Consider the following 57,671-nt stretch of genomic DNA (forward strand, 5'->3'; position numbering starts at 1 on the left):
TCTACAGCAGCCTCATTTGCTGTCAAGTGGTTATTTTCAGAAGTTTTCAAGGATTTCCTTAACAACTTCAACCACTTGCGCTTTCGATCTCTCGTCAGCGGGAGGCGAATTCTACAGCGTTACACGCTGCTGTCAACACCTCTTTTTCAACTTCCTTCTGGCTTCGATGACCTGAAGCTACTTGCTGCCGAAAACTGCGTAACTCGTTGTTTACCAAGGAGTTTCCCGTTTCGACTGCGTCGGAAGTGGGGCGAATTATAGGCTTCTAAAACTCGCCGTCAACCCCTTATTTCAGGTTTATTCGGATTTAAGCGTAATACGCGCAAATGCCTTCTTGCCCGCCTGACAAACATGGGTCGCACCCAGTACGTATATAAAGGTGCGGTCGACAACCTCACCATCTATACGCACACCACCGGAACCCAGAAGATCGCGCGCCACCGCCGAATTCTTCACCAGCCCTGCTTTATTAAGAACAGCAGCGATCGGCATATCCTCGGCAGCAGTCAATTCGATTTCCGGCAAATCATCCGGCAGTTCGCCATCCTTCATGCGGTTGCCAGCAGCACGATGAGCGTTGGCCGCAGCCTCTTCACCATGAAAACGCGCAACAATTTCTTCAGCCAGCTTGATCTTGATATCGCGAGGATTAGCACCCACCTCTACGTCAGCACGGAATGCATTGATCTCATCCATGGAGCGGAAGCTGAGCAGCTCAAAGTAACGCCACATCAGCGCATCAGGAATGGAAACCAGCTTGCCGTACATAACACCCGGCGCTTCCTGGATACCGACGTAGTTGCCCAAAGACTTGGACATCTTCTTCACGCCATCCAGACCTTCGAGCAACGGCATGGTTAAAATGCACTGAGCCTCCTGACCATACCCACGTTGGAGTTCGCGCCCCATCAGCAGGTTGAACTTCTGATCGGTGCCACCCAACTCAACATCCGCGCGCAGGGCAACGGAATCGTAGCCTTGAACCAGCGGATAGAGGAACTCGTGAATGGCAATTGGCTGATTGGTCGTGTAGCGCTTGTCGAAGTCATCGCGCTCGAGCATCCGCGCCACGGTGTATTGAGAAGTCAGACGAATGAAGTCGGCCGGCCCCATCTGATCCATCCAGGTGGAGTTGAACGCCACTTCTGTCTTGGCGGGATCAAGAATCTTGAAAACCTGAGTCTTGTAAGTCTCGGCGTTCTCCAGAACCTGCTCACGGGTCAACGGAGGACGAGTTGCACTCTTGCCGCTCGGATCACCGATCATCCCGGTGAAGTCACCGATCAGGAAAATCACCTGATGCCCCAGCTCCTGGAACTGGCGCAGCTTATTAATAAGCACGGTATGCCCCAGGTGCAGATCCGGCGCGGTCGGATCGAAGCCTGCCTTAATACGCAGCGGCTGGCCGCGCTTGAGCTTTTCAACCAGCTCGGACTCGACCAACAGTTCTTCTGCACCACGTTTGATCAGCGCTAGCTGCTCTTCAACCGACTTCATAACCAACCTGCAAGGCTCAGATTCAAAGGGAACCAACCATACAAGAACGCGCGTCAAATACAAGGTTTGCCCGGCGCGCGGACGCCAATCCACAGACAAGGCGTCTGTAGACTTGCTTCAGAGATGATTTGGTTATATTTTATACAGTTATTTCATCTTCATCATGTCATTCATCTTTTCCAATTCATCTTTTCAAAGTCAAAAAACTACTTATGACCAAAGAATCGTCTAAAGCGCCACCGCTTTACCCGAAGACCCACCTGCTCGCAGCGAGTGGCATCGCCGCCCTTCTGAGCCTGGCGCTTCTGGTATTTCCTTCCAGTGATGTTGAAGCCAAAAAGACAACCCTGAGTCTTGAACTGGAAAGTCCTGCTGAACAACTGACACAAGATCAAGACGCTGCTGACGCCGTCCAAGCCACAAATGAGCCAGCAGCTTCTCCTTTCGCGCAGATTGAAAACAGCACCGAAGAGGCACCGCAAACCGCTGAAGCCGAACCAGAACCAGCTCCCGCAGAAGTGGTTGCCGAGGAAAAGAAGGCCCCCAACCACAGGGAAGTGATTGTCGCCAAGGGCGATACGCTCTCCACCCTTTTCGAGAAGGTCGGCCTTCCTGCCACTTCGGTACATGACGTGCTCGCCAGCGACAAGCAGGCCAAGCAGTTCAGCCAGCTCAAGCGCGGGCAGAAACTCGAATTCGAATTGGGTCCGGATGGCCAGCTGAGCAACCTGCACAGCAAGGTCAGCGACCTAGAAACCATCACCTTGAGCAAGAATGACAAGGGCTACACGTTCAACCGCATTACCGCCAAACCGACCGTGCGCTCCGCTTATGTTCACGGCGTCATCAACAGCTCGCTATCGCAATCTGCCGCTCGCGCCGGCCTGTCCCACAGCCTCACGATGGACATGGCCAGTGTGTTTGGCTACGACATCGACTTCGCCCAGGACATACGCCAGGGTGACCAGTTCGACGTGATCTACGAACAGAAAGTGGTCAACGGCAAAGCTGTCGGCAACGGGCCGATCCTGTCTGCCCGGTTCACCAACCGCGGCAAGACCTACACGGCCGTGCGTTACACCAACAAACAAGGCAACACGAGCTATTACACCGCCGATGGCAACAGCATGCGCAAGGCCTTCATCCGTACTCCGGTTGATTTCGCCCGCATCAGTTCGAAGTTCTCCATGGGCCGCAAACACCCGATCCTCAACAAGATCAGAGCTCACAAAGGCGTGGACTATGCGGCTCCGCGCGGTACGCCAATCAAGGCTGCGGGTGACGGCAAGGTATTGCTGGCTGGTCGCCGCGGCGGTTACGGCAACACTGTAATTCTCCAGCACGGTAATACCTACCGCACGCTGTATGGCCACATGCAGGGCTTCGCCAAAGGCGTCAAGACTGGCGGCACAGTCAAGCAGGGCCAGGTTATTGGTTATATCGGCACTACCGGCCTATCCACGGGCCCGCACTTGCATTACGAATTCCAGGTGAATGGCGTGCACGTCGACCCACTGGGCCAGAAAGTCGCGATGGCAGATCCAATCTCCAAAGCCGAACGCGCACGCTTCCTGGCACAGAGCCAACCGCTGATGGCGCGCATGGACCAGGAAAAAGCAACTCAGCTGGCTTCGGCCAAGCGCTAAGTCATGGCGCTTTATATAGGTGTGATGTCCGGGACCAGCCTTGATGGCCTGGATATCGCATTGATCGAGCAGACTCCCGCGATCAGGCTGATCGCCACGCACTACATTCCCATGCCCGATTCCCTGCGCACAGAGCTGCTTGGCTTGTGCGCCAGCGGTCCGGACGAGATTGCCCGCTCAGCCATCGCCCAGCAAAACTGGGTAAAGCTGGCGGCACAGGGTATCAATACCCTCCTCGGTCAACAGAACCTCACCCCTGTCGATATTCGCGCGATTGGCAGCCATGGCCAGACCATTCGCCATGAACCAACGCGCGGATTCACGGTGCAAATCGGCAACCCGGCGCTACTGACCGAGTTGACGGGTATCTCCGTGGTCAGCGACTTCCGCAGCCGGGACGTAGCCGCCGGCGGTCAAGGCGCGCCGCTGGTTCCAGCCTTTCATGAAGCCTTGTTCGAAGAGCGGGCCGGCAACCGTGCAGTCCTGAACATAGGCGGTTTCAGCAACCTTAGCCTGATCGAGCCTGGCAAACCGGTGGCCGGTTTCGACTGCGGCCCGGGCAACGTGCTGATGGATGCCTGGATTCATCAGCAGAGCGGCGACAGCTATGACCGTGACGGCCAGTGGGCCGCCAGCGGCAAGGTTCAACCCGTTCTCTTGAAGGCACTGCTCAGCGACCCGTTCTTCGTTACTCAAGGTCCTAAGAGCACCGGCCGGGAAGTCTTCAATCTGCCATGGCTGATGCGGCACTTGGCGCTGTTGCCGACATACGCTGCCGAAGATGTACAGGCAACACTGCTTGAACTGACTGCCCTGACCATCATCGAATCGCTGCAAGGCGCCCAGAACGACACTCGAGAAGTGCTGGTCTGCGGCGGTGGCGCGCATAACGCCGCACTGATGGATCGCCTCGCCAGCCTGTTGCCGAAGGCGAAAGTCAGCAGCACATCAGTTTATGGGGTCGATCCTGATTGGGTGGAAGCCATGGCGTTTGCCTGGCTCGCTCACTGCTGCCTCGAAGGCATCGCCGCCAATCGCCCAAGCGTGACCGGCGCCCATGGATTACGAATCCTCGGCGCCATCTACCCCGCATAAACCCCAGACAGCAAAACGCCGCAGGGTCTGAAGACCCTGCGGCGCTGAGTGATGCCGGAGCGCTGATCAGATCGAGAACGAAGATCCGCAACCACATGTAGTGGTCGCGTTCGGGTTCTTGATAACAAAACGCGAACCTTCCAGACCTTCCTGATAATCCACCTCGGCGCCTGCCAGGTATTGGAAGCTCATCGGATCGACGACCAGACTCACACCCTCGCGCTCGACGATGGTGTCGTCATCGGCCACTTCTTCATCGAAGGTGAAGCCGTACTGAAAACCTGAACAACCGCCGCCCGTAACGAATACGCGCAACTTCAAGCGATCATTCCCCTCTTCATCGACCAGGCTCTTCACCTTGTGCGCGGCACCGTGGGTGAATTGCAAAGCCGTGGGGGTGAAGGATTCGACGCTCATGCTGACTATCTCCCGGCGTTACGCCGTCATATTGCGTGATGACGCGCATTATCCGCTTCTCCTAGAAAAGCGGTCAACTATTGTTATGGTATATCAACCAATCCAACCGTCAGCCGAAAATGCAAAAAGGCCCGTTAAACGGGCCTTTTTGCTGTGCGTGATCGAGCCCTACGGCAACATGCCAGCGTGGGACAGACCAAGGCGTTCATCCAGACCGAACAGGATGTTCATGTTCTGTACCGCCTGACCCGACGCACCTTTGACCAGGTTATCGATCACCGACAGCACCACCACCAGATCTCCGTCTTGCGGACGATGCACCGCGATACGGCACACGTTGGCACCGCGAACACTGCGAGTTTCCGGATGGCTGCCGGCAGGCATTACATCGACGAACGGTTCGTTGGCATAACGCTTTTCAAACAGCGCCTGCAGATCCACCGAGCGATCTACGACGGTCGCGTACAGCGTCGAATGAATGCCACGGATCATCGGCGTCAGGTGCGGAACGAAGGTCAGGCCGACGTCCTTGCCGGCTGCACGACGCAGCCCCTGGCGAATTTCCGGCAAATGGCGGTGACCTTTGACGGCATAGGCCTTCATGCTTTCCGACGTCTCGGAGTACAGCGAGCCTACAGCTGCGCCACGACCGGCACCGCTGACGCCGGATTTGCAGTCGGCGATCAAGACATTGGTATCCGCAAGACCGGCTTCAAGCAACGGCAGGAAACCCAGCTGTGTAGCCGTTGGATAGCAACCCGGCACGGCAATCAGGCGCGCCTTCTTGATTTGCTCACGGTTGACTTCCGGCAGTCCGTAGACCGCTTCGTCCAACAGCTCTGGCGCGCCGTGCGGTTGGCCATACCACTTGGCCCATTCATCGGCATCCTGCAGACGGAAGTCTGCCGACAGGTCGATGACTTTGGTGCCGGCGGCCAGCAGCTCACCTGCCAAGGCATGGGCGACGCCGTGTGGCGTGGCGAAGAACACCACGTCGCAGGCGCCCAGGGTCTTGATGTCCGGAACGCTGAACGCCAGGCCGTCGTAGTGGCCTCGCAGGTTCGGATACATGTCGGCCACGGCCAGGCCTGCCTCGGATCGGGAAGTGATCACAACCACTTCAGCTTGCGGATGTTGCGCCAACAGACGCAACAGTTCGACACCGGTGTAACCCGTGCCGCCGACGATACCGACCTTGACCATAAACCTGCCCTCAACGAACCCACTGGAAAGCGGTCGATAATAGGGGCCGCGCGCGCCTGCGACAACCGGCAAGGTGACGTGCGGACGCTCAAGCCTCTACTATTCGGGCTACCGTGAATTCAGGAATTAATAAAAATGCTTTTTCTTTGGCTCAAAGCGCTTCACATCGTCAGCATCGTTTGCTGGTTTGCCGGTCTGTTCTATTTGCCGCGCCTGTTCGTTTATCACGCCCAAAGTGAAGATACGATCAGCAAAGAACGCTTCAGCCTCATGGAGCGCAAGCTGTACCGGGGCATCATGGGACCGGCGATGATCGCCACCCTGATCTTCGGTGGCTGGCTGATTAGCCTGAACCCCAGCGCGTATTTCGGCCAAGGTGGCTGGATGCACGCCAAGTTGACGCTGGTGGTATTGCTGATCGGCTATCACCACATGTGCGGCGCGCAGGTGAAGCGTTTTGCGCGTGGCGAAAACACCCGCAGCCATGTCTTTTTTCGCTGGTTCAATGAAGTGCCGGTTCTGATATTGCTGGCAATCGTAATTCTGGTCGTGGTTCGGCCGTTCTAATTCCAACAGATAACTCACCGGGGTACTTCCAATGTCGCTGCCCGCTCTGCTCGAACAACGCCTGCGTCTGCCCGTGGTGGCAGCGCCGATGTTCCTGATATCCAACCCGCAACTGGTGCTCGCCTGCTGCCGCAACGGCGTAGTCGGCAGCTTCCCGGCATTGAACCAGCGCGAGAGCAGCGGCTTCAAAGCCTGGCTGGAGGAGATCGAAGCAGGGCTGGCGACAATGGAGAACCCTGCGCCCTATGCGGTCAATTTGATCGTCCACAACAGCAACCCTCGACTGCAGGCTGACCTTGATATCTGCATCGAGCACAAAGTGCCGATCGTGATCACCAGCCTCGGCGCGGTTAAAGAGCTGGTCGATGCCGTCCACAGCTACGGTGGCCTGGTGTTCCATGACGTGACAACCCGTCGCCATGCCGAGAAGGCTGCCGAGGCCGGCGTTGATGGCCTGATCGCCGTGGCTGCAGGCGCCGGCGGACATGCCGGGACCTGGAGCCCGTTTTCGCTGATCGCCGAGATTCGGCAGTTCTTCGACAAGACCCTGTTGCTGGCCGGCTGCTTGAACCACGGCCACGAAATTCTCGCTGCACAATTGCTAGGTGCGGACCTTGCCTACTTCGGCACACGATTTATCGGCACCACCGAAAGTCATGCGCCTGACGCTTATAAAGAGATGCTGCTGACATCCAGAGCCGCGGACATCGTCCATACTCCAGCGGTGTCAGGTGTACCGGCGAGCTTCATGCGCCAGAGCCTGGAGGCCGCTGGCTTTGACATGGCGGCGCTGCAAAACAAAGGCGAGGTCAATTTCGGCTCTAAACTCAAGCCGTTGAACGATGAAGCCAAAGCCTGGAAAACCGTGTGGTCCGCGGGCCAGGGCGTAGGCGAAATCGATGACTTGCCGAGCGTTGACCAGTTGGTCGCGCGTCTCGACGCCGAGTATCGCAAGGCTCTGGAACATGCCGCGCAGTTACCCAAGTGTTGGCCACGCTGAATGAAACAGGGGCCAGCCAAACAAGGCTGGCCTTACACTCGCTGCACTAAAACCCTCGCGACAAGGATGCCTCGGCAATGAGCGAAAACCGTTTCAAGATCGTATTCGACGGCGCTTTGCTGCCAGGTGTCGATATCGGCACCGCCAAACTCAATCTCGCGGCGCTGTTCAAGAGCGACGTCACCGCCATCGAGCGCTTGTTCAGTGGCCGGCCGGTGGCACTCAAACGCGATCTGTCTCACGCCGATGCACAGACTTACCTCCAGGCATTGAAGAACACCGGTATCGAAGCTCGCATCGAGTCCGAGCCTTCGATCGAGTTGAATCTGTCCGACGTTCATGAGCACATGCCAGCCGCCGTCGCAGAACCGCAATCGCCTTACGCCCCTCCACTGGCAAATGTCAGTGAAAGTGTTGCGGGGTTCGCGACACTCAAACCCTTTGGCGTTGAGGGGCGCATAGGGCGATTGCGCTTTCTCGCGTGGTCGATGGTGCTGAGTCTCGTAACAATGGCCGTGGTTGGTGTCTTCGCCATCATCGGCCTCGCGCTGGTGAGCAGCGACTCGACCGCGGGCCTGATCATCGGAGGCATCCTGGCCTTCTTCCTCTGTCTGGCGTTCCTCATCGCCAGCATCATGATCAGCGTTCAGCGCTTGCACGATATTGGCTGGTCAGGCTGGCTATGGCTGCTGAACCTTGTGCCATTCGTGGGCAGTTTCTTTCCGCTGTTGCTGCTGGCAATGCCGGGAAATCAAACCGCCAACCGGTATGGCGCTCCACCGCCGCCCAACAGCACGGCGGTCAAGGTGCTGTCTGCGTTATGGCTCGTGGTAATTGCGCTGGTTATTGTCGGCGCACTGGCGGGCGGGCTGTCGGCCATACAGGACGAATACGAAAACACCCTCGAAAGCAGCTACCAAAGTGGCTCGGTCACCACCGACGAAATTGAAGTCGAGGTCGAACCTGACGCAAATTCGGCCGCCGATGCAGCCGAAGAAGCCCTGCCACCTGTAGACTCTGCGAAAGAATGAACAGCGCTCCCCACCCGTGACACTCGCGTCGCGGCGCGGAGCTGTTGCGATGGAGAACTGCATGACCCGTTACGCTCTGATCACTGGCGCTTCCAGCGGCATCGGCCTGGCGATGGCTGAAGCGCTGGCCCGGCGCGGCCGCAGCCTGCTTCTGGTGGCCCGACAGCGTGATCAGCTGGAAAGTATTGCGACTGAACTGACTCAACGGTTTGGCGTTGAAGTGCTGTTCCGTGCCTGCGACCTCGGCGAGCCGCTGCGGTTGTCCGGGTTCCTGTTGGAGCTGGAGGAAGGCGACCGCCAGATCGACTTGCTGGTCAACTGCGCCGGCATCGGCACCTGCGGTCCCTTTCTGGCCCAGGACTGGATGACCGAGCAGGACCTGATCGAAGTGAACATCCTGGCCCTTACACGCTTGTGCCACGCCATCGGTAACAGCATGGCGCTACAGGGCGGCGGGCAGATTCTGAACGTCGCCTCGGTCGCGGCCTTTCATCCCGGCCCGTGGATGAGCACTTATTACGCGAGCAAGGCTTATGTGCTGCACTTTTCCGAAGGGTTGCGCGTCGAGCTGAAAAAATGTGCGGTCAAGGTCTCGGTACTCTGCCCTGGTCCGACCCGCACCGGTTTTTTCCGCACTGCTGGGCTGAACGCGGACAAACTGGCCGACAGCAAACTGCTGATGAGTCCGGAAGAAGTTGCGCTCTATACCGTGCGGGCCCTGGAGAAAAACCGCGCAATCATTATTCCGGGTTGGCGTAACCGCTGGTTCGCCACCCTGCCCCGGTTCGGCTCGCGCTGGCTGATCCGGACAATCACTGGCATGGTCAACAAGGCTTACTGCCCGCGCTGACCAGCCTGACAGGTAAAAAGCTGGGCTCGGGCAAATCCCGTGAGTACACTCATGCCAGCCCAAACAACGGAGAAAACAGCTGTGGATACTCTGTTCACCAAGATCATCAACCGGGAAATCCCGGCGAAGATTATTTACGAGGACGACCAGGTCCTGGCCTTCCACGACATCGCCCCACAGGCACCGGTACATTTTCTGGTGATTCCGAAGAAGCCGGTGCGCACCCTGAACGACCTGACAGAAGACGACAAGGCATTGGCCGGGCATATTCTGTTCACAGCCCAGCGCCTTGCCGTGGAGCTGGGTTGTGAAAAAGGTTTCCGCGTTGTCATGAACTGCAATGAAGAAGGTGGGCAGACTGTCTATCACATTCATATGCATGTGCTGGGTCAGCGCCAGATGCACTGGCCGCCGGGCTGATGTTAGCCGGCTCCTGCGGGGTTGATGGTGATCCCACCCATGACCCAGCGCAAACCTTCCCCGGCCGATTGGGTTAAACTGGCCACCGAGATTCTTCCGGAGGTCAGCATGACTACCCAGCGTCACTACTCGCCGATTGACCGCCTTCTGCTGCAGGCCGATGCCGCGATGCGCACTTTGCTGCCGTTCAGTGGCCAGCCGTACCGCCCGTCGCCGGCCATTGTGCAGCCGGATGTGAAAATGAGCGACGAAGACACCCGGCATGTCGCCGGCCTGATGCGCATCAACCATACCGGTGAGGTCTGCGCCCAGGCGCTGTACCAAGGACAGGCCCTGACCGCCAAGCTGCCGCAAGTGCGCGCCGCCATGGAACATGCCGCTGAAGAAGAAGTCGACCACCTGGTCTGGTGCGAACAACGCATCCACCAGTTGGGTAGCCACACCAGCATTCTCAATCCACTGTTCTACGGCATGTCCTTCGGGATCGGCGCGGTTGCAGGCCTGATCAGTGACAAAGTCAGCCTGGGGTTCGTTGCGGCGACAGAAGACCAGGTGTGCAAACACTTGAACGAACACCTTGAGCAATTGCCGGCCGAGGATGAAAAGTCCCGGGCGATTCTTGAGCAGATGCGCCTTGATGAAGAGCAGCATGCCGAAAGCGCGCTGGAGGCTGGCGGTTTTCGCTTTCCGGCGCCGGTGAAGTTCGGGATGAGTTTGTTGGCCAAGGTGATGACCAAGAGCACTTATCGGATCTGACCTGTCCGCCCTCTTCGCGAGCAGGCTGGCTCCCGCGGCGGAGTGGCGACAGACATGAAAAAGGCGACTGCCGTAAGGTAGTCGCCTTTTTCATGAATCATTGAAAGTCGACTCAGCCGAGTTCGATGATTTCGTAGTCGTGGGTAATCTCGACCCCTGCCGCGCCCAGCATGATCGAGGCCGAGCAGTATTTTTCGGCGGACAGTTCGATGGCGCGTTTGACCTGGGCTTCTTTAAGGCCACGGCCTTTGACCACGAAGTGCATGTGGATCTTGGTGAAGACTTTCGGGTCCTCAGTCGCGCGCTCGGCTTCGAGGAACGCTTCGCAGCTCTCGACCGCCTGACGGGACTTCTTGAGAATGCTGACCACATCGAAGTTGCTGCAACCGCCAACACCCAGCAGGAGCATTTCCATCGGTCGGACCCCCAGGTTGCGGCCGCCGGCATCGGGCGGACCATCCATCACCACGACATGACCGCTACCGGATTCGCCGAGGAACATGGCTTCGCCAGCCCATTGGATGCGTGCCTTCATCGCCAAGACTCCACTGTATAAAAAAGGGTCGCCAGCTTAGCACAGCGCCTTGAAATGACAGCGTCCCAAGGTCCTAGGACTTATCCATCTGCCGTGTAGGTAAAATCTCGAATATTGCCGGAAGTGTCTGTTAAGCTGACGCCAATTCGCTGACGCATAACCAGCCTTTGCCGCGGCTTGCGCCATTCATAAAAAAGTCAAACATACCGTGCAGTTTTTTCGGGATACAACCATGGTTGCTATTGCCCCCACACTCAAGATTAAAAACCTCGATAAGCTGCTGATGCATTGTCAGCGCCGTCGCTATCCGGCCAAGAGCAACATCATCTGTGCCGGAGACCGTTCAGAGACGTTGTTCTTTATCATCAAAGGTTCGGTCACCATCCTGATCGAGGATGACGACGGTCGGGAAATGATCATCGCGTATCTCAATACCGGGGACTTCTTCGGCGAGCTGGGCCTGTTCGAACAGGCGGGCCTGGAACAGGAGCGCAGCGCCTGGGTGAGGGCCAAGGTCGAATGCGAAGTCGCGGAAATCAGCTACGCGAAATTCCGCGAACTGTCGCAGCAAGATCCAGACATTCTTTACGTGCTCAGCGGACAAATCGCACAACGCCTGCGCAACACCACGCGCAAGGTGGGTGACCTGGCGTTCTTCGACGTGACCGGCCGCGTGGCACGTTGCCTGCTGGAACTGTGCAAACAGCCAGACGCCATGACCCATCCCGACGGCATGCAGATCAAGGTGACGCGTCAGGAAATCGGACGGATTGTCGGGTGTTCCCGGGAGATGGTCGGTCGCGTGCTCAAGGATCTCGAGGAGCGCAACCTGGTGGACGTCAAAGGCAAGACGATGGTGGTCTTCGGCACTCGATAAGCTCGAAAGCCTAGCCGCTGAACATCTGCTTGAGCATCAGCCGGTAGAGTTCGTCCAGACGGGCCAACGCATCCGGCGCCGCGAACTTCTCATGCAGGGCGATGTGGCTTTCGGCGCGAACCCTCTGCTCCAGACCGCACGCCTGGTTGAAGCGATTGACCGCCGCGACCATCGACGCTCGATCGTTATCAATCAACATCGCCCCGTGCACCAGCCCGACTGGACGCTGACCGCCCTGACTCTGGCGCCAGCGCTGGGCGGTGCCGACCATCTTGCGGCCGTCCAGGTTGACGTTGAAGCGACCGTCGCAGAACGCACCGTCGATTTCACCGAGGGACGACGTGCCGCCCAACTCATCCAGCAACTGGCAGATCGGATCGCACAGACGCCGGTAGCCGGATTCGATGCGGTTCAAATCGCCTTCGCTGCGCGGTGGCGCGTAAACCAGGGCGATGTTGATCGTTGTAGCTGACTGAGGAACCGGTTCGCCACCGGTGTCGCGCAATAACACCGGCCAGCCCGCCGCTGCCGAGACTTCACATGCAGCAGCGAAACCTGGCAAACGATTCAATCGGCGAGGCATCACCAATGCCTGATCGCTCGGCTGCCAGAACAGCAGGCCGAACTCAGAGTCACCGGCACAGACCGATGCCAACAGATCCTGTTCGGCTTGCAGGCCGGCTTCGATGGTCAGAGCATTTGGGGTCATAAAGAAATCCGAAAGACGTTCAGTCTAGGGTGAATCTTATGCCGCCAACGCGATCAGGCTCGCTCCCACAATGGATCTGATGTGTTAGCAAATCCTGTGGGAGCGAGCCTGCTCGCGATTGGGTCGACTCGATCTGCGAGCGATCAGTCCAGTGTAGAACCGCTGACAGGAATGCCACGCTCAGGGAAGAACAAGCGCTGCAACTCGGTGCCCGGGCTTTCGGCGCGCATGAACGCCTCGCCGACCAGGAACGCGTAGACGTCGCTGATTTCCATCAACTCGACATCGGCGCGATTGAGGATGCCGCTCTCGGTGATCACCAGGCGATCGCGTGGAATGCGTGGCAGCAGGTCGAGGGTGGTTTCGAGGCTGACGTCGAACGTGTGCAGGTTGCGGTTATTCACGCCCACCAGCGGCGTGTCGAGGGTTTTCAAGGCCCGCTCCAGCTCGTCACCGTCGTGGACTTCCACCAGCACATCGAGGTCGACGCTTTTGGCCACGGCCGCCAGCTCGGCCATTTTCACGTCATCCAGCGCGGAGACAATCAACAGCACGCAATCGGCACCGAGCGCACGGGCTTCAACGATCTGGTACGGATCGATCATGAAATCCTTGCGAATGACCGGCAGTTTGCACGCCGCACGCGCCTGTTGCATGTACGCATCGGCCCCCTGGAAGTAGTCGATGTCGGTCAGCACCGACAGACAGGTCGCGCCGCCCTTCTCGTAACTTTTTGCGATGTCGGCAGGCACGAAGTGCTCGCGGATCACGCCTTTGCTTGGCGAGGCTTTCTTGATTTCGGCGATGACCGCCGGCTGTTTCAGCTTGGCCTGAGCCAGCAACGCCTCGGCAAAACCGCGGGGTGCATCGGCCGCTTTGGCCAGATTTTCCAGCTCGGCGAGGCTTACGCGAGCACTACGCTCGGCAACTTCCTCGACTTTGCGCGCCAGAATCTTTTCCAGAACCGTCGGTACACTCATCCCTCATTCTCCACTTTGAATACCGCGGTAAATGCACCCAGCTCCTCAAGTTTTTCCCGAGCGAGACCGGTGTGCAGCGCATCGTGCGCCAGGGCTACGCCCTCTTTCAGGCTGCTGGCATGGTCGGCTGCGTACAGCGCAGCGCCGGCATTGAGCATGATCATCTCGGCAGCTTTCTGACCGTTTTCGGTCTTGCGCTTGCCCAGGGCATCGCGAATCAGCTCAAGGGAAGCGGCCGGGCTTTCTACCGCCAGGCCATGCAGGCTCTGGCTCTTCATGCCCAGGTCTTCCGGCTCGACCCAGTACTCGGTGATTTTGTCGTCCTTCAGCTCCGCCACGAAGGTCGGCGCAGCGAGGCTGAACTCGTCCAGGCCATCTTTCGAATGCACCACCAGCACATGCTTGCTGCCCAGACGCTGCAGCACTTCGGCCAGCGGCCGGCACAATGCCTGGGTGAACACGCCCACCACCTGATGTTTCACGCCGGCCGGATTCGTAAGCGGGCCGAGCATGTTGAACAGCGTACGCAAGCCCAGTTCACGACGCGGGCTTGCGGCGTATTTCATCGCAGAGTGATGAGTCTGCGCAAACATGAAACCTATACCAACGTTGTCAATACAACGCGCCACCTGGACCGGCGTCAGATTCAGGTAAATACCGGCGGCTTCGAGCAGGTCGGCACTGCCGCTCTTGCCCGAGACCGCGCGGTTGCCATGCTTGGCCACGGTGCAGCCGGCCGCCGATACGACGAACGCGGAAGCGGTCGAGACGTTGAAAATATTCGCGCCATCACCGCCGGTGCCGACTACGTCGACCACGCCGTCGAGGGTCTTGAGCTCGACCTTGTCCGCCAGTTCGCGCATGACCGACACGGCGCCGACGATTTCGTCGATGCTCTCGCTCTTCATGCGCATGGCCATCATGAACGCGCCAATTTGCGCTTCCGAGCATTGTCCGGTCATGATTTCGCGCATCACATCGCGCATTTCCTCGGTGCTGAGGTCGAGGTGATCGACGATACGGCTCAGGGCTGTCTTGATATTCATGAGGAGTCCTTAGCGCGTGCCGCCGGTTTGTTTGAGGAAGTTGGCAAACAGTTCATGGCCCTGCTCGGTCAGGATCGACTCAGGGTGAAACTGCACGCCTTCGATGTTCAAGGTCTTGTGACGCAGGCCCATGATCTCGTCGATCGAGCCGTCTTCGAGCTGAGTCCACGCCGTCAGTTCGAGGCAGTCAGGCAAGGTTTCGCGTTTGACGATCAAGGAATGATAGCGCGTGACAGTCAGCGGGTGGTTCAGGCCGGCAAAGACGCCTTTGTCTTCGTGGAACACCGGGCTGGTCTTGCCGTGCATGACCTGGCGGGCACGGACCACATCGCCGCCAAACGCCTGGCCGATGGATTGATGGCCCAGGCACACCCCCAGAATCGGCAGTTTGCCGGCGAAGTGTTTGATGACGTCAATCGAGACCCCGGCTTCGGTCGGGGTGCAAGGACCGGGAGAAACAACGATGCGCTCCGGGTTGAGGGCTTCGATTTCGGCAACGGTGAGTTCATCATTGCGCACGACTTTAACCTGGGAGCCCAGCTCACCAAGGTATTGCACAACGTTGTAGGTAAAAGAGTCGTAGTTATCGATCATCAGCAACATGGCGTTAAGAACCTCTTGAATTCACTGACTACTAATACGGCGTTCGATTCAATCGCCCGCAGCGTCCAGCGCTTGATCGCTCAAGGCGGCCGGCATACGGGCAGTCATCGGTCAGCCTTGCGGAGTTTGTTCAGCCAGCGCCACGGCGCGGAACATCGCGCGGCGCTTGTTCAGGGTTTCTTCCCATTCCAGCGCCGGCACCGAGTCGGCGACGATGCCGCCACCGGCCTGCACATGCAGTTCGCCGTTCTTGATCACCGCCGTGCGGATCGCAATGGCGGTGTCCATGTTGCCGTTCCAGGCGAAGTAGCCAACGGCGCCGCCATAGACGCCGCGCTTGACCGGTTCCAGTTCGTCGATGATTTCCATCGCGCGAATCTTCGGCGCGCCGGACAAGGTGCCCGCCGGCAGGATCGCCCGCAGCGCATCCATCGCCGTCAGCCCGGCCTTCAATTGCCCGGTGACGTTGGACACGATGTGCATCACGTTGGAATAACGCTCGATGACCATTTTCTCAGTGAGCTTCACCGAACCGATTTCCGAGACCCGACCGGTGTCGTTACGGCCCAGGTCGATCAGCATCAGGTGCTCGGCGATTTCCTTGTCGTCGGACAGCAGGTCTTTTTCCAGCGCCAGGTCAGCGTCTTCGTTAGCCCCACGCGGGCGAGTGCCGGCGATCGGGCGCACGGTGATCAGGTTGTCTTCGACGCGCACCAGCACTTCCGGCGAACTGCCGACGACGTGGAAGTCGCCGAAGTTGAAGAAGTACATGTAAGGCGTCGGGTTGAAGCAGCGCAGTGCACGGTACAGATCGATTGGCGCAGCCTTGAAGTCGATCGACATGCGCTGTGACGGCACGACCTGCATGCAGTCGCCCGCCAGGATGTATTCCTTGATGGTGTCGACGGCTTTTTCGTAATCGTCCTGGGTAAAACTGGAGCGGAACACCGGATCAGCGGCTTGCTGTTTGCTGAAATCCAGGCCACGGCGCGGGGTGATTGGCTGACGGAGTTTTTCCAGCAGCGCTTCCAGGCGGGCACGGCCCTGTTCGAAGGCGTCTTCCTGCGCCGGGTCGGCCAGAACGATCGCGTGCATCTTGCCGGCGAGGTTATCGAACACGACAACCGCGTCGGACACCATCAGCAGGATGTCCGGCACACCCAGCGGATCCGGGTTCGGGCACTTGCCCAGGCGCTTTTCCACATAACGCACGCAGTCGTAACCGAAGTATCCCACCAGACCGCCATTGAAGCGCGGCAGGCCGGCAATGGTCGGCACGTTGTAGCGGGCCTTGAAGGCTTCGACGAACGCCAGCGGGTCTTCAACGTCGTGGTTTTCGGTCTCGATGCCATCGACGGTCACGCTGACGTGATGGTCGTGAACCCGCAGCACGGTGCGGCACGGCAGGCCGATGATGGAGTAACGGCCCCATTTCTCGCCGCCCTGCACCGATTCGAGCAGATAGGAGTTCGGCTCATCCGCCAGTTTCAGGTAGATCGACAGCGGCGTGTCGAAGTCGGCCAGGGTTTCGCAGGCAAGCGGGATGCGGTTGTAGCCGGCAGCGGCCAAACGCAGGAATTCTTCGCGGATCATGATGTGCCTCGTGGCTTGAGGGTCTAACAGTCAGGTATGCAAACGCGCCGGATAACCGGCCAGGATCCAGTCAGGCGCGCCAACGCCAGCGGGCCAGGGCCTTGATGACTTTCATCCAGAGTTTGCGAGTGACCACCACGATGGGATTTCCAGGAGGGGATTGAACAGCGTCGAGCAACGTTATCTCAGCGGCAGGATCCAGGCAACCGGGAATTAACTTGCGCAGATCGTCGATCACCAGCGCCGGCGACTCTTCGGCGATGGGCCGGCCATGGTTGTAACCGTAGCTCAGCGCCACGCACTTGACGCCGGCGGCCTTAGCCGCCAGCACATCACTGCGTGAATCGCCGACGAACAAAGATTGCGAGGCCGGGATGTTGGCCATTTTCATGACAAAAAACAGCGCGGCCGGGTCCGGTTTTTTCTGCGGCAGGGTGTCGCCACCGATGATCCACTTGAAATACCGACCGATCTTCATCTGATCCAGCAACGGTGCGACAAAGCGCTCCGGCTTGTTGGTGATCAGCGCCATCTCCACGCCTTGCTTGTTCAGCCACTTGAGGGTGTCGCGCACGCCGGGATAGACCACCGTCAGCTCGTGGCTTTCGCCGTAAGCCTGCATGAAAATCTCCAGCGCCTGCTCGGCCTCGGTGTTGTCGACCATCGAATGATCGATACCACCGGCCAGCGCCCGCCGTACCAACACAGGGGCGCCATTGCCCACCCACTCGCGCACCGATTCGATACCGGCAGGTTGGCGTCCGAGTTTGAGCAGCATGTTATCCACAGCCGCTGCGAGGTCGGGGACCGAATCGATCAACGTGCCATCCAGATCGAACATCACCAGACGCGGCAGACGCCCCGGGAACAGCTGCTCAAAACCACTCATGGGTGGGCCAGCGCCAGTTCGGAACGCATCTTGTCGATGACTTCCTGATAGTTCGGCGCATTGAAGATGGCCGAACCGGCGACGAAGGTGTCGGCGCCCGCCGCAGCGATTTCACGGATGTTGTTCACGTTCACGCCACCGTCGATTTCCAGGCGGATATCGCGACCGGAAGCATCGATCAGCGCCCGTGCTTCGCGCAGTTTGTCGAGGGTGCCGGGGATGAACTTCTGCCCGCCGAAGCCCGGGTTGACGCTCATCAGCAGGATCATGTCGACCTTGTCCATCACGTATTTGAGCACGTCCAGCGGGGTCGCCGGGTTGAACACCAGACCGGATTTGCAGCCGCCTTCGCGGATCAGTTGCAGGGAACGGTCGACGTGCTGCGTGGCTTCCGGGTGGAAGGTGATGTAGGTCGCGCCGGCTTCGATGAAGTCGCCGACGATACGGTCTACCGGGCTGACCATCAGGTGCGCGTCGATCGGCGCGGTCACACCATACTTGCGCAGCGCCGCGCAGACCATCGGGCCGATGGTCAGGTTTGGCACGTAATGGTTGTCCATGACATCGAAGTGCACGAAGTCGGCGCCAGCGGCCAGAACATTGTCCACTTCTTCACCCAGGCGGGCGAAGTCGGCGGAGAGAATCGACGGAGCAATTACGAAGGGCTGCATGTCGCACCTTTTCTGAGCAGAATCACGATGGCGCGCATTGTATACCTCATGCTTTGGCGCGCGCACCGTGAGCGCGATGATCAGTAGGCGGCGCGGTAGATCTTCTCGATATCAATCGCGCTCAATTTGCGCGGATTGTTGCGCATCAAGCGCTCAATACCCGCGGCTTCCACTGCCATGGCGGGGATGGCGTCCTCAGGCACCCCGAAGCTGCGCAGGCCGGAGGGGATTTCCACCGCCGCACACAACTCGGTCATGGCCTCCACGGCTTTGTCGGCCGCTTCATTGGCACTCAGCTGCGCGGTCTTGACCCCCATGGCCTCGGCAATATCCTGCATGCGTTCGACGCAGGCCATCTTGTTCCAGGTCATGACATAGGGCAGCAGCAAAGCGTTGCTGACGCCATGGGCAATGTTGAAACGCCCGCCCAACGGATACGCCAGCGCATGCACCGCCCCGACCCCGGCATTGCCGAACGCCATGCCGGCCATCAGGCTGGCGGTGGCCATGTCTTCACGGGCCTGCAGGTTCGAAGGGTTGGCGTAGGCCTTGGGCAGCGCCTTGGCGATGAGCTGGATGGCGCCGATGGCCAGGGAGTCGGTGATCGGCGAAGCATTGACCGACAAATAGGATTCGATGGCATGCACCAACGCATCGACCCCACTGGCGGCGGTGACGCTTCGCGGGCAGGTCAGGGTCATTTGCGGACTGACCAGCGCCACGTCCGGTAATAGATAGTCGCTGACGATGCCTTTTTTCAATTGCGCGACCTTGTCGGAGAGGATCGCCACGTTGGTCACTTCCGAGCCGGTGCCGGCAGTGGTCGGGATAGCGATCAGCGGCGGGCCTTTGCGCGGGACCTGATCGATGCCGAACAGATCCTCCAATGCACCATGGTAACCGGCGTAGGCCGCAACACTCTTGGCGATGTCGATGGCACTGCCGCCGCCCAGTCCGATCAAGCCGTCATGCCCGCCTTCGCGGTAAACCCGCATGCAGTCTTCGACGATGGCGATTTCCGGGTCCGGCAACACCCGGTCGAAAATCTCGTAGGAGCGCCCTCCCAACTGCGCCAGCGCCAGCTCTACCGTGCCGGACTTGACCAGCGCGGCGTCGGTGACGATCAGCGGATTATCGATATCCAGACGTGTCAATTCCGCCGCCAGTTGCTCGATGGCCCCTGCGCCGGTGATCAGTTTGTGAGCGATTTTGAAAGAGGAAAGACTCATGCGCGCAGCCTCTTATTAGATGTGGGAGCTGGGCACAAGAGTAGCTGGGGATTGGGCGTTGTCTGCCATTCAGGCCATGAATGACCGCAGATGCCGAAAACACCCCAAAACAACGGTGGGAGCGAGCCTGCTCGCGAAGACGGTGTGTCATTTAACGTCGATGTCGACTGACACTACGCCTTCGCGAGCAGGCTCGCTCCCACAGGGGAGTTTTTGCTTCAGACTTGGGCAGTACGCAGTTTTTCGCTACGACCACGCAGCCATTCCAGGGTCAGCAGCAGGATCACCGAGAAGGCGATCAGCAGCGTCGCGGCGGCGGCGATGGTCGGGCTGAGGTTTTCGCGAATGCCGCTGAACATCTGCCGAGGCAGAGTCGCTTGCTCGGGGCCGGCGAGGAACAGCGTCACCACCACTTCATCGAACGAAGTCGCAAAGGCAAACAGCGCACCGGAGATTACGCCCGGCGCGATCAGCGGCAAGGTCACCCGACGGAACGCGACCAGCGGCGAGGCACCGAGGCTGGCAGCGGCGCGCACCAGATTGTGGTTGAAGCCCTGCAAGGTTGCCGACACCGTGATGATCACAAACGGCACACCCAGCACGGCGTGCACCACGATCAACGAGAAGAAGCTGTTGCCCAACCCCAATGGCGCAAAGAACAGATAGCTGGCCACACCGATGATCACCACCGGCACCACCATCGGAGAAATCACCAGCGCCATCACCAGCGCCTTGCCGGGGAAGTCGCCGCGGGTCAGGCCGATGGCCGCCAGCGTACCGAAGACCATCGCCAGCACCGTGGCCGCCGGGGCGACGATGATGCTGTTCTTCAGGGCGCGCATCCACTCCGCCGAGGCGAAGAAGTCGTGATACCACTGCAGCGAAAAGCCTTGCAGCGGGTACACCAGGAAGCTGCCAGAGTTGAACGACAGCGGGATGATCACCAGCACCGGCAGGATCAGGAACAACAGGATCAAGCCGCAGAGAATCCGCAAGCTGTAGAACCACACCCGCTCAATGGGCGACATATAAGGACTCAGCATCTCAAACTCCCCTTAGCTCAGGCGCAGGCGGCTCGCGCCCACCAGCCAGCTGTAAATCAGATAAAGCACGACCGTCGCCAGCAACAGCAGGCCGCCCAGCGCGGTCGCCATGCCCCAGTTGATACTGGTGTTGGTGTAGAAGGCGACGAAGTAGCTGACCATTTGATCGTTCGGGCTGCCCAGCAACGCCGGGGTGATGTAGTAGCCGATGGCGAGGATGAACACCAACAGGCAACCGGCGCCGACACCGGCATAGGTCTGCGGGAAATACACCCGCCAGAAACTGGCGAATGGATGGCAACCAAGGGAAATCGCGGCGCGCATGTAGGTCGGCGAGATGCCTTTCATTACGCTGTAGATCGGCAGGATCATGAACGGCAGCAGGATGTGCACCATCGAGATGTAGACCCCGAGCCGGTTGAACACCAGCTCGATCGGCTTATCGATGATGCCCATCGCCATCAGCCCGCTGTTGATCAGGCCTCCCGATTGCAGCAACACGATCCACGCCGCGACCCGTACCAGGATCGACGTCCAGAACGGCAACAGCACCAGGATCATCAGCAGGTTGCTCTGCCGCGAAGGCAGGTTTGCCAACAGGTAAGCCAACGGATACGCCAGCACCAGGCAGATCACGGTGATGACCAGGCCCATCCAGAAGGTGCGGGCGAAGATGTCGAGGTAGATCGCCTGGTCCGGGGTGGCCGGGGCGATTTCGCCGAGGTCGTCGATGCGGTGATCGACGGCCGCCAGCAAGTAGTACGGAGTGATGCTGCTGGTGTTGCGGCGCACCGCTTGCCAGTACGCCGGATCGCCCCAGCGCTCATCGAGTCCTTCCAGCGCTTCTTTATAAGAGGCCGGTTCAGTGGCGAGCGGCAAGGCGCGGGCGGTTTTGGTCAGCAGGCTGCGATAGCCGGCCAGTTCCATGTTCAGACGCTTGGACAAATCGCCCAACGTTTGATTCTTGCGGGCTTCGGCGAGGTCTTCGGCCGCCGCTTTGTAAACCGGTTCAGCGGGCAGACCGCGGCCGTCCCAACTGGCGATGGCGGACACCGTGCGCGGCATGCCGCCGACCACTTCCGGGTTGCCCACGCTTTTGTAGAGCAGCGCCACGATCGGCACCAGGAACACCAGCAACAGAAAAAGCACCAGCGGCGCGATCAGGGCCTGTGCCTTCCAGCGGTTGACCCGCTCGGCATGCTTGAGCCGCTGCTTCAAGGTGGGGTCAGTGCCCGCGTTGACGGGAACGGCGATAGCCATGGCGTACTCCGGAAATCTTTGATCGTTGCAGAGGTGACATATCACCTCGAACTTTTAATGTGGGAGCGAGCCTGCTCGCGAAGGGGTCGGCACATCCGAAATCATTGCCGACAGTTCTAGCGCTTTCGCGAGCAGGCTCGCTCCCACAGGGTCGTGCTTTTATTTCGCCGCCCAGGAATTGAAGCGCTGTTCCAGTTGCTCGCCGTTGTCAGCCCAGAAGCTGACGTCGATCTGCACCTGGTTGGCGATGTTTTCCGGGGTGGTCGGCATGTCTTTCAGGACATCCTTGGCCAGCAACGGTACGGCTTGGGTGTTGGCCGGGCCGTAGGCGATGTTTTCCGAGTAAGTCTTCTGCTGCTGTGGCTGCACCGAGAAGGCGATGAATTTCTTCGCCGCTTCGGCACGCTTGGCGTCCAGACCTTTTGGAATGGCCCACGCGTCGAAGTCGTAGATGCCGCCGTTCCACACCACTTTCAGGTTGCTTTCTTTCTGCACGGCAGCGATACGGCCGTTGTAGGCCGAGCTCATGACCACGTCACCGGAAGCGAGGTACTGCGGCGGTTGTGCGCCGGCTTCCCACCACTGGATGTTCGGCTTGAGCTCATCGAGTTTCTTGAACGCGCGGTCCTGACCGTCCTTGCCGGCCAGCACTTTGTAGACGTCTTTGGGCGCAACGCCGTCGGCCATCAGTGCGAATTCCAGGGTGTACTTGGCGCCTTTACGCAGGCCACGCTTGCCCGGGAACTGCTTGGTGTCCCAGAAATCCGCCCAACTGGTCGGTGCGGTTTTCAGCTTGTCGGCGTTGTAGGCCAACACGGTCGACCACACGAAGAAGCCCACGCCGCATGGCTGGATGGCGCCCTTGACGTAATCTTCCGCCTTGCCGAACAGCGCCGGGTCCAGTTGCTCGAACATGTCTTCGTCGCAGCCACGGGACAGTTCTGGCGATTCAACCTCTACCAGATCCCAGGACACGCTTTTGGTGTCGACCATGGCCTTGACCTTGGCCATTTCACCGTTGTACTCGCCCGCCACGATTTTGCCGTTGCCCGCCGCTTCCCAGGGTGCGTAGAAGGCTTTGACCTGCGCCGCCTTGTTCGCCCCGCCAAAGGACACCACGGTCAGGTCCGGGCCTGCAGCCATCGCGTGCGAGGCGCCGATCATGCCCATGACCAGAGCTGTGAATTTCAGGGATTTCAACATTGATATTGTTCTCCACGTGCAGGGTTGGTGAAGCAGAAGGGCGATCAGTTCGCCTCTAGAAGTGGGTCGAGCGCACGAACGTGTTCGACCTGCCAGCCAAGCGGTACCACATCGCCGACCGCCAGCCCTGGATCGAGCTCGGCAATCGGCTGTTTCACGAAGAAGTCGGTCTTGCCGCAGACTTCCAGGCGAACCCGGACGTGGTCGCCCAGATAGATGAATTCCGCCACCCTTCCCGAGAAGCGGTTGACGCACGACTCGCTGGAACCATTGAGGCTCACGCGCTCCGGGCGAATAGACAAGGTGACGGGTTCGCCGGTCCGGCCGACGTTGACCGCCAAGGCTTCCACCTTTTCACCGCGACTCAGTTCCACGAGGCAACGGTCGCCGGTCTGGCTGTGCAGACGGCCATTGAGGCGGTTGTTCTCACCGATGAAGTTGGCGACGAAAGTGTTTTTCGGCTCTTCGTAGAGGGTGCGCGGCGGCGCGATCTGCTGGATTTCGCCTTGATGGAACACCGCCACCCGGTCGGACATGGTCAGGGCTTCACCCTGGTCATGGGTCACGTAGACCACGGTCACGCCGAGACGCTGGTGCAGGTGTTTGATTTCCATCTGCATGTGTTCACGCAGTTGTTTGTCGAGGGCGCCGAGGGGTTCGTCCATCAAGACCAGTTGCGGTTCGAACACCAGGGCGCGCGCCAGTGCCACACGCTGCTGCTGACCACCGGACAGCTGCGCCGGGTAGCGCTGGGCGAACGCATCGAGCTGCACCATGCTCAGGACTTTTTTGACCTTGTCGCTGACGTCGCTTTTATTCAGCCCGCGAACGGTCAGCGGGAAGGCCAGGTTCTCGGCGACGGTCATGTGCGGGAACAACGCGTAATTCTGGAACACCATGCCGATATCACGCTTGTGCGGCGGCACGTTGTTGATGGAGCGCCCGGCCAGCAGGATTTCACCCGCGGTCGGTGTTTCGAAGCCGGCGAGCATCATCAGGCTGGTGGTCTTACCGGAGCCGGACGGCCCGAGCAAAGTGAGGAATTCGCCTTTGCGAATGTCCAGGTTGAGGTCTTTGACGATCAGGTTTTCGCCGTCGTAGCTCTTCTGCACTCCACGAAAGCTGACCAGAACATCATTGGCCCCTGCACTTGAATCGACCTGGCTCATACCCACACCTTTGTTGTTGATGACTGCTGTGGACTAAGCCTAGTGGACGCCAGGACCTGCGCAAATCGGGGCGCAGGAGAGATTCGCCTCAGCCGGATGGAAGTTTGGGGGTAGGGATTGCCCTACAAGGATGGCGCGTTCTGACAAACGCAGCGGCAATCTGTTGGCTGCAAGCGGCAGGAACCGGTAGAGGCAGCATGGGAAAGCATGTCGCAATTGGACATGCACTAAACACCCGGTGCGGGAGCGAGCCTGCTCCCACAATGGACAATGGGGGCTTTCAGAGAAGTTTGTGTTCCATCGCGTATTTCACCAACTCGGCCAGCGAGGTGATATTGAGTTTCTGCATCAGCCGCGCCTTGTGGGTACTGATGGTCTTGCTGCTCAGGGCCAGTTGCTGGGCGATGTCGTTGACGTTGGCGCCTTGGGCCAGACGTTCGAACACGGAAAACTCACGCTCTGACAGCAGCGAGTGCAACGGGCGCGAATCGGTCAGGCCGACCTCAAAGACCATGCGATCGGCCAGGTCAGGATCGATATAACGCCCACCCGCCGCCACCCGGCGAATGGCCGTTAGCAACAGCGCCGGATCGCTGTCCTTGGTGGCATATCCGGCAGCCCCGACTTTCAACGCCCGAGCGGCCATTTGCGCTTCGTCATGCATCGACAGCACCAGGATCACCGGTGGATTGTTCAGTGCACGAATCCGCGGAATCGCTTCCAGGCCATTCACACCCGGCATGGAGATATCCAGCAACACCACCTCGCAGGGCACATGCCGCAACGTTTCGAGCAATTGCTCACCATTGCTCGCCTCCCCCACCACCAGCAAATCCTTGGCCAGGCCAATCAATTGCTTGATGCCTTCGCGGACGATGGTGTGGTCTTCGGCTACCAGTACACGGATCACGTTCTTCTCCAGATTCAAGATCTATCGTGAGCAGGCTCACTGCCACAGGGGATTTGTGAACGACTCACATTCAGTGTGGGAGCGAGCCTGCTCGCGAAGGCGTCTGCACAGACACCAAAAAGCCATCAGGCCTGATCCAACGGCACTCGCACACTCAGGGTGGTGCCCTCCCCCGGCTCACTCTCGAGCGACAACTCACCGCCCATGATCAACACCCGCTCGCGCATGCCGACCACGCCGAAGGATGTCGGCCTGCCAGCTTTGGTGACAAATCCTACGCCATCATCGCTGACCGTCAGGCACAACTCGTCGCCTTCAAGGGTAAGCGTCAGTTCAACAGTATGCGCCTGGGCGTGGCGCATGACATTGGTCAAGGCTTCCTGAAGGATTCGAAACAGACCGATTGCCTTGGCGTCGCTGAGCATCGGCAAATTGTCCGGTACCTGCACCAGGCATGGGATCTGCGTGCGCGCCTCGAAGCGCCGGGCCTGCCATTCAATGGCCGAGGCGATCCCCGCATCGAGAATCGGCGGACGCAATGCCGTCGCCACATCGCGGACCAGCTGGAACAGCTGGGCGATCAAACGCTTCATGCTGTTCAGGCGCTCGTTCAAACCAGGGTCAAGGTGCGCGTAGGCCAGCTCGCACATCGACGTTTCCAGCTTCAACACGGTCAGCATCTGCCCCAATTCGTCGTGAACTTCCCGGGCAATGCGCGCCTTTTCCTCTTCGCGCACGCTCTCCAGGTGCGCCGACAATTCCCGCAACTGCGCCCGGGAGCTGGCCAGTTCCAATTCGATGCGCTTGCTCTCACTGATGTCCCAGACGATGCCGTCCCAGACGTAGGCGCCGTCCTCCAGTTGGCGGGTGATCGCCTTGATTTCCGCCCAGCGCTGTTCGCCCTGACGCGTAAGAATCCGCCCTTGCCAGGACCAGTCGCTGTCGGTGTCCAGGGCATGATCCTGGGTCTGGTGATAACTCGCCTTGTCGTCCGGATGCACCAGACTGCGCAAGCCTTTGTCGCGATGGGCCAGGGTCGCCGGCGAGTAACCCACCAGACTCTCGCTGCCTTCGCTGATGTAGGCAAAGTCGATTTGGCCTGTCACCGGCGCCCGCTCCAGACGAAAGACCAAGCCTGGCACATTCGCCGCAATCCCTTGCAGCCGCGCCTCACTTTCCTGCAACGCTGCCAGGGCGCGGCGCCGCTCGGTGACATCGGTGAGGTAGACCACCAGGTATTCGCCATCGCGAAAGCGCAGGAAGCTCAGCGACACATCGGCGGGCAGGATGCTGCCGTCGGCCCGCAGGCAATTGGTTTCGAAACTTTGCGGCGACTCGTCGCTGGCCCTGGCGCGCTTCCACAGGTTCAGCCAGCGATCCATGTGCAGGCCGGGTTCGAAGTCGATCAACGGGCGATCGATGATCCCGCCCGATGGATAGCCGAGCATGGTTTCGGCGGCGCGGTTGGCGTAGCGCACGTGGCTGTCCCAATTGACCCAAAGGATGCCGACGGTGCTTTGATCGATGGAAAACTGGGTCAGTCGTAGCGCTTCTTCACTGGCGGCGCGCAAGGCAATGTCGGCTTGAGCGGCCGACAGTCGCTGCTCGAGGCTGTGCTGCTGACGGCGCTGCCAGAGCACGATCGCCATGCTGCTCAGCGCCACAACCAACAACAGCAGGCAGAGGTTCTGCCAGAACCCGGGGGACTCAGTCAGCCGCGGGTACTTGGGTTGCAGCCACTGGTTGTGCAAGGTTTCCAGATCCTTGGCCGGAATCGCCCGCAACGCACTTTCGACGATGCCGGCCAGTTCCGGTTTGTCGCGCCGCGTCGCCACCCGCAGCAATTGCGGTAGACCGATGTCACCCACCACCACCAATCCGGCGAATTCCGGCTCGACCGACAGGCGCCCCAATTGCGCCTCATCGACCACGGCGTAGCCAGCTTGCTGGCTCAACAACAATTGCAGTGCCTGACGCTCCATCGGCACGCCCTGAAGGTTCAGATGCGGATAGTTGCCACGCAGGTAGTCGGCAGTCGCGCTGGGCATTCGCACGGCCACGCGAGTCTGGCTGTCGAGTTTTTCCAGCTCTACTGCACCGGTGCTTTTCTGGTCGCTGACGACCAGTTGCGGCACTCGCATGTACGGATCGGAAAACTGCCAGAGGCGCAGACCTCCAGGCGTCTGGCTAAGCCCCGGGGCGATGTCGATTTCACCCGCACGCGCGGCGGCTTCCAGCTGTTCAAGATCAGGAAAGTTGCGCCAGCTCAGCTCGACGTTGAGCGACTTGGCCAGCCATTTCATCAACTCGACATTGGCCCCGGACAGACGCTGCAAGCGGCGATCGTATTGAGCGTAGGGCGCCTGCAACACCAGCCCGACACGCAATTCGCCCTGCTGTGCAAGCCATTGTTGCTGGGCGGCGGACAGTGCCGCGACGTGGGCCGGAGGCGCGGCCGCCGCCCAGCCCATCAAGGGAAACCACAACCAGCCGATAACCCACAGGCAGCGAAAACGCATCATCGAACTCTCACACACTGACAAATACTGACCAACCCATTAGGCTGCCGGAATCACTTCTGGCCTGGAATAACCGATGCCCCCTGTCTACCGCCTGGCACTGCCAGCATTGTGCCTGTCGCTGATCCTGCCATGCGCTTTTTCCGTCGAGGCTGCCGACCCGGCACCTGCCGCCGCCGAGCAACCCGCGCAGGAAAAGCCGCTTGAACGCCAGCCATTGCCTGAGCGTAGTCAGGAAGAAGCGACTGCACTCGAACGAAAAATCCCTGCCCAGGAGCAGCAACAACTGCAAGCGGGTAGTGACACGTTCCTCGCCTTGTGGAAACCGGCCAATACCGCCGAACCGAAAGGCGCGGTGATTATCGTCCCGGGCGCTGGCGAAACCGTTGACTGGCCGCAAGCAATCGGTCCGTTACGCCGCCAGTTGCCCGACGCGCAATGGAGCAGCCTGAGTATCACCTTGCCGGACGTGCAAAGCGATGCCATGGCGCCACGCGTCGCCGAAATACCACTGACGCCGATAACGCCGGACGTCGGCAACAAAGACGCGACCACCGCCGCCCCCATTGAGCAGGCCGCGGGGGGTGAAGCGGAAGTGGCTGACAAACCCGTCGCGGAAACCGCTGAGGAGCGCTCCAAGGCTGACGCCGAGCGAATCTTCTCCCGCATCGATGCGGCAATTGCGTTTGCCGAACAGCAGAGCGCTCGCAGCATTGTCGTATTGGGGCATGGCACCGGCGCCTATTGGGCCGCGCGGTATTTGAGCGAAAAGCAGCCATCGCAGGTCGAACGCTTCGTCATGGTCGCCGCGCAAACACCTGGGCAAGCGAAACCCGAACTGGACGAACTCGCACCAATGCTCAAGCTCCCCACAGCCGACATTTTCTACATGGACAAGCCGCTGGACCGCAACGCGGCTTTGGCGCGCTTGCAGACCAGCAAACGCTTGAAGACTTCGGCGTTCAGCCAGGTGTCGCTCAAGGCGCTGCCGGGCGACAGCAAGGCGCAGCAGGAACAACTGGTTCGCCGGGTGCGGGGCTGGTTGAATCCGCAGAATGCGGCGAATTGATAGAGCGCGTCGCCCCCATCGCTGGCAAGCCAGCGATGGCGCCATTGAAAACAACACCTGACTGTCCTGCTAGCGAAAATCCCGCCGCTGCCGAATCAACGTATAGGCACTGTGCAATTCCCGGGTTTTCTCGGTGGCTTCACGCACCTGCGACACCGTTGCCCCACTGCCGGCAATCTTGTCCGGGTGATGGCGGCTGAGCAGGCGTCGGTAGGCACGTTTGATCTGTTCCGGCTCCGTGGTAGCCGACACGCCCAGCAACCGCAAGGCATCCTGATAGCTTGTAACGCTGTTACCCAGCGGACGTTTCTGCGGCTCGTAGTCATGGGCCAACGCCTGGACCTGATGAGTCGTCCAGCCCAGCCATTTGCCCCATTGAGCAAGCAGTGCGCGCTCCTGATGACCGGCGCGACCATCGGCCCAGACCATCCGCCAACAGGCGCGCAAGACACCTTCGGCCGCGTGGGGTTGATTGCTCAACCGGCGTAGATAACCGCGCAAGCGGTCGTTACCCGACTTGCCACGATTGAACGCGGCAATCGCCCGCCGCCGGGACGGTTCGTTCATTTCCAGCGCAAGCATTTCCTGGCGCGCCTGCTGGATATGACCGTCGACCACCCGCCCGTCGCACTTGGCCAACCTGCCGAGCAACACGAACAGCAGTTCATCATTGCGCAGTGCCGGACGACCGCCGAGCTTTTCCCGCAAATGCGCCCAGCTCTGCAAGTGCAGGCGCCGATCCAGCGCCTGCCCCAACAAAGCTCCGAGCATGGCCCCCGGAATGCTGGCAATGGCAAAACCCGCTCCGGCTCCGATCAGAGTCCCTGGCCACAGCACGTCAGCGGCCCGCTTCGATGAGGGCTTCCACTTCGGCCAGGCGCTCATGGGTGCCGACATCCACCCACAGCCCGCTCAGGCGCTCGCCGGACACCTGCCCGTTCGCCATGGCGGCTCGCAGCAACGGTGCCAGTTTGAAAGCCCCGGCGGAGCAACCTTCGAACAGTTGCGGGTGCAATACCGCGATGCCGCTGTAGGTCAGGGTGTCTGCCGCCGGGTGCCCGTCGCGAACCTTTCCGTCGATCAGCTGGAAATCGCCGCTTGGGTGATGAGCCGGATTGGTCGCGAGCACCAGATGCGCAAGGCCGACAATCGGCTGATGCAGCACACTGAAGTCGTAATCGGTCCAGATATCGCCATTGACCACGACAAAGGCTTCATCCCCCAGCAACGGCAACGCACGGTAAATCCCGCCGCCGGTTTCCAGCGGTTCGCCTTCCGGGGAATACTGAATGCTGACGCCATAGCGCGAACCGTCGCCCAGGTAATCTTCGATCTGCTGCCCCAACCAGGCATGGTTGATCACGATCTCGGTGAACCCGGCGGCCGCCAGCGCTCGCAGATGATACTCGATCAGCGTCACTCCGCCAGCGCGAACCAGCGGCTTGGGCGTGGTCAGGGTTAGCGGGCGCATGCGCTCGCCTTTGCCCGCTGCGAGAATCATCGCCTTCATGCTTTCACTCCAGCACGCAGACTGGCCAGCAATACATCCAGTTCCGCCAGTTCCGGGCGGCGGGCGATCACTGCATCTATATAGGCAAAGAAACGCGGCACATCGCTTAGATAGCGCGGCTTGCCGTCGCGGTGGCAGATGCGGGCGAAGATGCCGATCACCTTCAGGTGACGTTGCACGCCCATCAGATCACTGGCGCGCAGGAAATCTTCAAAGTCCGGCTGCACCGGAATATCCAGCGCCGAGGCCTGCTGCCAGTAACTTTCCAGCCAACCGAGCACGCGCTCTTCGGGCCAGCTGAGGAATGCATCCTTGAACAGGCAGGTCACGTCGTAGGTCACCGGGCCGTAGACCGCGTCCTGGAAATCCAGCACGCCGGGGTTCGGCTCGCTGAGCATCAGGTTGCGCGGCATGTAGTCGCGATGAACCAGGACCTTTGGCTGAGCCAGCGCGCTGTCGATCAACAAATCGCTGACTTGCTGCCAGAGCACTTGCTGCGCAGCGTCGAGCTCAATCCCCAATTCGCGCTTCACGTACCACTCGGGAAACAGTTCGAGTTCGCGGCGCAACAATGCCACGTCGTAACTGGGCAGCGGTGCGACCATCGGCAATTGCTGAAAAGCCAACAGCGCTTGCAGGGCATCGCTGAACAATTCGTCGGCATTTTCGCTGTCGATCACGTCCAGATAGGTCTTGTTGCCCAAGTCATTAAGCAAAAGAAATCCGCGTTCGAGGTCTTCGGCATAAATTTTCGGCACATTTATTCCGGATTTCGCCAGTAAAAAAGCGATATCCACGAAGGGTTTGCAGTTTTCCTGGGGCGGTGGCGCGTCCATCACGACGAAACTTCTACCGGCACCTTCCCAACGGAAATATCGCCGGAAACTCGCGTCGCTACTGGCCGCGGTCAACGTGGCCGGGGGTACGGCGCCCCAGCCCTGATCCGCAAAAAGGGTTGCCAACTGCTCATCGAGCCAAACTTTCAGGTGTTGCAAACGTACATCTTGGTCAGGCATTGCAAGGGTCTCCGACGGCGCTAGCCGTCAAGCGGGTCATGCTTTATTATCCAGCATCTTTTTCAGACCATCGAGAGGCGTGCGGCCCACACCGCGGGCAGATGGCACGCAGGAAGCCCGGACTAATAAGATGGCATTGAAATCCCCCGCGTTTCGTAAAAAATTTCCGTTGTTGGTAACCGGCAGTCTGCTGGCCTTGCAACCCCTCGCCACTTCCTTCGTGGTCGCCGCGGAACAGTATGACTGCTCAGTCTCTGCTTCGGGCGCCTGGGACTGCGCGCCAAAGACGCCGGCGGCTGCATTGCCTCCGCGTCCCGTGCATGACGGCAGCGCCGTTTCCGCGACCGGTGAAACCCCGGCCGAGGACGGCACCAGCGAAGACACGGGTGCCAAGCCTGTGCTGGTTACCGAGTCCAAGGGCCGTGGCCTGAAGTCGCGTAGCGAAGACTACAGTCACCTCGACTGGGTTCCCCGCGAGCAGCTCACTGCAGCGCAACTGGCCGAAACCGGTCCCTACTGCTCTGGTTCCTATATCGAACCGATTCGTCCTGGCATGAATGACAAGACGAATAAAAGCGACGCGCCTACCTTTATCGGCGCGAAAGCTTCGCGCTATAAGCAGGATGAGCAAGTCGCCAGCCTGGCCGGTGACGTGGTCATGCGCCAGGGCAGCATGCAGGTCGAAGCCGACGAAGCCAATCTCTACCAGGCTGAGAACCGGGGTGAGCTGAGCGGCAACGTGCGCATTCGCGACAACGGCGCCCTGATCGTCGGTGACCACGCCGACGTGCAGCTGGACACCGGTGAAGCCAAGGTCGACAACGCCGAATACGTGATGCACAAATCGCGCATCCGCGGTAACGCGCTGTACGCCAAACGTGCCGAGAACGCCATCATCCGCCTCAAGGATGGTACGTACACCACGTGCGAACCGAACAGCAACGCCTGGCAGCTCAAGGGCAACAACATCACCCTGAACCCTGCCACCGGCTTCGGTACCGCGACCAACGTGACATTGCGGGTCAAGGACATTCCGATCCTGTACACGCCTTACATCTATTTCCCGATCGACGACCGTCGCCAGTCCGGCTTCCTGCCGCCGACTATCGGCACCGGCACCGACACCGGTTTCCTGCTGGTCACGCCGTACTACTTCAACCTGGCGCCGAACTACGATGCCACGTTGTACCCGCGCTACATGAGCAAGCGCGGCCTGTTGATGGAAGGCGAATTCCGCTACCTGACCAAGTCCAGCGAAGGTCAGTTCGGTGCCGCGTACCTCAACGACGAAGAGGACGAGCGCAAGCTGCAGACCGACTACGAAAAAACCCGCTACATGTACAACTGGCAGCACAAGGGTGGTCTCGACTCGCGCGTGTTCACGCAGGTCGACTACACCAAGATCAGCGATCCTTATTACTTCCAGGATCTGCAGACTGACCAGATTGGCGTGAAGAGTGCCGACTATGTGAACCAGCAGGGTTCGGTCAGCTATCGCGGTGACAGCTACACGGCTCGCGTGAACGCACAGGCGTATCAGTTGGCGACCATCTCCAACATCACGCCATATGACCGTTTACCGCAAATCACCTTTGATGGTGCGCTGCCGGTACACCCAGGCGGTCTAAATTTCAGCTACAACACTGAACTCGTCCGCTTTGACCGGGACTTGAAAAGCGGTGACTTCATCAACGAAGACGGTACTGTAGATTCGCGCCTTGATAACAATGTGCAAGGTCTGGCACGCGCAACGGGCGATCGCCTTAACCTTGCACCGGCTGTAAGCCTGCCGATGCAGGCGTCATATGGCTACATAACGCCAAAGCTCAAGTACCAGTACACGCAATACCAGCTGGACCTGGACGGCATCGGCAAAAACCAGATTGCAGCGCAATCCGCGGAACAAGACCGCCTCCTGGGTACCTTTGACAGCAACCAGAACCGCGGCGTACCGATCGCCAGCATCGACAGCGGCCTGTACTTCGATCGCAACACCCAATGGTTCGGCAAGAATTATCGCCAGACCCTCGAACCGCGCCTGTTCTACCTGTACGTCCCGGAAAAGGATCAGGAAGACATCCCGGTATTCGACACCAGCGAATACACGTTCAACTATGCGTCGCTGTTCCGTGACAACCGCTTCTCCGGCTCCGACCGCGTCGGCGACGAGAACAAGCTGTCCCTGGGCGTGACCAGTCGCTGGATCGAAGACAACGGTTTCGAACGTCAACGCATCAGCGTCGGCCAGGCTTTGTACTTCAAGAATCGCGAAGTCCAACTGCCGGGTATCGATGCTAAAACCCGCGAAGACGCGCAATCCGATGTGTCGCCATACGCACTGGAATACGAATATCGCTGGAACCGCGACTGGCGCACCACTGCCGATTACAACTGGGACCCGGACAGCCGCAGCCCACGCTCGGGCAGCGCGATGTTCCACTACCAGCCTGAAGACAACCCGAACAAGGTCATCAACGCCGGTTATCGCTATCGCAATGACCAGGTCCGTTACGACCAGAATACTGGTCAATGGCAAGTGGGCGGCGGTGACTACGGCACCCCGGGCCAGCCTGGCTATGTGAAGGATTACTACAAGATCCAACAGCACGACTTCTCGGTGATCTGGCCGATCGTGCCGCAGTGGAATGCCATCAGCCGCTGGCAGTATGACTACAACCGCAACCGTACCCTGGAAGCCTTCGGTGGCTTCGAGTACGACAACTGCTGCTGGAAACTGCGTTTGATCAATCGTTACTGGGTCGACTATGAAGAATTCAGTCAGGCCGCTCCGGAAAACGAAAAAGGCGACCATGGCATCTTCCTCCAAATTGTTCTGAAGGGACTCGGGGGCCTTACCGGCTCCAAGGTAGAGAGCTTCCTCGACAAAGGCATTCAAGGTTATCGTGAACGTGAAGACCAAGCTTTCTGATTGTCTGCGCCCGCTGTTGCTGGGCGCGCTGTTCCTGGGTACCGCGGCCAACGCCGCGGTGCAGTCCATCGATAAAGTGGTGGCCATTGTCGATAACGACGTGGTCATGCAGAGCCAACTGGATCAGCGCATCCATGAAGTTCAGCAAACCATCGCCAAGCGCGGCACCGCCGTGCCACCGGCCAGCGTACTGGAGCAGCAGGTGCTTGAGCGCCTGATCGTCGAGAACCTGCAATTGCAGATCGGCGAACGCTCGGGCATCCGCATTACCGATGAAGAACTGAACCAGGCTGTCGGCACAATCGCCCAGCGCAACAACATGACGGTCGACCAGTTCCGCGCCGCCCTGACCCGCGACGGCCTGTCTTACGACGACGCCCGTGACCAGATCCGCCGCGAAATGGTCATCAGCCGCGTGCGTCAGCGCCGTGTGGCCGAACGCATCCAGGTCTCCGAACAGGAAGTGAAGAACTTCCTGGCTTCCGACCTTGGCAAAATGCAGCTGTCCGAAGAGTTCCGCCTGGCCAACATCCTGATTCCAACGCCAGAAAGCGCCAACTCCGACGCGATTCAGAATGCTGCCAAACAGGCTGACGCGGTTTACCAGCAGCTCAAACAAGGCGCTGACTTCGGTCAACTGGCCATCGCCAAGTCCGCCAGTGAAACGGCTCTGGAAGGCGGCGACATGGGCTGGCGTAAAGCTGCCCAACTGCCACCTCCCTTCGATCGTCTGCTGAGCAGCATGACCGTCGGCGACGTAACCCAGCCAATGCGCACGCCGGGCGGCTTCATCATCTTGAAGATCCTCGACAAGCGTGGCGGCGAGACTCAGATGCGCGATGAAGTGCACGTGCGTCACATTCTGGTCAAACCGAGCCCGATTCGCGACGAAGAAAAAACCAAGGCGCTGGCTCAGTCGCTCTACACCCGTATCGAAGCGGGCGAAGACTTCGGCGAACTGGCGAAAAGCTATTCGGAAGACCCGGGTTCTGCCCTCAACGGCGGCGACCTGAACTGGATCGACCCGAATGCTCTGGTTCCGGAGTTCCGCGAAGTGATGGCCAAGACCCCACAAGGTCAACTGTCCAAGCCTTTCCAGACTCAATACGGCTGGCACGTACTGGAAGTCCTCGGCCGTCGCGCCACCGACAGCACCACCCAGGCACGCGAACAACAAGCCATGACCGTACTGCGTAACCGCAAATACGACGAAGAGCTGCAAAGCTGGCTGCGTCAGATCCGTGACGAAGCGTACGTAGAAATCAAACTCCCTGGCGCCGACCAGGCAGCGCAGTGAAACCCAAACGTTTCGCGCTGACACCCGGCGAACCGGCCGGCATAGGTCCCGACCTGTGCCTGCTGCTCGCCTCGCAAGCCCAGCCACACCCCCTGATTGCCATCACCAGCCGCGACCTGCTCCTCGAGCGGGCCGCGCAGCTAGGTGTGGCTGTCGACTTGCTGCCGGTCACTCCAGACAATTGGCCAGATTCGCCCGCCCCCGCCAACAGCCTGTATGTCTGGGATACACCACTGAATGCCAAGGTCGTCGCCGGGCAACTGGACAAGGCCAACGCAGCTTTCGTTCTGGAAACCCTGACCCGCGCCGGTCAAGGCTGTCTGGACGGACACTTTGCCGGCATGATCACCGCCCCGGTGCATAAAGGTGTGATCAACGAGTCCGGAATTGCCTTCTCCGGGCACACCGAATTCCTCGCTGACCTGACGCATACCGCGCAAGTGGTCATGATGCTGGCCACCCGCGGCCTGCGCGTGGCACTGGTCACCACCCACCTGCCCCTTCGCGAGATTGCCGATGCGATCACCCCGGAGCGCCTGGAGCGGGTGACGCGAATCCTGCATACCGATCTTCAAGAAAAATTCGGCATCGCCCGACCGCGAATCCTGGTGTGCGGGCTCAACCCCCACGCCGGCGAAGGCGGACACCTGGGCCATGAAGAAATCGACATCATCGAACCCACATTAGAGCGCTTGCGCGGCGAAGGCATGGACCTGCGTGGTCCGCTGCCCGCCGACACTCTGTTTACCCCCAAATATCTGGAGCACTGCGACGCAGTGCTGGCGATGTACCATGACCAGGGCCTGCCTGTGCTGAAATACAAAGGCTTCGGCGCAGCAGTCAATGTGACGCTCGGACTGCCGATCATCCGCACGTCGGTCGACCACGGCACCGCCCTGGACCTGGCCGGCAGCGGCAAGATCGACACCGGCAGCCTGCAAGTCGCGCTGGAAACCGCCTACCAGATGGCCGAGACCCGTTTATGACCGAGCAATACCAACACAAGGCGCGCAAGCGTTTTGGCCAGAACTTCCTGCACGATGCCGGCGTTATCGACCGTATCCTGCGCTCCATCCATGCCAAAGCTGAAGACCGTCTGCTGGAAATCGGCCCGGGCCAGGGTGCGCTTACCCAGGGCCTGCTCAGCAGCGGCGCGCAACTCGACGTGGTGGAGCTGGACAAGGACCTGATCCCGATCCTCAACCAGCAGTTCGCCGGCAAAAGCAATTTCAACCTGCACCAGGGCGACGCTCTGAAGTTCGACTTCAACAGCCTGAATGCAGCGCCTCGCAGCCTGCGCGTGGTCGGCAACCTGCCGTACAACATCTCCACGCCGCTGATTTTCCATTTGCTGCACAACGCCCACCTGATCCGCGACATGCACTTCATGCTGCAGAAAGAAGTGGTCGAGCGTCTGGCGGCAGGCCCTGGCGGCGGCGATTGGGGCCGTTTGTCGATCATGGTTCAGTATCACTGCCGGGTTGAGCACCTGTTCAACGTAGGACCAGGTGCGTTCAACCCGCCACCGAAAGTCGACTCGGCCATCGTACGCCTGGTGCCCCATGCCGTGCTGCCACACCCGGCCAAGGATCACCGGTTGCTGGAACGTGTTGTGCGCGAAGCCTTCAACCAGCGCCGCAAGACCTTGCGCAACACCCTCAAGCTGCTGCTGAGCAACGACGAAATCGAAGCCGCCGGCGTCGATGGCAGCCTGCGTCCCGAGCAACTTGATCTGGCCGCTTTCGTGCGCCTGGCCGACAAGCTCAGCGAACAATCCCTACAGAAGCCAGCGGACGCCTGACAGAGCCGAAGCGTTATCGGGTAGGACACCAGCGCCCATGTCTGGTTTACTACCCGGTACTTGGCCTAGACTGAACTCCATCAGTTAAGCCCCGCGTCCCGCTTCGTTTTTAAGGCCTCTTGCATGTCCGATCCTCGTTATCAGGTCGACGTCAGCGTCGTCACCCGTTATCTGGCAGAACAATCGCAACCCGAACATGACCGCTTTGCCTTCGCGTACACCATTACCGTACAAAACAACGGCGAGTTACCCGCCAAGCTGTTGTCACGGCACTGGGTGATCACCGATGGTGACGGGCACGTGGAAGAGATTCGTGGCGCCGGCGTGGTCGGCCAACAGCCATTGATCGACGCAGGCCAAAGCCACACCTACAGCAGTGGCACGGTCATGACCACCAAGGTCGGCACCATGCAGGGCACGTATCAGATGATTGCCGACGACGGTAAACACTTCGATGCGATCATTGCGCCGTTCCGCCTTGCCGTACCGGGGTCGTTGCACTGATGGCAACGTATGCCGTCGGCGACCTGCAAGGCTGCCTTGAAGCGCTGCAGTGCCTGCTCAAGCAGGTGGCGTTCGACCCGGCCAAGGATCGCTTGTGGCTGGTCGGCGACCTGGTCAACCGTGGCCCGCAATCGCTCGAAACGTTGCGCTTCCTCTATAGCATCCGTGAATCGCTGGTGTGCGTACTCGGCAACCACGACCTGCACCTGCTGGCCGCCGGGCAAAACATCGAGCGCCTGAAAAAAGGCGACACCCTGCGCGAAATCATCGAGGCACCGGATTGCGCCGAGTTGCTGGACTGGTTGCGCCAGCAAAAGCTCATGCATTACGACGAACAACGGAACGTGGCGCTGGTGCACGCGGGGATCCCGCCGCAGTGGTCGCTGCGCAAGGCCCTGAAGTACGCCGCCGAAGTCGAAACCGCGCTGCGGGACGATAACCTGTTACTGCCGTACCTTGATGGCATGTATGGCAACGATCCGGCGAAATGGGACAGCGACCTCAAGGGCGTGACGCGCCTGAGGGTGATCACTAACTATTTCACGCGGATGCGCTTCTGTACGCCCGAAGGCAAACTCGACCTCAAGAGCAAGGAAGGCCTCGATTCGGCACCGGCAGGTTACAAACCCTGGTTCCAGCACAAGGAACGCAAGACCCGGGACCTGAAGATCATCTTCGGCCACTGGGCGGCGCTGGAAGGCAACGTCGACGCCGCGGGCATCTTCGCCCTCGACACAGGCTGTGTCTGGGGCGGCGCCTTGACACTGATGAATGTCGACAGCCTTGAACGCCTGTCCTGCAAATGCGACGACCATGGCCATCTCGCTGCGCCACCAGTCGCCCCATCCCTTTCCGAACCATCGTCAGTCAGCGCCCCGCGTTAGACTGCGCTTACAGCCGAGACACAGGAACCCGCCATGAGCGAATTCAAACGTATTCCCCCGGAACAGGCCCAAGCCCTGCGTGAACAAGGCGCGGTGGTGGTCGATGTCCGTGACCCTGCGACCTTTGCGGCGCTGCACATCAGCGGCTCGAAGCATCTGGACAACCACTCACTGCACGCCTTCATTCAGGGCGCCGACCTTGATGCGCCGACTGTGGTGGTCTGCTACCACGGTAATTCCAGTCAGGGCGCTGCTGCCTACCTGATCAGTCAGGGCTTCTCCGACGTCTACAGCATGGATGGCGGTTTTGAGCTGTGGCGTACGACTTATCCTTCGGAAACGGCGCAAGGCACTTCCGAATAATTTTTTTGTAACACGCAAGCCCGCGGCTTCCGTGGGCTCGCGCGGTGGCAGACGAACGGTCTGCCACAACTAATTACGTATCTCTCCTTTACCTCCTGAATTCCCAACTATCCTTAAGCGCAGGCCATCCAAAACAGGGGAGAGCCGGTACACCGGCGCGCGGATCATCGGGAGTAGCTTTCGGAGCCGTCAGCTTCGAAAGGTTTCTGGGGGGTAAACAGCGACTGCCTGTTCGGTTGCTGCCAGCATCGACTGAGTGATCCGGCGTCGGCTCCACGTATCGAGCGAGGTGACGTCATGAGTATCTTTAGCCACTTCCAACAACGTTTCGAGTCCACACGCCAGGAAGAACTCTCGCTGCAAGAGTATCTCGAACTGTGCAAAAAGGACCGTAGCGCCTACGTTTCCGCCGCCGAGCGTCTGCTCCTGGCTATCGGTGAACCGGAGCTGCTCGACACCTCGACCAACTCGAGGCTGTCGCGAATCTTCTCCAACAAGGTGATCCGCCGCTATCCGGCCTTTGAAGACTTCCACGGGATGGAAGAATGCATCGACCAGATTGTGTCGTATTTCCGCCATGCCGCCCAAGGCCTGGAAGAGAAGAAACAAATCCTTTATCTGCTCGGCCCTGTTGGCGGCGGTAAATCGTCCCTGGCCGAGAAGCTCAAGCAACTGATTGAAAAAGTGCCCTTCTACGCCATCAAGGGCTCGCCGGTTTTCGAATCGCCGCTGGGGCTGTTCAACTCCACTGAAGATGGCGCCATTCTCGAAGAGGACTTCGGGATTCCACGGCGCTACCTCAACACCATCATGTCGCCATGGGCGACTAAACGCCTGGCCGAATTCGGCGGCGACATCAGCCAGTTCCGCGTGGTGAAACTGTACCCGTCGATCCTCAACCAGATCGCCGTGGCCAAAACCGAGCCGGGAGATGAAAACAACCAGGACATCTCGGCACTGGTGGGCAAGGTCGATATCCGCAAACTGGAAGAATTCCCGCAGAACGACGCCGACGCCTACAGCTACTCGGGCGCACTGTGCCGGGCCAACCAGGGCCTGATGGAATTCGTCGAAATGTTCAAGGCACCGATCAAGGTGCTGCACCCACTGTTGACCGCCACTCAGGAAGGCAACTACAACAGTACCGAAGGTCTTGGCGCGATTCCGTTCACCGGGATCCTGCTCGCGCACTCCAACGAATCGGAATGGCACACCTTCCGCAACAACAAGAACAACGAAGCCTTCATCGACCGGATCTACATCGTCAAAGTGCCGTACTGCCTGCGGGTCAGCGACGAAGTGAAGATCTACGACAAGCTGCTGTTCAACAGCTCGCTGGCCAAGGCCCATTGCGCGCCCGACACCTTGAAGATGCTGGCCCAGTTCACTGTTCTTTCGCGCCTGAAGGAGCCGGAAAACTCCAACATCTACTCGAAGATGCGGGTGTATGACGGCGAAAACCTCAAGGACACCGATCCGAAAGCCAAATCGATCCAGGAATACCGCGACAACGCGGGCGTCGACGAGGGCATGAATGGTCTGTCGACCCGTTTCGCGTTCAAGATCCTGTCCAAGGTCTTCAACTTCGATCCCCACGAAATCGCCGCCAACCCGGTGCATCTGCTCTACGTGCTGGAACAGCAGATCGAGCAGGAACAATTCCAGGCCGAGACCCGCGAACGCTATCTGCGCTTCCTCAAGGAATACCTGGCACCGCGCTATATCGAATTCATCGGCAAGGAGATCCAGACCGCGTACCTCGAGTCTTACAGCGAGTACGGCCAGAACATCTTCGACCGCTACGTGCTGTACGCCGACTTCTGGATTCAGGACCAGGAATACCGCGATCCGGAAACCGGCGAAATCCTCAACCGCGTGGCATTGAACGAAGAGCTGGAAAAAATCGAAAAACCGGCCGGCATCAGCAATCCGAAGGATTTCCGCAACGAAATCGTCAACTTCGTACTGCGTGCCCGGGCCAACAACAACGGCAAGAATCCAACCTGGCTCAGCTACGAAAAACTGCGGGTGGTCATCGAGAAGAAAATGTTCTCCAACACCGAGGACCTGCTGCCGGTCATCAGCTTCAATGCCAAGGCCAGCAAAGAAGACCAGCAGAAGCACAACGACTTCGTTACACGGATGGTCGAGCGGGGTTACACCGACAAACAGGTACGACTGCTGTCCGAGTGGTATCTGCGGGTCAGAAAATCACAATAACCCGCTGCCGGCCAGACCGGTTGTCGTCAGCCAGAGACCTGTGTGCGCTTTTTCTGCTACACAGGCCTCTGGAAGGTGTTCGAAAGTCGGTAGCGAGATTCAGGCAGTATCCTCGGCGCTTGGGGGAGCGTGTATGTCCCTCGGCACCCGGTTCGCTGCTGCTTGAGCGCTCGCCCCTTTCAGGACAGCTTCTAAGGAGCAGTCATGAGCTATGTGATCGACCGACGTCTCAATGGCAAGAACAAGAGCACGGTGAACCGTCAGCGGTTTCTGCGGCGTTACCGTGATCACATCAAAAAGGCTGTCGAAGAGGCGGTCAGTCGGCGCTCCATTACCGATATGGAGCACGGCGAGCAAATCAGCATTCCTGGTCGCGATATCGACGAGCCGGTGCTTCACCATGGTCGCGGTGGCAAACAAACCGTCGTGCACCCTGGCAACAAGGAATTCACCAGCGGCGAGCACATTGCGCGTCCACCGGGAGGCGGCGGTAGAGGCCCCGGCAAGGCCGGCAACTCGGGTGAAGGGATGGACGAATTCGTCTTCCAGATCACCCAGGAGGAGTTCCTCGAATTCATGTTCGAGGATCTGGAGCTGCCCAACCTGGTCAAACGCAACCTGACCGGCACCGACACCTTCAAGACCGTACGTGCCGGGATCAGCAACGAGGGCAACCCGTCGCGGATCAACATCATCCGCACCCTGCGCTCAGCCCATGCCCGGCGTATCGCCCTATCCGGCAGCAGCCGCGCAAAACTGCGCGAAGCCAAGGAAGAACTCCTGCGATTAAAGCAGGAAGAACCGGATAACTTCGGCGATATTCAGGAACTCGAAGCGGAAATCGAAAAACTCAGCGCGCGCATTCATCGCGTGCCGTTCCTCGACACCTTTGACCTCAAATACAACCTGCTCATCAAGCAACCCAACCCCAGCTCCAAGGCTGTGATGTTCTGCCTGATGGACGTATCCGGCTCAATGACCCAGGCGACCAAGGACATCGCCAAGCGCTTCTTTATCCTGCTGTACCTGTTTCTCAAGCGTAACTACGACAAGATCGACGTCGTGTTCATTCGCCACCACACCAGTGCCCGCGAAGTGGATGAGGAAGAGTTTTTCTACTCCCGCGAAACCGGCGGCACCATCGTCTCCAGCGCCCTGAAGCTGATGCAGGAGATCATGGCCGAGCGCTATCCGAGCAACGAATGGAACATCTACGCGGCCCAGGCTTCCGATGGCGACAACTGGAACGACGACTCGCCGATCTGCCGCGACATCCTGATCAACCAGATCATGCCGTTCGTGCAGTACTACACTTACGTTGAGATCACCCCCCGCGAACATCAGGCCCTGTGGTTCGAGTACGAACGCATCGCCGAAGCCTTTTCTGACACTTTTGCCCAGCAACAACTGGTCTCGGCCGGGGATATCTATCCGGTCTTCCGTGAACTCTTCCAGCGCAGGTTAGTGACATGACCGCCAAAGAGCAGAAGCGCCAACCCATTTCCACCGGCTCGGAATGGACGTTCGAGCTGATCCAGGCCTACGACCGCGAAATCAGCCGTATTGCGGCAAGGTACGCCCTCGACACTTACCCTAACCAGATCGAAGTGATCACCGCCGAACAGATGATGGACGCCTACGCCTCCGTCGGTATGCCGCTGGGTTATCACCACTGGTCCTACGGCAAACACTTCCTCAGCACCGAAAAATCCTACTCTCGAGGCCAGATGGGGTTGGCCTACGAAATCGTGATTAACTCCGACCCCTGCATCGCTTACCTGATGGAAGAAAACACCATCTGCATGCAGGCCTTGGTCGTGGCACACGCCTGCTACGGACATAACAGCTTTTTCAAAGGCAACTACCTGTTCCGCACCTGGACTGACGCCAGTTCGATCATCGATTACCTGGTGTTCGCCAAGCAATACATCATGCAATGCGAAGAACGCCATGGCATCGACGCGGTGGAGGACCTGCTCGACTCCTGCCACGCCCTGATGAACTACGGCGTCGATCGCTACAAACGCCCTTATCCGATTTCCGCCGAAGAAGAACGCCGTCGGCAAAAGGACCGTGAGGAACACTTGCAGAAACAGATCAACGATCTGTGGCGCACCATTCCCAAAGGCGCGGACAAGTACAGCGACAAGGACAACGCACGCTTCCCCGCCGAACCGCAGGAAAACATCCTGTACTTCATTGAGAAACACGCGCCGCTGCTGGAGCCTTGGCAGCGGGAAATCGTGCGCATCGTGCGCAAGATCGCCCAGTATTTTTACCCACAGCGCCAGACCCAGGTGATGAACGAAGGCTGGGCCACGTTCTGGCACTACACCCTGATGAACGACCTGTACGACGAAGGCCTGGTCACCGACGGCTTCATGATGGAATTCCTGACGTCCCACACCAGCGTGGTGTTTCAGCCAGGCTTCGACAGCCCTTACTACAGCGGCATCAACCCCTACGCCTTGGGCTTTGCCATGTACCGCGACATCCGTCGCATGTGCGAAGAACCTACCGAAGAGGATTACCGCTGGTTCCCGGACATTGCCGGCACCGACTGGCTGGCTGCCATCAAGTTCGCCATGAGCAGCTTCAAGGATGAGAGCTTCATCCTGCAGTACCTGTCACCCAAGGTGATTCGTGATCTGAAGCTGTTCAGCATTCTCGATGACGACCAGAAAGACGATCTGCTGGTCCCGGCAATTCATGACGAGGGCGGCTATCGCACCATTCGTGAAACCCTCGCCGCCCAGTACAACCTGGGCAACCGCGAACCCAACGTGCAGATCTACAGCATCGACCGCCGCGGCGACCGCTCGCTGACCCTGCGCCACCAGCAACACGACCGCAAGCCGCTGGGAGAGTCCACCGAGGAAGTGCTCAAACACCTGCACCGCCTCTGGGGCTTCGACATTCACCTGGAAACGCTGCAAGGGGACCAAGTGATGAAAACCCACCATGTTCCACCCAGAAGCGAGCACAGCGAAGCTGATTACGGCCGACTGGACCTGGCCGTCATTCATCTTTGATTCTGTTTCGGCCTCCGAAAGCCCGACGCAACGGTTATCCTGTCGAGCTAACGGAGGTTTTTTATGCGGATCTATAAAGTTGGCGGTGCAGTACGCGATCGCCTGCTGGGCATTCCCGTCACAGACATCGACCGCGTGGTGGTCGGCGCCACGACCGAAGAGATGCTCGCCAAGGGCTTTCGTCCAGTCGGCGCGGATTTCCCGGTGTTCCTGCATCCAAAATCCGGTGAGGAATACGCCCTCGCCCGGACCGAACGCAAAAGTGGCCGCGGTTACGGCGGATTCACGTTCCACGCCAGCCCAGAAGTGACCCTCGAAGAAGACTTGATCCGTCGCGACCTGACGATCAATGCCATCGCCGAGGACGACCAGCAAAACCTGACCGACCCCTACCACGGTCAGCGCGACCTCGAGGCGCGCATTCTTCGCCACGTGTCCCCCGCATTTGCCGAAGATCCGCTCAGGGTACTGCGCGTGGCCCGGTTCGCCGCGCGTTATGCCGGGCTCGGCTTTACCGTTGCCCCCGAAACGCTGGAGCTTATGCGCCAGCTCAGCGAATCAGGTGAACTGCAAGCACTGACGGCGGAGCGCAGCTGGAAAGAGATTTCCCGCGCATTGATGGAAGACCAGCCCCAGGTATTCATTGAAGTGCTGCGAGCATGCGGCGCGCTCAAGGAGCTGATGCCGGAAATCGATGCTCTGTTCGGCGTACCGCAACCGCAGGCCCATCACCCGGAAATCGATACGGGTGTGCATACCCTGAGCGTGCTGGAGCAAGCAGCGAAGCACAAACAACCGCTGACTGTCCGCTGGGCCTGCCTGCTGCACGACCTGGGCAAAGGGCTGACGCCGGAAGATGAATGGCCACGGCACATTGCCCACGAGTTCAAGGGGCTGAAGCTGATCAAAGCGGTGAACGAACGCTTCAAGGCGCCGAGGGATTGTCAGGAACTGGCGCTGCTGGTGGGCGAGTATCACACCCATGGGCATCGTGCCCTGGAGCTGAAACCCTCGACCTTGCTGGAGCTGTTGCAGAGCTTTGACGTTTACCGTCGACCGCAGCGCTTCGAGGAGTTCATCGCGGCGTGCGAGATGGATGCCCGTGGCCGCAAAGGACTGCAAGAGAGAAGTTACCCACAGGCGGATTACCTGCGCGGCGCGGCAAAAGCGGCTCGCGGCGTGGCGGTTCAGCCTTTGTTGGAAAAGGGATTCAAGGGCCCGGAGTTGGGTGAGGCGATCAAGCGTGAGCGGCTCAAGGCGTTGAAAACCTACAAAGAGACTGCGTCCAGCTGACCGACGCGCCCGCGCCCGCACCCACATGGATTACATCGTACCTGGGGGAGCGGGCTTGCCCGGGATGGCGGCATAAATGTCACAACAAATCTGAAGGTGTCAGTTGAATGCCGCGCCACTCAAAAGCCACTGGCGCCAACACCTGATCAATTTGCGCCTCATCCCACAGCGTCGCAAAACTTTTGCCTACACCCGGATGCACCCGATCCGGCGCAATCAAAGATAACGGCCACAATACAAAAGCATTTTTCAGAATTTCTGCCCGCGGCAAGATCAAGCCATCGAAATTGCCCACCAGATCACCGAACAACAAAACATCGATATCCAGCGGCAATCCTCGGCGATCAGGTGCATAACGACCGTTATCCGCCTCAATAAACTTCAAGCGGCGATCCAGCTCCGTCAAGGGCAGATCGGTATACGCCGAGACCACAAAATTGAAGAATGGCCCGCTCTTGATCCCGACCGGCTGACTTTCGAAAACCGCCGAGCAACGAATATCCACCAGAAAACCCGCCAAGGCGTCCAGGCCGGCCTGCAAATGGGCTTCGCGCTCGATATTGCTACCGAGCCCGAGATACACCTGGGTTAGCGACATCCGCGCTCGATCTCCACACCCACGCCACCGGTAGCGGCAGGAACGGCACCCGGCTTGGTCAGCTTGAGGCGCATCCAGGTGATCTTGAATTCGCTCATCAGCACTTCAACCAAACGCTCGGCGAACGTTTCAACCAACTGGAACTGCGCCTGCTCGGCAAACGCCTGAATGCGCGATGAAACACTCGCGTAATCGAGCGCCAGGGTCAGGTCATCACCGGCGGCGGCAGGGCGATTGTCCCAGGCGAAGCTCAGATCCAGACGCAAGCACTGCCGGATGCCCCGCTCCCAGTCGTAGGCACCAATCACGGTATCGACTTCCAGGCCCTCGATAAACACTCTGTCCAAGCACTTTTCTCCGCTACACGACAAGGGCGCAATGCGCCGTTAGAATCAGGGCGTCCTCGCCCGGAATAGTTAGCATGTTTTGGTTATTGGCGATCCTCGCCTACCTGCTCGGCTCTCTGTCCTTCGCCATTTTGCTCAGCCGCCTGACCGGTAACCCCGATCCGCGAATGAGTGGCTCCGGCAATGCCGGCGCGACCAACATGTTGCGCCTGGCCGGCAAAAAACTCGCCATCCTGACCTTGCTCGGCGATCTCTTCAAAGGCCTGCTGCCCGTGCTGATTGCCGGGGTTGCGGGTCTTTCGCTGCAGGATCAGGCCTGGATCGGCGTCTGCGCCGTCATCGGCCACCTGTTCCCGCTGTACTTCCGCTTTCGCGGTGGCAAGGGCGTCGCCACCGCTGCCGGAATGTTGCTGGGCCTGTATCCACCCGCCGCACTGCTGGCGGTCTGCGCCTGGCTGCTGACGTTCTACCTGACCCGTACCAGCTCGCTGGCTGCACTGATCGCTACGCCGTTGACCCTGCCGCTACTGGCGTGGCAGGAGCCGGCGGCATTGCTGCCGATGAGCGCACTCACGGGCCTGATCGTCTGGCGCCATCGCGGCAATCTACGCGACCTGTTTGCGGGGCGCGAACGGCATTTTTAGTGGCCGTAGATGAACGCCACTCATCACAACGCCGTCAACTGCTCCATGGGCCAACGAGCCTGCACGCTGATGGCCAGGCTTTCCTGCTGACCCGCCTGCAAGCGCTGGCACCCGGCAAACGCGATCATTGCGCCATTATCGGTGCAGAACTCAGGACGGGCGTAAAACACATCACCCTTCATGTCCCCGAGCATTTTTTCCAAAGAAGCGCGTAGAGCCTTGTTGGCACTGACGCCCCCTGCGATCACCAGACGCTTCATGCCCGCTGCTTTCAAAGCCCGCTTGCACTTGATGGTCAAAGTCTCCACCACGGCCTGCTGGAACGCCAGCGCGATGTCGCAACGGGCTTGCTCACCGTCGTCCCCGGCGCTGACGCATTGCTGCCAGGTGTTCAACGCGAAGGTTTTCAAGCCACTGAAGCTGAAATCCAGGCCCGGGCGGTCGCACATAGGACGCGGGAAGAGGAAACGTCCTGCAACGCCCTGCTCTGCCAGGCGAGCAATCTCCGGCCCGCCCGGATAATTCAGGCCCATCATCTTCGCGGTTTTGTCGAAGGCTTCACCGGCGGCGTCGTCCAGTGTCTCGCCCAACAGCGTGTACCGACCGATTCCGTCGACCTGAACCAGCTGCGTATGCCCACCCGACACCAATAAAGCGACGAACGGAAATTCCGGCGGCTGCGACTCCAGCATCGGCGCCAGCAAATGGCCTTCCATGTGGTGCACGCCCAGCGCCGGAATGCCCCAGGCAAAGGCCAGCGCCTGAGCGCAAGAAGCACCCACCAGCAATGCTCCGACCAGGCCAGGACCCGCGGTATAAGCGATGGCGTCGATCTCGGTCGGCACGCAGTCGGCTTGCGCCAACACCTGACGAATCAAGGGCAGCATGCGTTTGACGTGGTCACGCGAAGCCAGCTCCGGCACCACGCCGCCATAGGCGCGGTGCAGGTCGATCTGACTGAACAGTGCGTCGGCCAGCAGACCGCGTTCACTGTCATACAATGCGACACCGGTTTCGTCGCAGGAGGTTTCTAATCCCAGTACTAGCATGGGTTTGCGCCTTGTTTAGGCTGAATTCGAAGGCGCGCATAATAGTCGCCGCGTGATGCCCCGACCAGCGGTTTTCGATCAGAGGCTTTGCATTCCGAGCGATGAGGGGTTAACATCCGCAACCCTTAAAAACCGACGTCTTCAAGTGCTCTTTTGCCGCGAGGATGTTGACCCCGGTAATGAATGAAGGTAGCTCTGGATGCCAGCCGTCAAAGTAAAAGAGAACGAACCCTTCGACGTAGCTCTGCGTCGTTTCAAGCGCTCCTGCGAAAAAGCCGGTGTACTGGCTGAAGTTCGTAGCCGCGAATTTTACGAGAAGCCAACTTCTGAGCGTAAGCGCAAAGCAGCAGCCGCTGTTAAGCGTCACGCCAAGAAAGTTCAGCGCGAACAGCGCCGCGCCGTTCGTCTGTACTAATACACAGACGATCGTAGCAAGCTTCTGCCAAGCCCGGCCCTCAGCCGGGCTAATGGCATTTGCGTAAAACGCTTGATGCTTCACCGTCGAAGCCGCAGATGCGACCGAGACAAATCTGCTTCAACACGTCAGACCTGGCTTTTTTGCCAGCGGTGCACGTCTTTTCTGACGAGCCTTTCAAGGCTACTGACGAGCACACTCACTGATTCCTCTCACGACGATCAGCCCAAGGCATCACACGCATGCCAAACGATGAGCTATCCGAGACCTGTAACGGGTCGAAGCCGGATTCAGCGCAACACTTTCAACTAGTCGATGACTGATGAGCATTAACGTCAGTGGATTTTCGGCAGATACACTTCCCGATAGCGATTACGCAGACGACACTGGTCGAGCCGCATACCCTGCGCGCCTCAAACAATGACCCGCGTTTGGCCGCCCTTCGTTTCGGGCACCTTCAAGCGCAGATGACGAGAACGCCATGGCCGGGCTAATTCCCCAGAGCTTCATTGACGACCTTCTGAACCGCACCGACATCGTCGATGTGGTCAGCTCGCGCCTGCAACTGAAAAAAGCCGGCAAGAACCACACCGCCTGCTGCCCGTTCCACAAAGAAAAAACACCGTCCTTCAGCGTCAGCCCCGACAAGCAGTTCTATTACTGCTTCGGCTGCGGCGCTGGTGGCAATGCCCTCGGCTTCATCATGGACCACGACAACCTGGATTTCGTCCAGGCCGTCGAAGAACTGGCCAAAGCCGCCGGCATGGAAATCCCCCGCGAAGAAAGCGGCCGCCCGCACAAGCCGCGGCAACCGACCGATTCGCCGCTGTATGCGCTGCTCACCGCCGCCGCCGACTTTTATCGCCAGGCCCTGAAAAGCCATCCATCGCGCAAAGCTGCCGTGGATTATTTGAAAGGCCGCGGCCTGACCGGCGAAATCGCCCGCGACTTCGGCCTGGGCTTTGCTCCACCGGGCTGGGACAACCTGCTCAAACACCTGAGCAGCGATACCCTGCAACAAAAAGTCATGATCGATGCCGGCCTGCTGATCGAGAACGCCGAAACCGGCAAACGCTATGATCGCTTCCGCGACCGCGTGATGTTTCCGATACGCGACAGCCGCGGGCGCATCATTGCTTTTGGTGGCCGGGTCCTGGGCGATGACAAGCCGAAATACCTGAACTCCCCGGAAACCCCGGTGTTCCATAAAGGCCAGGAACTCTACGGCCTGTATGAGGCGCGCAAGAACAACCGCAACCTCGACGAAATCATCGTCGTCGAAGGCTACATGGACGTCATTGCCCTGGCCCAGCAAGGCCTGCGCAATGCCGTCGCGACGCTGGGTACCGCCACCAGCGAAGAGCACATGAAGCGTCTGTTTCGCGTCGTGCCCAACGTGCTGTTTTGCTTCGACGGTGACCAGGCCGGCCGCAATGCCGCCTGGCGTGCACTGGAAGCCACCTTGTCGAGCCTGCAGGACGGCCGCCGCGCGCGCTTTCTGTTCCTGCCCGAAGGCGAAGACCCGGACACCCTGATCCGCTCCGAAGGCACCGATGCCTTCCGCGCACGCATCAACCAGCACGCACAACCACTGGCCGACTATTTCTTCCAGCAACTGACTGAAGAATCGGACCCACGCTCGCTCGAAGGCAAGGCCCACATGGCCACCCTCGCGGCGCCGCTGATCGACAAAGTGCCTGGCGCCAACCTGCGCATCCTGATGCGTCAGCGTCTGAGTGAGATCACCGGCCTGAGCGGCGAAGCGGTAAGCCAGCTGGCTCAAAGCCCCCCCCAGGAAGCGCCACCGGCATACGACCCCGGCTTCGATTACGACGCGATGCCCGATTTCAGCGACTATCATCAGCCGCAATCGCAAGAAATGTATGTGCCGCAACAGGAATGGACGCCAAAGAAACCCGGCGCCGGCGGCAAGAAATGGGACAAAAAACCGTGGGACAAGAACGGCAAACGGGGCGGCGATCGCGATCAACCTCCGCGCAAACCGATTGCTGTCGAAGCGCCTACGCTGATTGCTCTACGCACGCTCATTCATCATCCGCAGCTGGCTGGCAAGGTGGAAACCGCCAACCATTTCGCCAATGAGAGCAATACCTACGCACAGTTGCTGGTAGCCCTCATCGAAGCGGTGCAGAAAAATCCTAAGCTAAACTCAATTCAGCTCATGGCCCGTTGGCACGGCACCGAACAGGGACGCTTGCTCAAGGCCCTGGCGGAAAAGGAATGGCTGATTCAGGGCGACAACCTTGAACAACAGTTTTTAGACACCATTACTAGGTTATCAGCGGGTCAGCACACCGATAGCCTGGAAGAACTCATCAGGAAAGCGAAGCAGCCAGGATTGACTGCCGAGGAAGCAAATCAGATCGCAAATCAGATGCGCGACCTATTAAAACGCAATATGGCTGTACCAAACCCGACCTCAACTGGCGCGTGAGGTCATAGCTCAGGTATAATCCTCGGCTTGTTTTTTGCCCGCCAAGACCTTCAGTGGATAGGGTGTTATGTCCGGAAAAGCGCAACAGCAGTCTCGTATCAAAGAGTTGATCACACTGGGTCGTGAGCAGGGCTACCTGACTTACGCGGAGGTCAACGACCACCTGCCGGAGGATATTTCAGATCCGGAACAGGTGGAAGACATCATCCGCATGATCAACGACATGGGGATCAACGTATTCGAGGTTGCGCCAGATAAGGATTCCCTTATGCTGGCCGACGCCGATACCGACGAAGCCGCGGCCGAAGAGGCAGCTGCTGCGTTGGCAGCGGTGGAGACCGACATTGGTCGCACTACCGACCCGGTGCGCATGTACATGCGTGAAATGGGTACGGTAGAGCTCCTCACTCGTGAAGGCGAAATTGAAATCGCCAAGCGTATTGAAGAGGGCATCCGTGAAGTGATGAGCGCAATCGCGCACTTCCCCGGCACGGTTGACCATATCCTCTCCGAGTACACCCGCGTCACCTCCGAAGGGGGTCGCCTGTCTGACGTCCTGAGCGGTTACATCGACCCGGACGACGGCATTGCGCCGCCTGCCGCCGAAGTGCCGCCGCCGATCGATCCGAAAGCCGTGAAAGCGGACGACGATACCGACGACGATGACGCCGAAGCTTCGGATGACGAAGAAGAAGCCGAAAGCGGTCCGGATCCGGTCATCGCCGCACAGCGTTTTGGCGCGGTTGCCGATCAGATGGAAATCACCCGCAAGGCCCTGAAAAAGCACGGTCGCAACAACAAGGCGGCAATCGCCGAACTGTTGGCGCTGGCTGAGCTGTTCATGCCGATCAAACTGGTGCCGAAGCAATTCGAAGGCCTGGTCGAGCGTGTTCGCAGTGCCCTGGACCGTCTGCGTCAGCAAGAGCGTGCAATCATGCAGCTCTGCGTACGTGATGCTCGCATGCCACGTGCCGATTTCCTGCGCCAGTTCCCGGGCAACGAAGTCGACGAAAGCTGGACCGACGCACTGGCCAAAGGCAAAAGCAAATACGCTGAAGCCATTGGTCGCCTGCAGCCGGACATCATTCGTTGCCAGCAGAAGCTGACCGCGCTGGAGACCGAAACCGGTCTGACCATCGCCGAGATCAAGGACATCAACCGTCGCATGTCGATCGGCGAGGCCAAGGCCCGTCGCGCGAAGAAAGAGATGGTTGAAGCGAACTTGCGTCTGGTGATCTCCATCGCCAAGAAGTACACCAACCGTGGCTTGCAATTCCTCGACCTGATCCAGGAAGGCAACATTGGTTTGATGAAAGCGGTGGACAAGTTCGAATACCGCCGCGGCTATAAATTCTCGACTTATGCCACCTGGTGGATCCGTCAGGCGATCACTCGCTCGATCGCCGACCAGGCCCGCACCATTCGTATTCCGGTGCACATGATCGAGACGATCAACAAGCTCAACCGTATTTCCCGGCAGATGTTGCAGGAAATGGGTCGCGAACCGACCCCGGAAGAGCTGGGCGAACGCATGGAAATGCCTGAGGACAAGATCCGCAAGGTATTGAAGATCGCTAAAGAGCCGATCTCCATGGAAACCCCGATCGGTGATGACGAAGACTCCCATCTGGGTGACTTCATCGAAGACTCGACCATGCAGTCGCCAATCGATGTTGCTACCGTTGAGAGCCTTAAAGAAGCGACTCGCGAAGTGCTGTCCGGCCTCACTGCCCGTGAAGCCAAGGTACTGCGCATGCGCTTCGGTATCGACATGAATACCGACCACACCCTCGAGGAGGTTGGTAAGCAGTTCGACGTGACCCGTGAACGGATTCGTCAGATCGAAGCCAAGGCACTACGCAAGTTGCGCCACCCGACGAGAAGCGAGCATTTGCGCTCCTTCCTCGACGAGTGATCACAAACCCCCCGGCCCAGGCCGGGGGTTTTGTTTTATGGCAGATTAATATCGCCGCACCTCCCCCCTCCCCCCCGTAGCCCGTCTACACTCGAAACATTCCCCGAGCCATAACGAGACCGTTATGCCCAGACTGTCGACCGTGCTTTTTTTACTGTCGCTGATGACCTGGACCGCAACGGCTGGCGCGCTGACTCTTACCGACGAAGAACGCAGCTGGCTTGCGGACCACCCGGACTTGCGCCTGGGTGTCGATGCGTCTTGGCCGCCCTTTGAGTTTCGCGACGATGAGGGACGCTATCAGGGCCTCGCGGCAGACTATATCAACGTGATCCGCCAGCGACTGGCGGTCAAACTGACGCCTATCGAACCGGTCAGTTGGACCGCTGTACTGGAGCAGGCCAGGCAAGGCCAACTCGATCTGTTGCCGGGCATCATGTCGACCCCGGAACGCCAGGCTTTCCTGTCGTTTACCCGGCCCTACCTGGACTTTCCGATTGTCATCCTGGCTCACGTCGGCGGCGCTCAACCACGCAGGCTCAACGATCTGTATGGCCTGAAAATCGCCGTGGTAGAAAACTATGCGCCCCACGAGCTGTTGCGCACTCACCATCCCGACCTGAACCTGGTGGCCATGCCCAATGTCAGCTCGGCCCTGCAGGCGCTGGCCACCGATGAAGTGGACGCCGTCGTGGGCGATCTTGCCTCCAGCGTCTGGAGCCTGCGCCAACTGAAGCTCGACGGGCTCTACGTCAGTGGCGAGACGCCCTATCGCTACCAACTGGCCATGGGCGTACCGCGAGACAACAAAATGCTGGTCGGCATTCTCGACAAAGTCCTGGCCGACATGACCCCCGCCGAAATCAACAGCATCCAGGAGCAATGGGTTGGCAACGTTCTCGACCACCGCACGTTTTGGTCCGACCTGCTGCTCTATGGCCTGCCGGGCTTGTTGTTACTGATCACCGTGCTGGCTGTGGTGATCCGGATCAACCGCAGACTGAGTTCGGAAATTGCCCGACGGGTGGACCTGGAACAGGAACTGCGCAGCAGCGAATATCACTATCGCGGCTTGGTGGAGAGCTTGTCGGCCATCGCCTGGGAAGCGCGGATGAGCGACTTCACCTACAGCTATGTGTCGCCCCACGCCGAAGATCTGCTGGGCTATCCCCTGTCCCATTGGCTGATCCCGGGTTTCTGGCGCAACATCATTCACCCCGCCGACCTCACCCGCGCACAAAGTTTTTGCGACCATGAAGTGTTGGCCGGACGCGATCACAGCCTCGATTACCGAGTGATCACGGCCGATGGGCGCTGCCTGTGGGTACGTGACATTGTCAGTTTGATTGAACACGGTCATGAGCCGGTGATGCGCGGGCTGATGATCGACATCAGTGAGGCCAAGCGCACCGAAGAAGCGCTGCGGCTGTCGGAGCAAAAGTTTGCTTCGGTGTTCCAGCAATGCCCGGACATTCTGGTGATCGCGCGGCTGTCCGATGGCTGCCTGCTGGAGGTCAACGAAGCCTTCGAAGAGCAGATCGGCTTGCGTGCCGAAGACGTCATTGGCCAGACCGCCACCAATCTCAACATCTGGGGCATTCCCGGCGTGGGCCCGGGTTTGCTCCAGCGCTTGCAGGCCGGCAGCATCCGCAACCTGGAAATGCCCTTTCGCCGCAGCAATGGCCAGGTGTTTACCGGCCTGATCTCCGCCGAGCCGTTCGACCTTGATACAACCCCGGCGCTGGTGGTGGTCGTACGCGACATCACCCAACTCAAGGAAACCCAACAGCAACTGCAAACGTCCGAAGAGAAATTCGCCAAGGCGTTCCACGCCTCTCCGGACGGTTTGTTGCTGTCGCGCCAGAGCGACGGCCTGCTGATTGAGGTCAACGAAGGTTTCAGCCGCATCACCGGGTTCAACAGCGCGATGTCGGTGGATCGCTCGGCCCTGGATCTCGGGATCTGGGTCAACCTCAACGAACGCAAACAGATGCTCGACCTGCTGCACCGCGACGGTTTCGTCCGCGACTTCAGTTGCCATATCCGCCGCAGCGACGGGCAGATCCGCCTCTGTGAAGTGTCCAGCCGCCCGCTGCCGATCGGTGACGAGGACTGCATGCTGACCATCGCCCGCGACATCACCGAGCGCCACCTGATGCAGGAGAAACTGCAACAGGCCGCGACCGTATTCGAGAGCACGGCCGAAGGCGTGTTGATCACCGACACCCAACAGCACATCAGCGCGGTCAACCGGGCGTTTACCGAGATCACCGGTTACAGCGAAAGCGAAGCATTGGGTCACACCCCGCGCCTGCTTGCCTCGGGCCTGCATGACAGCGCGTTTTACGCCGCGATGTGGCACCAATTGACCGCCGAAGGTCACTGGCAAGGAGAGATTTCCAACCGGCGCAAAAACGGTGAGCTCTACCCGAGCTGGCTGACCATCAGCGCCGTGCGCAACCGCGACAAATTCATCACGCACTTCGTGGCGGTGTTCGCCGATATTTCCAGCCTCAAACACGCCCAGGCCAAGCTCGACTACCAGGCCCACCACGACCCGCTGACCGGCCTGCCCAACCGAACGCTGTTCGAAAGCCGCCTGCTGACCGCGCTCAATACCCAGAAGGAAAATGGCGGCCAAGGCGCCGTGCTGTTCCTCGACCTCGACCGTTTCAAACACATCAACGACAGCCTTGGCCACCCGGTCGGCGACCTGCTGCTCAAGGGCATTGCGGTTCGCCTGAAGGAACAGTTGCGCGATATCGACACCGTGGCGCGCCTGGGCGGCGACGAATTCATCATCCTGCTGCCGGGCCTGCAGCAACCCAGCGATGCCGACAACATTGCCACCAAGTTGCTCAATTGCTTCGCCGCGCCGTTCCAGGCCGGTGAGCACGAGTTCTTCATCAGCGCCAGCATCGGCACCAGCCTTTATCCACAAGACGGCTGCGACGTGGCCACGCTGATCAAGAACGCTGACGCGGCGATGTATCGCTCCAAGGCCAAGGGCCGCAACCGGGTCGAGAGCTACACCCGCGACCTCACCGCCCAGGCCAGCGAACGCGTCGCCCTTGAACACGAACTGCGCCGCGCCATCGAACGCAACGAACTGCACCTCTACTACCAGCCAAAGATCAGCCTCGACGACTATCGACTGGTCGGCGCCGAAGCCCTGATCCGCTGGCGCCACCCGACCTTTGGCGACGTGCCACCGGAGCACTTCATCTCCCTGGCCGAAGAAAACGGCATGATCCTGCAGATCGGCGACTGGGTGCTGGAGACCGCCTGCCGGCAAATGCACGAGTGGAACAAATCCTACGAAGGCCTTGGCCCCCTGTCGGTCAACCTCGCCGGCGCACAACTGCGCCAGCCGAACCTGCTCGGGCGCATCGAACAACTGCTCAAGGACTACCGCCTCGAACCCGACCTGCTGCAACTGGAGATCACCGAAAACTTCATCATGAGCCAGGCGGAAGAAGCGTTGGCTGTGCTGCACCAACTCAAGCACCTGGGCGTGCAACTGGCCATCGACGACTTCGGCACGGGCTACTCGTCACTGAGCTACCTCAAACGCTTGCCGCTGGACATCCTCAAAATCGACCAATCCTTCGTCCGTGGCTTGCCCGACGATCCCCACGATGCAGCGATCGTGCGCGCCATCATCGCCCTCGGACGCAGCATGCAATTTACCGTGATCGCCGAAGGGGTCGAGACCCAGGCACAACAGCAATTCCTCGCCACCGAGGGCTGTGAACAAATCCAGGGCTACATCGTCAGCCTGCCCCTACCCCCCGACGAATTTGCCGCGACGTTTCTTCGTACGACCGTATTGGATTTTTCGGATAGCACAGCCGCGAAACCGTCGCTATAATCCGCGACCTACTGAGGGCCTATAGCTCAGTTGGTTAGAGCAGAGGACTCATAATCCTTTGGTCCACGGTTCAAGTCCGTGTGGGCCCACCAAACATGAAAGCCGCGCAATGCGCGGCTTTTTCGTGTCTGGGGTTTGGTTTTGTTTACTTAAGGTCTCGCTTTATCGGATGACGCCGTAGGACCTTGTAGGCAAACTCTGAATCTTCCATTTGGGCACTTTGCCGCCTTGTTGCGCTTTTGTTTGACGGGATAGTCTCTGGACGTCGCTGACCATTCAGCGATCGGGTGTGGTAACCCGGAGAAACCAGCGCAACTGTGCCTTCAGCATGAATGCAGCCGTTTTACGTCTGTGATCTTGAGTTATGGCGGCTGTGCGTGGGACGCCTTAAGGCGTGCCGGTTTCCTCGGTTCCCGGTTTACCACCCTGCGTACAGCTGCCACCCTTTCGTGTGGTAACGAAATGGCAGCTCCTCGAACCTAGGAGCAAGATCATGTCCGAAACCAATCCGCCCTTACCTTCAGAACAAAAAACCATCGGCTTCACCCCCTTCATCTACTGCAAGAACCAGGCGCTGTTCCACGTCAGTCGGGGCGTTCCACTGGCTGATGCATTAGCTCAGGCTTCCGATCTGTTGTACCTCGCCAAGGGGTTGACCATGGATGCCGCCTACGCCAAAGACACCGACCGCCACGCCTGGGCGGCGCATTACCTGACGGCCATGAGCAAGGCCGTGATTGA

The 57,671-nt window shown here is 59.4% G+C and carries 52 protein-coding genes and 1 tRNA gene (1 of these 53 running past the window's edge); 29 read left to right on the plus strand and 24 right to left on the minus strand.

The window, feature by feature from the left end; translation table 11 throughout:
* The coding region (locus tag BVK86_RS29975; protein WP_208609344.1) for a hypothetical protein at positions 1-261 on the plus strand (261 nt) is incomplete at its 5' end.
* 36 nt (positions 262-297) lie between these two features.
* On the opposite strand, the gene tyrS is transcribed toward BVK86_RS29975, so the two are convergent.
* Positions 298-1,497, minus strand: a complete 1,200-nt coding sequence (tyrS, locus tag BVK86_RS09090; protein ID WP_075946125.1) for a tyrosine--tRNA ligase — start codon at positions 1,495-1,497, stop codon at positions 298-300.
* A 212-nt stretch (positions 1,498-1,709) separates the two neighbouring features.
* Between tyrS and BVK86_RS09095 the strand changes: the two genes are divergently transcribed.
* Both BVK86_RS09095 and BVK86_RS09100 read left to right on the plus strand, forming a co-directional pair.
* A complete protein-coding gene (locus tag BVK86_RS09095) occupies positions 1,710-3,143 on the plus strand; it encodes a peptidoglycan DD-metalloendopeptidase family protein (protein WP_075946126.1) in 1,434 nt (477 codons plus the stop codon).
* Positions 3,144-3,146: 3 nt separating this feature from the next.
* Positions 3,147-4,238 carry an anhydro-N-acetylmuramic acid kinase gene (locus BVK86_RS09100; RefSeq protein WP_075946127.1) on the plus strand — a complete coding sequence of 364 codons (1,092 nt, stop codon included), beginning with the start codon at positions 3,147-3,149 and terminating at the stop codon, positions 4,236-4,238.
* 66 nt (positions 4,239-4,304) lie between these two features.
* On the opposite strand, the gene erpA is transcribed toward BVK86_RS09100, so the two are convergent.
* The gene (gene erpA, locus BVK86_RS09105; protein WP_007906865.1) at positions 4,305-4,655 is read right to left on the minus strand and encodes an iron-sulfur cluster insertion protein ErpA; all 351 of its coding nucleotides are present in this window, start codon (positions 4,653-4,655) and stop codon (positions 4,305-4,307) included.
* A 168-nt stretch (positions 4,656-4,823) separates the two neighbouring features.
* Positions 4,824-5,858, minus strand: coding sequence for an N-acetyl-gamma-glutamyl-phosphate reductase (gene argC, locus BVK86_RS09110; protein ID WP_075946128.1), 1,035 nt, complete (start codon positions 5,856-5,858; stop codon positions 4,824-4,826).
* 135 nt (positions 5,859-5,993) lie between these two features.
* Between argC and hemJ the strand changes: the two genes are divergently transcribed.
* The 6 genes from hemJ (at position 5,994) to coq7 (ending at position 10,482) form a co-directional block, all read left to right on the plus strand.
* The gene (gene hemJ, locus BVK86_RS09115; protein WP_075946129.1) at positions 5,994-6,425 is read left to right on the plus strand and encodes a protoporphyrinogen oxidase HemJ; all 432 of its coding nucleotides are present in this window, start codon (positions 5,994-5,996) and stop codon (positions 6,423-6,425) included.
* Between the two features lie 31 nt (positions 6,426-6,456).
* Positions 6,457-7,425 carry an NAD(P)H-dependent flavin oxidoreductase gene (locus BVK86_RS09120; RefSeq protein ID WP_075946130.1) on the plus strand — a complete coding sequence of 323 codons (969 nt, stop codon included), beginning with the start codon at positions 6,457-6,459 and terminating at the stop codon, positions 7,423-7,425.
* Positions 7,426-7,502: 77 nt separating this feature from the next.
* Positions 7,503-8,456, plus strand: coding sequence for a DUF805 domain-containing protein (locus tag BVK86_RS09125; RefSeq protein WP_075946131.1), 954 nt, complete (start codon positions 7,503-7,505; stop codon positions 8,454-8,456).
* Positions 8,457-8,517: 61 nt separating this feature from the next.
* The gene (locus BVK86_RS09130) at positions 8,518-9,306 is read left to right on the plus strand and encodes an SDR family NAD(P)-dependent oxidoreductase (RefSeq protein ID WP_075946132.1); all 789 of its coding nucleotides are present in this window, start codon (positions 8,518-8,520) and stop codon (positions 9,304-9,306) included.
* An 81-nt stretch (positions 9,307-9,387) separates the two neighbouring features.
* Entirely contained in the window at positions 9,388-9,726 is a 339-nt protein-coding gene (locus BVK86_RS09135) for a histidine triad nucleotide-binding protein (RefSeq protein WP_075946133.1), read from the plus strand.
* A gap of 108 nt (positions 9,727-9,834) precedes the next feature.
* The gene (gene coq7 / locus BVK86_RS09140) at positions 9,835-10,482 is read left to right on the plus strand and encodes a 2-polyprenyl-3-methyl-6-methoxy-1,4-benzoquinone monooxygenase (RefSeq protein ID WP_075946508.1); all 648 of its coding nucleotides are present in this window, start codon (positions 9,835-9,837) and stop codon (positions 10,480-10,482) included.
* Between the two features lie 112 nt (positions 10,483-10,594).
* Here the strand turns inward: coq7 and BVK86_RS09145 are convergent, their stop codons facing one another.
* A complete protein-coding gene (locus tag BVK86_RS09145; protein WP_008061600.1) occupies positions 10,595-11,017 on the minus strand; it encodes an OsmC family protein in 423 nt (140 codons plus the stop codon).
* Positions 11,018-11,249: 232 nt separating this feature from the next.
* On the opposite strand from BVK86_RS09145, the gene crp reads away from it, so the two are divergent.
* Positions 11,250-11,894, plus strand: coding sequence for a cAMP-activated global transcriptional regulator CRP (gene crp / locus BVK86_RS09150; protein ID WP_075946134.1), 645 nt, complete (start codon positions 11,250-11,252; stop codon positions 11,892-11,894).
* A gap of 10 nt (positions 11,895-11,904) precedes the next feature.
* Here the strand turns inward: crp and BVK86_RS09155 are convergent, their stop codons facing one another.
* The 14 genes from BVK86_RS09155 to BVK86_RS09220 all read right to left on the minus strand — a co-directional run bounded on the left by BVK86_RS09155 (position 11,905) and on the right by BVK86_RS09220 (position 27,721).
* A complete protein-coding gene (locus BVK86_RS09155) occupies positions 11,905-12,603 on the minus strand; it encodes a lipoate--protein ligase family protein (protein WP_075946135.1) in 699 nt (232 codons plus the stop codon).
* A gap of 143 nt (positions 12,604-12,746) precedes the next feature.
* Positions 12,747-13,583, minus strand: a complete 837-nt coding sequence (gene trpC, locus BVK86_RS09160; protein WP_075946136.1) for an indole-3-glycerol phosphate synthase TrpC — start codon at positions 13,581-13,583, stop codon at positions 12,747-12,749.
* The gene (gene trpD, locus BVK86_RS09165) at positions 13,580-14,629 is read right to left on the minus strand and encodes an anthranilate phosphoribosyltransferase (protein WP_075946137.1); all 1,050 of its coding nucleotides are present in this window, start codon (positions 14,627-14,629) and stop codon (positions 13,580-13,582) included. Before trpD ends, trpC begins: the two co-directional genes overlap by 4 nt.
* 9 nt (positions 14,630-14,638) lie before the next feature.
* Positions 14,639-15,232, minus strand: a complete 594-nt coding sequence (locus BVK86_RS09170) for an aminodeoxychorismate/anthranilate synthase component II (RefSeq protein ID WP_075946138.1) — start codon at positions 15,230-15,232, stop codon at positions 14,639-14,641.
* A gap of 111 nt (positions 15,233-15,343) precedes the next feature.
* The gene (gene trpE / locus BVK86_RS09175) at positions 15,344-16,825 is read right to left on the minus strand and encodes an anthranilate synthase component I (RefSeq protein WP_075946139.1); all 1,482 of its coding nucleotides are present in this window, start codon (positions 16,823-16,825) and stop codon (positions 15,344-15,346) included.
* A gap of 70 nt (positions 16,826-16,895) precedes the next feature.
* A complete protein-coding gene (locus BVK86_RS09180) occupies positions 16,896-17,714 on the minus strand; it encodes a phosphoglycolate phosphatase (RefSeq protein WP_075946140.1) in 819 nt (272 codons plus the stop codon).
* Positions 17,711-18,385 (minus strand): ribulose-phosphate 3-epimerase, encoded by a 675-nt coding sequence (gene rpe / locus BVK86_RS09185; RefSeq protein WP_075946141.1) that lies wholly within the window; start codon positions 18,383-18,385, stop codon positions 17,711-17,713. The genes BVK86_RS09180 and rpe overlap by 4 nt, the downstream gene beginning before the upstream one ends.
* An 80-nt stretch (positions 18,386-18,465) precedes the next feature.
* On the minus strand, positions 18,466-19,614 hold the full coding sequence (locus tag BVK86_RS09190; protein ID WP_075946142.1) for an iron-containing alcohol dehydrogenase: 1,149 nt from the start codon (positions 19,612-19,614) through the stop codon (positions 18,466-18,468).
* A 218-nt stretch (positions 19,615-19,832) separates the two neighbouring features.
* Positions 19,833-20,657, minus strand: a complete 825-nt coding sequence (locus BVK86_RS09195; protein ID WP_075946143.1) for an ABC transporter permease — start codon at positions 20,655-20,657, stop codon at positions 19,833-19,835.
* A 12-nt stretch (positions 20,658-20,669) separates the two neighbouring features.
* On the minus strand, positions 20,670-21,917 hold the full coding sequence (locus BVK86_RS09200; protein WP_075946144.1) for an ABC transporter permease: 1,248 nt from the start codon (positions 21,915-21,917) through the stop codon (positions 20,670-20,672).
* Positions 21,918-22,076: 159 nt separating this feature from the next.
* A complete protein-coding gene (locus BVK86_RS09205; RefSeq protein ID WP_075946145.1) occupies positions 22,077-23,120 on the minus strand; it encodes an ABC transporter substrate-binding protein in 1,044 nt (347 codons plus the stop codon).
* A gap of 44 nt (positions 23,121-23,164) precedes the next feature.
* Positions 23,165-24,289 carry an ABC transporter ATP-binding protein gene (locus BVK86_RS09210; protein ID WP_075946146.1) on the minus strand — a complete coding sequence of 375 codons (1,125 nt, stop codon included), beginning with the start codon at positions 24,287-24,289 and terminating at the stop codon, positions 23,165-23,167.
* Positions 24,290-24,569: 280 nt separating this feature from the next.
* Positions 24,570-25,199: a response regulator gene (locus tag BVK86_RS09215; protein ID WP_020798801.1), complete on the minus strand. Its 630-nt coding sequence runs from the start codon at positions 25,197-25,199 to the stop codon at positions 24,570-24,572.
* A gap of 125 nt (positions 25,200-25,324) precedes the next feature.
* Positions 25,325-27,721: a PAS domain-containing sensor histidine kinase gene (locus BVK86_RS09220; RefSeq protein ID WP_075946147.1), complete on the minus strand. Its 2,397-nt coding sequence runs from the start codon at positions 27,719-27,721 to the stop codon at positions 25,325-25,327.
* Between the two features lie 73 nt (positions 27,722-27,794).
* On the opposite strand from BVK86_RS09220, the gene BVK86_RS09225 reads away from it, so the two are divergent.
* Positions 27,795-28,787: an alpha/beta hydrolase family protein gene (locus BVK86_RS09225; RefSeq protein ID WP_075946148.1), complete on the plus strand. Its 993-nt coding sequence runs from the start codon at positions 27,795-27,797 to the stop codon at positions 28,785-28,787.
* A gap of 69 nt (positions 28,788-28,856) precedes the next feature.
* Here the strand turns inward: BVK86_RS09225 and BVK86_RS09230 are convergent, their stop codons facing one another.
* The 3 genes from BVK86_RS09230 to BVK86_RS09240 are packed head-to-tail and all read right to left on the minus strand — an operon-like array spanning position 28,857 to position 31,313.
* Positions 28,857-29,624, minus strand: a complete 768-nt coding sequence (locus tag BVK86_RS09230) for a TerB family tellurite resistance protein (protein WP_075946149.1) — start codon at positions 29,622-29,624, stop codon at positions 28,857-28,859.
* Between the two features lies 1 nt (position 29,625).
* Positions 29,626-30,297: an N-acetylmuramate alpha-1-phosphate uridylyltransferase MurU gene (gene murU, locus BVK86_RS09235; RefSeq protein WP_075946150.1), complete on the minus strand. Its 672-nt coding sequence runs from the start codon at positions 30,295-30,297 to the stop codon at positions 29,626-29,628.
* Positions 30,294-31,313, minus strand: coding sequence for an aminoglycoside phosphotransferase family protein (locus tag BVK86_RS09240; protein ID WP_075946151.1), 1,020 nt, complete (start codon positions 31,311-31,313; stop codon positions 30,294-30,296). The genes murU and BVK86_RS09240 overlap by 4 nt, the downstream gene beginning before the upstream one ends.
* Before the next feature lie 130 nt (positions 31,314-31,443).
* Here BVK86_RS09240 and BVK86_RS09245 point away from each other — a divergent pair, with 130 nt between their 5' ends.
* From BVK86_RS09245 to BVK86_RS09295, 11 genes are all read left to right on the plus strand, one after another.
* Positions 31,444-34,242: an LPS-assembly protein LptD gene (locus BVK86_RS09245; protein ID WP_075946152.1), complete on the plus strand. Its 2,799-nt coding sequence runs from the start codon at positions 31,444-31,446 to the stop codon at positions 34,240-34,242.
* Positions 34,223-35,539 (plus strand): peptidylprolyl isomerase SurA, encoded by a 1,317-nt coding sequence (surA, locus tag BVK86_RS09250; protein WP_075946153.1) that lies wholly within the window; start codon positions 34,223-34,225, stop codon positions 35,537-35,539. Before BVK86_RS09245 ends, surA begins: the two co-directional genes overlap by 20 nt.
* A complete protein-coding gene (pdxA, locus tag BVK86_RS09255) occupies positions 35,536-36,525 on the plus strand; it encodes a 4-hydroxythreonine-4-phosphate dehydrogenase PdxA (protein ID WP_075946154.1) in 990 nt (329 codons plus the stop codon). The genes surA and pdxA overlap by 4 nt, the downstream gene beginning before the upstream one ends.
* The gene (rsmA, locus tag BVK86_RS09260) at positions 36,522-37,340 is read left to right on the plus strand and encodes a 16S rRNA (adenine(1518)-N(6)/adenine(1519)-N(6))-dimethyltransferase RsmA (protein ID WP_075946155.1); all 819 of its coding nucleotides are present in this window, start codon (positions 36,522-36,524) and stop codon (positions 37,338-37,340) included. The genes pdxA and rsmA overlap by 4 nt, the downstream gene beginning before the upstream one ends.
* Positions 37,341-37,463: 123 nt before the next feature.
* Positions 37,464-37,844 carry a Co2+/Mg2+ efflux protein ApaG gene (apaG, locus tag BVK86_RS09265; protein ID WP_075946156.1) on the plus strand — a complete coding sequence of 127 codons (381 nt, stop codon included), beginning with the start codon at positions 37,464-37,466 and terminating at the stop codon, positions 37,842-37,844.
* Positions 37,844-38,728, plus strand: coding sequence for a symmetrical bis(5'-nucleosyl)-tetraphosphatase (locus BVK86_RS09270; protein WP_075946157.1), 885 nt, complete (start codon positions 37,844-37,846; stop codon positions 38,726-38,728). Before apaG ends, BVK86_RS09270 begins: the two co-directional genes overlap by 1 nt.
* 33 nt (positions 38,729-38,761) lie before the next feature.
* Positions 38,762-39,091 carry a thiosulfate sulfurtransferase GlpE gene (glpE, locus tag BVK86_RS09275; RefSeq protein WP_008027054.1) on the plus strand — a complete coding sequence of 110 codons (330 nt, stop codon included), beginning with the start codon at positions 38,762-38,764 and terminating at the stop codon, positions 39,089-39,091.
* Between the two features lie 297 nt (positions 39,092-39,388).
* Positions 39,389-41,311, plus strand: a complete 1,923-nt coding sequence (locus BVK86_RS09280; protein ID WP_053162938.1) for a PrkA family serine protein kinase — start codon at positions 39,389-39,391, stop codon at positions 41,309-41,311.
* Between the two features lie 204 nt (positions 41,312-41,515).
* Positions 41,516-42,784, plus strand: coding sequence for a YeaH/YhbH family protein (locus BVK86_RS09285; RefSeq protein ID WP_075946158.1), 1,269 nt, complete (start codon positions 41,516-41,518; stop codon positions 42,782-42,784).
* Positions 42,781-44,343 (plus strand): SpoVR family protein, encoded by a 1,563-nt coding sequence (locus tag BVK86_RS09290; RefSeq protein WP_075946159.1) that lies wholly within the window; start codon positions 42,781-42,783, stop codon positions 44,341-44,343. Before BVK86_RS09285 ends, BVK86_RS09290 begins: the two co-directional genes overlap by 4 nt.
* Before the next feature lie 63 nt (positions 44,344-44,406).
* Positions 44,407-45,636 carry a multifunctional CCA addition/repair protein gene (locus tag BVK86_RS09295; protein ID WP_075946160.1) on the plus strand — a complete coding sequence of 410 codons (1,230 nt, stop codon included), beginning with the start codon at positions 44,407-44,409 and terminating at the stop codon, positions 45,634-45,636.
* Between the two features lie 79 nt (positions 45,637-45,715).
* Here the strand turns inward: BVK86_RS09295 and folK are convergent, their stop codons facing one another.
* Both folK and folB read right to left on the minus strand, forming a co-directional pair.
* Positions 45,716-46,234, minus strand: coding sequence for a 2-amino-4-hydroxy-6-hydroxymethyldihydropteridine diphosphokinase (gene folK / locus BVK86_RS09300; RefSeq protein ID WP_075946161.1), 519 nt, complete (start codon positions 46,232-46,234; stop codon positions 45,716-45,718).
* Positions 46,225-46,581, minus strand: a complete 357-nt coding sequence (gene folB / locus BVK86_RS09305; protein WP_008051601.1) for a dihydroneopterin aldolase — start codon at positions 46,579-46,581, stop codon at positions 46,225-46,227. Before folB ends, folK begins: the two co-directional genes overlap by 10 nt.
* Before the next feature lie 74 nt (positions 46,582-46,655).
* Here folB and plsY point away from each other — a divergent pair, with 74 nt between their 5' ends.
* Positions 46,656-47,225, plus strand: a complete 570-nt coding sequence (gene plsY, locus BVK86_RS09310) for a glycerol-3-phosphate 1-O-acyltransferase PlsY (protein WP_075946162.1) — start codon at positions 46,656-46,658, stop codon at positions 47,223-47,225.
* 23 nt (positions 47,226-47,248) lie between these two features.
* On the opposite strand, the gene tsaD is transcribed toward plsY, so the two are convergent.
* Positions 47,249-48,274, minus strand: coding sequence for a tRNA (adenosine(37)-N6)-threonylcarbamoyltransferase complex transferase subunit TsaD (tsaD, locus tag BVK86_RS09315; protein WP_075946163.1), 1,026 nt, complete (start codon positions 48,272-48,274; stop codon positions 47,249-47,251).
* Positions 48,275-48,473: 199 nt separating this feature from the next.
* Between tsaD and rpsU the strand changes: the two genes are divergently transcribed.
* The 6 genes from rpsU to BVK86_RS09345 all read left to right on the plus strand — a co-directional run.
* A complete protein-coding gene (gene rpsU, locus BVK86_RS09320) occupies positions 48,474-48,689 on the plus strand; it encodes a 30S ribosomal protein S21 (RefSeq protein ID WP_002551877.1) in 216 nt (71 codons plus the stop codon).
* Positions 48,690-49,170: 481 nt separating this feature from the next.
* The gene (gene dnaG, locus BVK86_RS09325) at positions 49,171-51,144 is read left to right on the plus strand and encodes a DNA primase (RefSeq protein WP_075946164.1); all 1,974 of its coding nucleotides are present in this window, start codon (positions 49,171-49,173) and stop codon (positions 51,142-51,144) included.
* A gap of 67 nt (positions 51,145-51,211) precedes the next feature.
* Positions 51,212-53,059, plus strand: coding sequence for an RNA polymerase sigma factor RpoD (gene rpoD / locus BVK86_RS09330; protein ID WP_075946165.1), 1,848 nt, complete (start codon positions 51,212-51,214; stop codon positions 53,057-53,059).
* Positions 53,060-53,183: 124 nt separating this feature from the next.
* Positions 53,184-56,930, plus strand: a complete 3,747-nt coding sequence (locus tag BVK86_RS09335; protein WP_075946167.1) for a bifunctional diguanylate cyclase/phosphodiesterase — start codon at positions 53,184-53,186, stop codon at positions 56,928-56,930.
* Between the two features lie 15 nt (positions 56,931-56,945).
* Positions 56,946-57,022 (plus strand) — tRNA-Ile (locus BVK86_RS09340).
* A 401-nt stretch (positions 57,023-57,423) separates the two neighbouring features.
* Positions 57,424-57,671: the 5' portion of a DUF3077 domain-containing protein gene (locus tag BVK86_RS09345; protein WP_075946168.1), read on the plus strand. The gene runs 73 nt beyond the window's last position; only the first 248 of its 321 coding nucleotides appear in the window; the start codon lies at positions 57,424-57,426; the stop codon falls past the right edge of the window.

It is taken from the genome of Pseudomonas reinekei, assembly GCF_001945365.1.
Taxonomy (GTDB): Bacteria; Pseudomonadota; Gammaproteobacteria; order Pseudomonadales; family Pseudomonadaceae; genus Aquipseudomonas; species Aquipseudomonas reinekei.

Bases quoted from the DNA above. Each gene is read 5' to 3' on its own strand.
- tyrS (WP_075946125.1), bottom strand. From the start codon at position 1,497: ATGAAGTCGGTTGAAGAGCAGCTAGCGCTGATCAAACGTGGTGCAGAA.
- BVK86_RS09095 (WP_075946126.1), top strand. From the start codon at position 1,710: ATGACCAAAGAATCGTCTAAAGCGCCACCGCTTTACCCGAAGACCCAC.
- BVK86_RS09100 (WP_075946127.1), top strand. From the start codon at position 3,147: ATGGCGCTTTATATAGGTGTGATGTCCGGGACCAGCCTTGATGGCCTG.
- erpA (WP_007906865.1), bottom strand. From the start codon at position 4,655: ATGAGCGTCGAATCCTTCACCCCCACGGCTTTGCAATTCACCCACGGT.
- argC (WP_075946128.1), bottom strand. From the start codon at position 5,858: ATGGTCAAGGTCGGTATCGTCGGCGGCACGGGTTACACCGGTGTCGAA.
- hemJ (WP_075946129.1), top strand. From the start codon at position 5,994: ATGCTTTTTCTTTGGCTCAAAGCGCTTCACATCGTCAGCATCGTTTGC.
- BVK86_RS09120 (WP_075946130.1), top strand. From the start codon at position 6,457: ATGTCGCTGCCCGCTCTGCTCGAACAACGCCTGCGTCTGCCCGTGGTG.
- BVK86_RS09125 (WP_075946131.1), top strand. From the start codon at position 7,503: ATGAGCGAAAACCGTTTCAAGATCGTATTCGACGGCGCTTTGCTGCCA.
- BVK86_RS09130 (WP_075946132.1), top strand. From the start codon at position 8,518: ATGACCCGTTACGCTCTGATCACTGGCGCTTCCAGCGGCATCGGCCTG.
- coq7 (WP_075946508.1), top strand. From the start codon at position 9,835: ATGACTACCCAGCGTCACTACTCGCCGATTGACCGCCTTCTGCTGCAG.
- BVK86_RS09145 (WP_008061600.1), bottom strand. From the start codon at position 11,017: ATGAAGGCACGCATCCAATGGGCTGGCGAAGCCATGTTCCTCGGCGAA.
- crp (WP_075946134.1), top strand. From the start codon at position 11,250: ATGGTTGCTATTGCCCCCACACTCAAGATTAAAAACCTCGATAAGCTG.
- BVK86_RS09155 (WP_075946135.1), bottom strand. From the start codon at position 12,603: ATGACCCCAAATGCTCTGACCATCGAAGCCGGCCTGCAAGCCGAACAG.
- trpC (WP_075946136.1), bottom strand. From the start codon at position 13,583: ATGAGTGTACCGACGGTTCTGGAAAAGATTCTGGCGCGCAAAGTCGAG.
- trpD (WP_075946137.1), bottom strand. From the start codon at position 14,629: ATGAATATCAAGACAGCCCTGAGCCGTATCGTCGATCACCTCGACCTC.
- BVK86_RS09170 (WP_075946138.1), bottom strand. From the start codon at position 15,232: ATGTTGCTGATGATCGATAACTACGACTCTTTTACCTACAACGTTGTG.
- trpE (WP_075946139.1), bottom strand. From the start codon at position 16,825: ATGATCCGCGAAGAATTCCTGCGTTTGGCCGCTGCCGGCTACAACCGC.
- BVK86_RS09180 (WP_075946140.1), bottom strand. From the start codon at position 17,714: ATGAGTGGTTTTGAGCAGCTGTTCCCGGGGCGTCTGCCGCGTCTGGTG.
- rpe (WP_075946141.1), bottom strand. From the start codon at position 18,385: ATGCAGCCCTTCGTAATTGCTCCGTCGATTCTCTCCGCCGACTTCGCC.
- BVK86_RS09190 (WP_075946142.1), bottom strand. From the start codon at position 19,614: ATGAGTCTTTCCTCTTTCAAAATCGCTCACAAACTGATCACCGGCGCA.
- BVK86_RS09195 (WP_075946143.1), bottom strand. From the start codon at position 20,657: ATGCTGAGTCCTTATATGTCGCCCATTGAGCGGGTGTGGTTCTACAGC.
- BVK86_RS09200 (WP_075946144.1), bottom strand. From the start codon at position 21,917: ATGGCTATCGCCGTTCCCGTCAACGCGGGCACTGACCCCACCTTGAAG.
- BVK86_RS09205 (WP_075946145.1), bottom strand. From the start codon at position 23,120: ATGTTGAAATCCCTGAAATTCACAGCTCTGGTCATGGGCATGATCGGC.
- BVK86_RS09210 (WP_075946146.1), bottom strand. From the start codon at position 24,289: ATGAGCCAGGTCGATTCAAGTGCAGGGGCCAATGATGTTCTGGTCAGC.
- BVK86_RS09220 (WP_075946147.1), bottom strand. From the start codon at position 27,721: ATGATGCGTTTTCGCTGCCTGTGGGTTATCGGCTGGTTGTGGTTTCCC.
- BVK86_RS09225 (WP_075946148.1), top strand. From the start codon at position 27,795: ATGCCCCCTGTCTACCGCCTGGCACTGCCAGCATTGTGCCTGTCGCTG.
- murU (WP_075946150.1), bottom strand. From the start codon at position 30,297: ATGAAGGCGATGATTCTCGCAGCGGGCAAAGGCGAGCGCATGCGCCCG.
- BVK86_RS09240 (WP_075946151.1), bottom strand. From the start codon at position 31,313: ATGCCTGACCAAGATGTACGTTTGCAACACCTGAAAGTTTGGCTCGAT.
- BVK86_RS09245 (WP_075946152.1), top strand. From the start codon at position 31,444: ATGGCATTGAAATCCCCCGCGTTTCGTAAAAAATTTCCGTTGTTGGTA.
- rsmA (WP_075946155.1), top strand. From the start codon at position 36,522: ATGACCGAGCAATACCAACACAAGGCGCGCAAGCGTTTTGGCCAGAAC.
- apaG (WP_075946156.1), top strand. From the start codon at position 37,464: ATGTCCGATCCTCGTTATCAGGTCGACGTCAGCGTCGTCACCCGTTAT.
- BVK86_RS09270 (WP_075946157.1), top strand. From the start codon at position 37,844: ATGGCAACGTATGCCGTCGGCGACCTGCAAGGCTGCCTTGAAGCGCTG.
- glpE (WP_008027054.1), top strand. From the start codon at position 38,762: ATGAGCGAATTCAAACGTATTCCCCCGGAACAGGCCCAAGCCCTGCGT.
- BVK86_RS09280 (WP_053162938.1), top strand. From the start codon at position 39,389: ATGAGTATCTTTAGCCACTTCCAACAACGTTTCGAGTCCACACGCCAG.
- BVK86_RS09285 (WP_075946158.1), top strand. From the start codon at position 41,516: ATGAGCTATGTGATCGACCGACGTCTCAATGGCAAGAACAAGAGCACG.
- BVK86_RS09290 (WP_075946159.1), top strand. From the start codon at position 42,781: ATGACCGCCAAAGAGCAGAAGCGCCAACCCATTTCCACCGGCTCGGAA.
- BVK86_RS09295 (WP_075946160.1), top strand. From the start codon at position 44,407: ATGCGGATCTATAAAGTTGGCGGTGCAGTACGCGATCGCCTGCTGGGC.
- folK (WP_075946161.1), bottom strand. From the start codon at position 46,234: ATGTCGCTAACCCAGGTGTATCTCGGGCTCGGTAGCAATATCGAGCGC.
- plsY (WP_075946162.1), top strand. From the start codon at position 46,656: ATGTTTTGGTTATTGGCGATCCTCGCCTACCTGCTCGGCTCTCTGTCC.
- tsaD (WP_075946163.1), bottom strand. From the start codon at position 48,274: ATGCTAGTACTGGGATTAGAAACCTCCTGCGACGAAACCGGTGTCGCA.
- rpsU (WP_002551877.1), top strand. From the start codon at position 48,474: ATGCCAGCCGTCAAAGTAAAAGAGAACGAACCCTTCGACGTAGCTCTG.
- dnaG (WP_075946164.1), top strand. From the start codon at position 49,171: ATGGCCGGGCTAATTCCCCAGAGCTTCATTGACGACCTTCTGAACCGC.
- rpoD (WP_075946165.1), top strand. From the start codon at position 51,212: ATGTCCGGAAAAGCGCAACAGCAGTCTCGTATCAAAGAGTTGATCACA.
- BVK86_RS09335 (WP_075946167.1), top strand. From the start codon at position 53,184: ATGCCCAGACTGTCGACCGTGCTTTTTTTACTGTCGCTGATGACCTGG.